At 60.7% G+C, this 56,734-nt stretch carries 51 protein-coding genes (1 of these 51 cut by a window edge); 32 read left to right on the top strand and 19 right to left on the bottom strand.

Annotated elements, in window-relative coordinates:
* From AC3WJW_RS20300 to AC3WJW_RS20285, 4 genes are all read left to right on the top strand, one after another.
* Positions 1 to 667, top strand: partial view of an isovaleryl-CoA dehydrogenase gene (locus tag AC3WJW_RS20300; protein ID WP_102674656.1) — the 3' portion only. Its footprint begins 497 nt before the window's first position; the window shows 667 of its 1,164 coding nt (coding positions 498-1,164); the start codon falls outside the window, past its left edge; its stop codon occupies positions 665 to 667.
* A 97-nt stretch (positions 668 to 764) separates the two neighbouring features.
* Positions 765 to 2,369 (top strand): carboxyl transferase domain-containing protein, encoded by a 1,605-nt coding sequence (locus AC3WJW_RS20295; protein ID WP_493727142.1) that lies wholly within the window; start codon positions 765 to 767, stop codon positions 2,367 to 2,369.
* A 133-nt stretch (positions 2,370 to 2,502) separates the two neighbouring features.
* Entirely contained in the window at positions 2,503 to 3,315 is an 813-nt protein-coding gene (locus AC3WJW_RS20290; RefSeq protein ID WP_007981004.1) for a gamma-carboxygeranoyl-CoA hydratase, read from the top strand.
* A complete protein-coding gene (locus tag AC3WJW_RS20285) occupies positions 3,315 to 5,270 on the top strand; it encodes an acetyl/propionyl/methylcrotonyl-CoA carboxylase subunit alpha (RefSeq protein ID WP_493727141.1) in 1,956 nt (651 codons plus the stop codon). Before AC3WJW_RS20290 ends, AC3WJW_RS20285 begins: the two co-directional genes overlap by 1 nt.
* Before the next feature lie 39 nt (positions 5,271 to 5,309).
* Here the strand turns inward: AC3WJW_RS20285 and AC3WJW_RS20280 are convergent, their stop codons facing one another.
* A complete protein-coding gene (locus AC3WJW_RS20280; protein ID WP_493727140.1) occupies positions 5,310 to 5,957 on the bottom strand; it encodes a LexA family protein in 648 nt (215 codons plus the stop codon).
* A 129-nt stretch (positions 5,958 to 6,086) separates the two neighbouring features.
* Here AC3WJW_RS20280 and AC3WJW_RS20275 point away from each other — a divergent pair, with 129 nt between their 5' ends.
* On the top strand, positions 6,087 to 6,428 hold the full coding sequence (locus AC3WJW_RS20275) for a DUF6124 family protein (RefSeq protein ID WP_493727139.1): 342 nt from the start codon (positions 6,087 to 6,089) through the stop codon (positions 6,426 to 6,428).
* A 486-nt stretch (positions 6,429 to 6,914) separates the two neighbouring features.
* Positions 6,915 to 8,066 carry a M14 family metallopeptidase gene (locus AC3WJW_RS20270; protein ID WP_493727138.1) on the top strand — a complete coding sequence of 384 codons (1,152 nt, stop codon included), beginning with the start codon at positions 6,915 to 6,917 and terminating at the stop codon, positions 8,064 to 8,066.
* Between the two features lie 102 nt (positions 8,067 to 8,168).
* On the opposite strand, the gene AC3WJW_RS20265 is transcribed toward AC3WJW_RS20270, so the two are convergent.
* Both AC3WJW_RS20265 and AC3WJW_RS20260 read right to left on the bottom strand, forming a co-directional pair.
* Positions 8,169 to 8,714: a cytochrome b gene (locus tag AC3WJW_RS20265; protein ID WP_493727137.1), complete on the bottom strand. Its 546-nt coding sequence runs from the start codon at positions 8,712 to 8,714 to the stop codon at positions 8,169 to 8,171.
* The gene (locus AC3WJW_RS20260; protein ID WP_493727136.1) at positions 8,711 to 9,796 is read right to left on the bottom strand and encodes a catalase family peroxidase; all 1,086 of its coding nucleotides are present in this window, start codon (positions 9,794 to 9,796) and stop codon (positions 8,711 to 8,713) included. Before AC3WJW_RS20260 ends, AC3WJW_RS20265 begins: the two co-directional genes overlap by 4 nt.
* Before the next feature lie 163 nt (positions 9,797 to 9,959).
* On the opposite strand from AC3WJW_RS20260, the gene AC3WJW_RS20255 reads away from it, so the two are divergent.
* Together AC3WJW_RS20255 and AC3WJW_RS20250 are read left to right on the top strand one after the other, a co-directional pair.
* Positions 9,960 to 10,466: a sigma-70 family RNA polymerase sigma factor gene (locus tag AC3WJW_RS20255; RefSeq protein WP_493727135.1), complete on the top strand. Its 507-nt coding sequence runs from the start codon at positions 9,960 to 9,962 to the stop codon at positions 10,464 to 10,466.
* The gene (locus AC3WJW_RS20250) at positions 10,463 to 11,215 is read left to right on the top strand and encodes an anti-sigma factor family protein (protein ID WP_493727134.1); all 753 of its coding nucleotides are present in this window, start codon (positions 10,463 to 10,465) and stop codon (positions 11,213 to 11,215) included. Before AC3WJW_RS20255 ends, AC3WJW_RS20250 begins: the two co-directional genes overlap by 4 nt.
* A gap of 81 nt (positions 11,216 to 11,296) precedes the next feature.
* Here AC3WJW_RS20250 and AC3WJW_RS20245 read toward each other — a convergent pair whose 3' ends face one another.
* Positions 11,297 to 12,133 (bottom strand): IclR family transcriptional regulator, encoded by an 837-nt coding sequence (locus AC3WJW_RS20245; RefSeq protein WP_493727133.1) that lies wholly within the window; start codon positions 12,131 to 12,133, stop codon positions 11,297 to 11,299.
* A 249-nt stretch (positions 12,134 to 12,382) separates the two neighbouring features.
* Between AC3WJW_RS20245 and AC3WJW_RS20240 the strand changes: the two genes are divergently transcribed.
* The 9 genes from AC3WJW_RS20240 to AC3WJW_RS20200 all read left to right on the top strand — a co-directional run bounded on the left by AC3WJW_RS20240 (position 12,383) and on the right by AC3WJW_RS20200 (position 21,960).
* Positions 12,383 to 13,408 (top strand): ABC transporter ATP-binding protein, encoded by a 1,026-nt coding sequence (locus AC3WJW_RS20240; RefSeq protein WP_493727132.1) that lies wholly within the window; start codon positions 12,383 to 12,385, stop codon positions 13,406 to 13,408.
* Positions 13,405 to 14,274: an ABC transporter permease gene (locus AC3WJW_RS20235; protein WP_493727131.1), complete on the top strand. Its 870-nt coding sequence runs from the start codon at positions 13,405 to 13,407 to the stop codon at positions 14,272 to 14,274. Before AC3WJW_RS20240 ends, AC3WJW_RS20235 begins: the two co-directional genes overlap by 4 nt.
* Positions 14,275 to 14,280: 6 nt before the next feature.
* Positions 14,281 to 15,075, top strand: a complete 795-nt coding sequence (locus AC3WJW_RS20230) for an ABC transporter permease (RefSeq protein ID WP_095966537.1) — start codon at positions 14,281 to 14,283, stop codon at positions 15,073 to 15,075.
* A 7-nt stretch (positions 15,076 to 15,082) separates the two neighbouring features.
* Complete coding sequence (locus AC3WJW_RS20225; protein ID WP_095966538.1) at positions 15,083 to 15,373, top strand: (2Fe-2S)-binding protein; 291 nt, start codon at positions 15,083 to 15,085, stop codon at positions 15,371 to 15,373.
* 145 nt (positions 15,374 to 15,518) lie between these two features.
* Entirely contained in the window at positions 15,519 to 16,874 is a 1,356-nt protein-coding gene (locus AC3WJW_RS20220; protein ID WP_493727130.1) for an FAD/NAD(P)-dependent oxidoreductase, read from the top strand.
* On the top strand, positions 16,871 to 17,986 hold the full coding sequence (locus AC3WJW_RS20215; protein WP_007999508.1) for an NAD(P)/FAD-dependent oxidoreductase: 1,116 nt from the start codon (positions 16,871 to 16,873) through the stop codon (positions 17,984 to 17,986). The genes AC3WJW_RS20220 and AC3WJW_RS20215 overlap by 4 nt, the downstream gene beginning before the upstream one ends.
* An 18-nt stretch (positions 17,987 to 18,004) precedes the next feature.
* On the top strand, positions 18,005 to 19,051 hold the full coding sequence (locus tag AC3WJW_RS20210; RefSeq protein ID WP_493727129.1) for an ABC transporter substrate-binding protein: 1,047 nt from the start codon (positions 18,005 to 18,007) through the stop codon (positions 19,049 to 19,051).
* Positions 19,052 to 19,318: 267 nt separating this feature from the next.
* Positions 19,319 to 20,443 carry a cell division protein ZapE gene (gene zapE / locus AC3WJW_RS20205; RefSeq protein WP_493727128.1) on the top strand — a complete coding sequence of 375 codons (1,125 nt, stop codon included), beginning with the start codon at positions 19,319 to 19,321 and terminating at the stop codon, positions 20,441 to 20,443.
* Between the two features lie 203 nt (positions 20,444 to 20,646).
* A complete protein-coding gene (locus AC3WJW_RS20200) occupies positions 20,647 to 21,960 on the top strand; it encodes a leucine-rich repeat-containing protein kinase family protein (RefSeq protein ID WP_493727127.1) in 1,314 nt (437 codons plus the stop codon).
* Positions 21,961 to 22,079: 119 nt separating this feature from the next.
* Here the strand turns inward: AC3WJW_RS20200 and AC3WJW_RS20195 are convergent, their stop codons facing one another.
* Positions 22,080 to 22,784, bottom strand: coding sequence for a YebC/PmpR family DNA-binding transcriptional regulator (locus tag AC3WJW_RS20195; protein ID WP_007976978.1), 705 nt, complete (start codon positions 22,782 to 22,784; stop codon positions 22,080 to 22,082).
* A 225-nt stretch (positions 22,785 to 23,009) separates the two neighbouring features.
* Here AC3WJW_RS20195 and AC3WJW_RS20190 point away from each other — a divergent pair, with 225 nt between their 5' ends.
* The gene (locus tag AC3WJW_RS20190) at positions 23,010 to 24,419 is read left to right on the top strand and encodes a type VI secretion system Vgr family protein (RefSeq protein WP_493727126.1); all 1,410 of its coding nucleotides are present in this window, start codon (positions 23,010 to 23,012) and stop codon (positions 24,417 to 24,419) included.
* Positions 24,420 to 24,486: 67 nt separating this feature from the next.
* Here AC3WJW_RS20190 and AC3WJW_RS20185 read toward each other — a convergent pair whose 3' ends face one another.
* Positions 24,487 to 25,812 (bottom strand): MFS transporter, encoded by a 1,326-nt coding sequence (locus AC3WJW_RS20185; protein WP_493727125.1) that lies wholly within the window; start codon positions 25,810 to 25,812, stop codon positions 24,487 to 24,489.
* Positions 25,813 to 26,079: 267 nt separating this feature from the next.
* Between AC3WJW_RS20185 and AC3WJW_RS20180 the strand changes: the two genes are divergently transcribed.
* Positions 26,080 to 26,952, top strand: a complete 873-nt coding sequence (locus tag AC3WJW_RS20180; protein WP_493727124.1) for a LysR family transcriptional regulator — start codon at positions 26,080 to 26,082, stop codon at positions 26,950 to 26,952.
* A gap of 104 nt (positions 26,953 to 27,056) precedes the next feature.
* On the opposite strand, the gene AC3WJW_RS20175 is transcribed toward AC3WJW_RS20180, so the two are convergent.
* Positions 27,057 to 27,923 carry a LysR substrate-binding domain-containing protein gene (locus tag AC3WJW_RS20175; protein ID WP_493727123.1) on the bottom strand — a complete coding sequence of 289 codons (867 nt, stop codon included), beginning with the start codon at positions 27,921 to 27,923 and terminating at the stop codon, positions 27,057 to 27,059.
* Positions 27,924 to 28,032: 109 nt separating this feature from the next.
* Between AC3WJW_RS20175 and AC3WJW_RS20170 the strand changes: the two genes are divergently transcribed.
* From AC3WJW_RS20170 to AC3WJW_RS20160, 3 genes are all read left to right on the top strand, one after another.
* Positions 28,033 to 29,142, top strand: coding sequence for a 2-aminoethylphosphonate--pyruvate transaminase (locus AC3WJW_RS20170; RefSeq protein ID WP_493727122.1), 1,110 nt, complete (start codon positions 28,033 to 28,035; stop codon positions 29,140 to 29,142).
* 152 nt (positions 29,143 to 29,294) lie between these two features.
* Complete coding sequence (gene phnX / locus AC3WJW_RS20165; protein WP_493727121.1) at positions 29,295 to 30,122, top strand: phosphonoacetaldehyde hydrolase; 828 nt, start codon at positions 29,295 to 29,297, stop codon at positions 30,120 to 30,122.
* A gap of 254 nt (positions 30,123 to 30,376) precedes the next feature.
* Complete coding sequence (locus tag AC3WJW_RS20160; protein ID WP_493727120.1) at positions 30,377 to 30,937, top strand: cytochrome b; 561 nt, start codon at positions 30,377 to 30,379, stop codon at positions 30,935 to 30,937.
* Positions 30,938 to 31,063: 126 nt separating this feature from the next.
* On the opposite strand, the gene AC3WJW_RS20155 is transcribed toward AC3WJW_RS20160, so the two are convergent.
* The 6 genes from AC3WJW_RS20155 to AC3WJW_RS20130 all read right to left on the bottom strand — a co-directional run bounded on the left by AC3WJW_RS20155 (position 31,064) and on the right by AC3WJW_RS20130 (position 39,672).
* Positions 31,064 to 31,990, bottom strand: coding sequence for a 1-aminocyclopropane-1-carboxylate deaminase/D-cysteine desulfhydrase (locus tag AC3WJW_RS20155; protein ID WP_493727119.1), 927 nt, complete (start codon positions 31,988 to 31,990; stop codon positions 31,064 to 31,066).
* A 204-nt stretch (positions 31,991 to 32,194) separates the two neighbouring features.
* Complete coding sequence (locus tag AC3WJW_RS20150) at positions 32,195 to 34,234, bottom strand: oxidoreductase (protein WP_493727118.1); 2,040 nt, start codon at positions 34,232 to 34,234, stop codon at positions 32,195 to 32,197.
* A gap of 173 nt (positions 34,235 to 34,407) precedes the next feature.
* Positions 34,408 to 35,199 carry an enoyl-CoA hydratase/isomerase family protein gene (locus tag AC3WJW_RS20145; protein ID WP_493727117.1) on the bottom strand — a complete coding sequence of 264 codons (792 nt, stop codon included), beginning with the start codon at positions 35,197 to 35,199 and terminating at the stop codon, positions 34,408 to 34,410.
* A gap of 96 nt (positions 35,200 to 35,295) precedes the next feature.
* Positions 35,296 to 35,682: a tautomerase family protein gene (locus tag AC3WJW_RS20140; protein ID WP_493727116.1), complete on the bottom strand. Its 387-nt coding sequence runs from the start codon at positions 35,680 to 35,682 to the stop codon at positions 35,296 to 35,298.
* Between the two features lie 47 nt (positions 35,683 to 35,729).
* Positions 35,730 to 37,187, bottom strand: coding sequence for a coniferyl aldehyde dehydrogenase (locus tag AC3WJW_RS20135; RefSeq protein WP_493727115.1), 1,458 nt, complete (start codon positions 37,185 to 37,187; stop codon positions 35,730 to 35,732).
* Between the two features lie 109 nt (positions 37,188 to 37,296).
* Positions 37,297 to 39,672 carry a crotonase/enoyl-CoA hydratase family protein gene (locus AC3WJW_RS20130; RefSeq protein ID WP_493727114.1) on the bottom strand — a complete coding sequence of 792 codons (2,376 nt, stop codon included), beginning with the start codon at positions 39,670 to 39,672 and terminating at the stop codon, positions 37,297 to 37,299.
* Between the two features lie 138 nt (positions 39,673 to 39,810).
* Between AC3WJW_RS20130 and AC3WJW_RS20125 the strand changes: the two genes are divergently transcribed.
* Positions 39,811 to 40,728, top strand: a complete 918-nt coding sequence (locus AC3WJW_RS20125; protein WP_493727113.1) for a LysR substrate-binding domain-containing protein — start codon at positions 39,811 to 39,813, stop codon at positions 40,726 to 40,728.
* A gap of 43 nt (positions 40,729 to 40,771) precedes the next feature.
* Here the strand turns inward: AC3WJW_RS20125 and AC3WJW_RS20120 are convergent, their stop codons facing one another.
* Entirely contained in the window at positions 40,772 to 41,731 is a 960-nt protein-coding gene (locus AC3WJW_RS20120; RefSeq protein ID WP_458373101.1) for an AraC family transcriptional regulator, read from the bottom strand.
* Between the two features lie 177 nt (positions 41,732 to 41,908).
* Here AC3WJW_RS20120 and AC3WJW_RS20115 point away from each other — a divergent pair, with 177 nt between their 5' ends.
* Both AC3WJW_RS20115 and AC3WJW_RS20110 read left to right on the top strand, forming a co-directional pair.
* Entirely contained in the window at positions 41,909 to 43,495 is a 1,587-nt protein-coding gene (locus AC3WJW_RS20115) for a GMC family oxidoreductase (RefSeq protein WP_493727112.1), read from the top strand.
* 147 nt (positions 43,496 to 43,642) lie between these two features.
* Entirely contained in the window at positions 43,643 to 44,302 is a 660-nt protein-coding gene (locus AC3WJW_RS20110; RefSeq protein ID WP_493727111.1) for a MarC family protein, read from the top strand.
* Between the two features lie 256 nt (positions 44,303 to 44,558).
* On the opposite strand, the gene AC3WJW_RS20105 is transcribed toward AC3WJW_RS20110, so the two are convergent.
* The 3 genes from AC3WJW_RS20105 to AC3WJW_RS20095 form a co-directional block, all read right to left on the bottom strand.
* Positions 44,559 to 46,271: an arylsulfatase gene (locus AC3WJW_RS20105; protein ID WP_493727110.1), complete on the bottom strand. Its 1,713-nt coding sequence runs from the start codon at positions 46,269 to 46,271 to the stop codon at positions 44,559 to 44,561.
* A gap of 282 nt (positions 46,272 to 46,553) precedes the next feature.
* Positions 46,554 to 47,000, bottom strand: coding sequence for a hypothetical protein (locus tag AC3WJW_RS20100; protein WP_493727109.1), 447 nt, complete (start codon positions 46,998 to 47,000; stop codon positions 46,554 to 46,556).
* Positions 47,001 to 47,164: 164 nt separating this feature from the next.
* The gene (locus AC3WJW_RS20095) at positions 47,165 to 48,124 is read right to left on the bottom strand and encodes a LysR family transcriptional regulator (protein WP_493727108.1); all 960 of its coding nucleotides are present in this window, start codon (positions 48,122 to 48,124) and stop codon (positions 47,165 to 47,167) included.
* A gap of 153 nt (positions 48,125 to 48,277) precedes the next feature.
* Between AC3WJW_RS20095 and AC3WJW_RS20090 the strand changes: the two genes are divergently transcribed.
* The 7 genes from AC3WJW_RS20090 (at position 48,278) to AC3WJW_RS20060 (ending at position 55,746) form a co-directional block, all read left to right on the top strand.
* Positions 48,278 to 50,314, top strand: coding sequence for an alkyl/aryl-sulfatase (locus AC3WJW_RS20090; RefSeq protein WP_493727107.1), 2,037 nt, complete (start codon positions 48,278 to 48,280; stop codon positions 50,312 to 50,314).
* A gap of 239 nt (positions 50,315 to 50,553) precedes the next feature.
* Positions 50,554 to 51,822, top strand: coding sequence for an OmpP1/FadL family transporter (locus AC3WJW_RS20085; protein WP_493727106.1), 1,269 nt, complete (start codon positions 50,554 to 50,556; stop codon positions 51,820 to 51,822).
* A gap of 47 nt (positions 51,823 to 51,869) precedes the next feature.
* Positions 51,870 to 52,547, top strand: a complete 678-nt coding sequence (locus AC3WJW_RS20080; protein WP_493727105.1) for a DUF3313 domain-containing protein — start codon at positions 51,870 to 51,872, stop codon at positions 52,545 to 52,547.
* A 65-nt stretch (positions 52,548 to 52,612) separates the two neighbouring features.
* Positions 52,613 to 53,041 (top strand): hypothetical protein, encoded by a 429-nt coding sequence (locus AC3WJW_RS20075; protein WP_493727104.1) that lies wholly within the window; start codon positions 52,613 to 52,615, stop codon positions 53,039 to 53,041.
* A gap of 14 nt (positions 53,042 to 53,055) precedes the next feature.
* Positions 53,056 to 53,514, top strand: coding sequence for a glycine zipper 2TM domain-containing protein (locus tag AC3WJW_RS20070; RefSeq protein WP_007976931.1), 459 nt, complete (start codon positions 53,056 to 53,058; stop codon positions 53,512 to 53,514).
* Positions 53,515 to 53,916: 402 nt separating this feature from the next.
* Entirely contained in the window at positions 53,917 to 54,699 is a 783-nt protein-coding gene (locus tag AC3WJW_RS20065; RefSeq protein WP_493727103.1) for a PaaX family transcriptional regulator C-terminal domain-containing protein, read from the top strand.
* 57 nt (positions 54,700 to 54,756) lie between these two features.
* Positions 54,757 to 55,746, top strand: coding sequence for a fatty acid desaturase family protein (locus tag AC3WJW_RS20060; RefSeq protein WP_493727102.1), 990 nt, complete (start codon positions 54,757 to 54,759; stop codon positions 55,744 to 55,746).
* A gap of 25 nt (positions 55,747 to 55,771) precedes the next feature.
* On the opposite strand, the gene AC3WJW_RS20055 is transcribed toward AC3WJW_RS20060, so the two are convergent.
* Positions 55,772 to 56,347: a hypothetical protein gene (locus tag AC3WJW_RS20055; RefSeq protein WP_493727101.1), complete on the bottom strand. Its 576-nt coding sequence runs from the start codon at positions 56,345 to 56,347 to the stop codon at positions 55,772 to 55,774.
* A gap of 183 nt (positions 56,348 to 56,530) precedes the next feature.
* A partial coding sequence (locus tag AC3WJW_RS20050) for a hypothetical protein (protein ID WP_493727100.1) occupies positions 56,531 to 56,734 on the bottom strand: 204 nt, incomplete at its 5' end.

The raw sequence follows: 56,734 nt of genomic DNA, 5'->3' as shown, positions 1-56,734 counted from the left end.
GGACGCCAACACCTACGTGATCTACGCCAAGACGGACCTGGAAAAGGGCCCCCACGGCATCACCGCGTTCATCGTAGAGCGCGACTGGAAAGGCTTCAGCCGCAGCAACAAGTTCGACAAGCTAGGCATGCGCGGTTCGAACACCTGCGAGCTGTTCTTCGATGACGTCGAAGTGCCGGAAGAAAACATCCTCGGCGTACTCAACGGCGGCGTGAAAGTGCTGATGAGCGGCCTCGACTACGAGCGCGTCGTCCTTTCAGGTGGCCCGACCGGGATCATGCAGGCATGCATGGACCTGATCGTGCCGTACATCCACGACCGCAAGCAGTTCGGCCAAAGCATCGGCGAATTCCAGCTGATCCAGGGCAAGGTCGCCGACATGTACACCCAGCTCAACGCCAGCCGCGCCTACCTGTACGCCGTGGCCCAGGCTTGCGAGCGCGGCGAAACCACGCGCAAGGACGCCGCCGGCGTGATCCTCTACAGCGCCGAACGCGCCACACAAATGGCCCTGGACGCGATCCAGATTCTCGGTGGCAACGGCTACATCAATGAATTCCCGGCCGGCCGTCTGTTGCGTGACGCCAAGCTGTACGAAATCGGCGCGGGCACCAGTGAGATCCGTCGCATGCTGATCGGTCGCGAACTGTTTAACGAGACGAAATGAATTTCGTCAGCTGCAAGCGGCAAGCTTCAAGCGACAAGCAGAAGCGATCCTCTTGCAGCTTGAAGCTTGCCGCTTAAAGCTGCTTACGGAGTAAGCCATGATTCTGCATACCCAGCTCAACCCCCGTTCAGCGGAGTTCGCCACCAACAGCGCGGCGATGCTCCAGCAGGTCGACGCCCTGCACACCCTGCTCGCCCAAGTGGCGCAAGGTGGCGGCCCGAAGGCTCAGGAACGCCACACCTCGCGGGGCAAACTGCTGCCTCGCGAGCGCATCAACCGCTTGCTCGATCCGGGCTCGCCGTTTCTGGAAATCAGCCAACTTGCGGCGTATGAGGTGTATGGCGAAGACGTCCCCGCTGCGGGCGTGATCGCCGGGATCGGTCGTGTGGAAGGCGTCGAGTGCATGATCGTCGCCAACGATGCCACGGTGAAAGGTGGCTCGTATTACCCGCTGACCGTGAAAAAGCACCTGCGCGCCCAGACCATCGCCCAGCAGAACCGCCTGCCGTGCATCTACCTGGTGGACTCCGGCGGCGCCAACCTGCCGCGCCAGGATGAAGTGTTCCCGGACCGTGAGCACTTCGGCCGGATCTTCTTCAACCAGGCCAACATGAGCGCGATGGGCATTCCGCAGATTGCCGTGGTCATGGGCTCCTGCACCGCTGGCGGCGCCTACGTGCCGGCGATGGCCGACGAAGCGATCATGGTCCGCGAGCAAGCGACCATCTTCCTCGCCGGCCCGCCGCTGGTGAAGGCCGCGACCGGTGAAGTGGTCAGCGCCGAAGACCTTGGCGGGGCCGATGTGCACTGCAAGATTTCCGGGGTGGCCGACCATTACGCCGAGAGCGATGAGCACGCCCTGGCGCTGGCGCGCCGCAGTGTGGCCAACCTCAACTGGCGCAAGCAAGGCGAGGTTCAGCAACGCACGCCGATCGCCCCGCTCTATAGCAGCGACGAGTTGTACGGCGTGGTGCCGGCCGATGCCAAGCAGCCGTTCGACGTGCGTGAAGTCATCGCGCGCCTGGTGGACGGGTCGGTGTTCGACGAGTTCAAGGCGCTGTTCGGAACAACGCTGGTCTGCGGTTTTGCTTACCTGCACGGTTACCCGATCGCGATCCTCGCCAACAACGGCATTCTTTTCGCCGAAGCGGCGCAGAAAGGCGCGCACTTCATTGAACTGGCGTGCCAGCGCGGCATTCCGTTGTTGTTCCTGCAAAACATCACCGGCTTCATGGTCGGCCAGAAATACGAAGCCGGCGGTATTGCCAAGCACGGCGCGAAACTGGTGACGGCGGTGGCTTGCGCCAAGGTGCCGAAGTTCACGGTGATCATCGGCGGCAGCTTCGGTGCCGGCAACTACGGCATGTGCGGTCGCGCCTACGATCCGCGCTTCTTGTGGATGTGGCCAAACGCACGCATCGGTGTGATGGGCGCCGAACAGGCGGCCGGGGTTCTGGTGCAGGTCAAGCGCGAACAGGCCGAACGCAGCGGCCACGGTTTCAGTGCCGAGCAGGAAGCCGAGATCAAGCAACCGATCCTCGACCAGTACGAAGAACAGGGTCACCCCTACTATTCCAGCGCGCGTCTGTGGGACGACGGTGTCATCGACCCGGCCCAGACCCGCGACGTACTGGCCCTGGCCTTGTCCGCGTCGTTGAACGCGCCAATCGAACCGAGCCGCTTCGGCGTGTTCCGGATGTGATTTTTTTGTTGTAGGAGCGAGCTTGCTCGCGATGGACGTTAACGATAACGCGTGTTTTCTGAAAAAACGCGCCGCTCTGTAGACCATCGCGAGCAAGCTCGCTCCTACACAAGAGCCGTGGAGACGGACGAATATGAGCGACTTCAACACTCTCGAACTGCTGAGCGATCCGCGTGGTTTTGCCACCCTATGGCTCAGCCGTGAAGAAAAGAACAACGCCTTCAACGCCGAAATGATCCGCGAGCTGATCATCGCCCTCGACAAAGTCGCGAGCGATGCCAGCCTGCGTTTCCTGATCGTGCGCGGTCGTGGCAAGCATTTCAGCGCCGGTGCCGACCTTGCCTGGATGCAGCAATCGGCCGAACTCGATTACGCCACCAACCTCGATGACGCCCGGGAACTGGCGGAGTTGATGTACAACCTGGCCAAACTGAAAGTCCCGACCCTGGCCGTGGTGCAAGGCGCAGCCTTCGGCGGCGCGCTGGGCCTGATCAGTTGCTGCGACATGGCCATCGGTGCCGATGACGCGCAGTTCTGCCTGTCGGAAGTGCGCATCGGCCTGGCGCCCGCAGTGATCAGCCCATTCGTGGTGCAAGCCATCGGCGAGCGCGCGACCCGGCGTTACGCCCTGACGGCCGAGCGCTTTGGCGGGCAACGGGCACGGGAAATCGGCCTGTTGTCGGAGAGCTATGCCAGTGCCGAGCTGGAACAGAAAGTCGAACAGTGGATCGACAACCTGCTGCTCAACAGCCCGGCGGCCATGCGCGCCAGCAAGGATCTGTTGCGCGAAGTCGGCGACGGCTCATTGACCCCGGCATTGCGCCGCTACACCGAAAACGCCATTGCCCGCATCCGCGTCAGCCCCGAAGGGCAGGAAGGCCTGCGTGCCTTCCTGCAAAAACGCCCGCCGAGCTGGCAAGCCGAAACCACCAAGGAGCCCCGTTGATGAGCGCACCTGTCCTCACCACCCTGCTGGTGGCCAACCGTGGCGAAATCGCTTGCCGGGTGATGCGCACCGCCAAGGCCCTGGGCCTGACGACCGTGGCCGTGCACAGCGCCACCGACCGTGACGCCCGGCACAGCCGCGAAGCCGACATTCGCGTTGACCTGGGTGGCAGCAAAGCCGCCGACAGCTATCTGCAGATCGACAAACTGATCGCCGCCGCCAAGGCCAGCGGCGCCCAGGCGATTCACCCCGGCTATGGCTTTCTGTCGGAGAACGCCGGATTCGCCCGCGCCATCGAAAACGCCGGCCTGATATTCCTCGGCCCACCGGCCTCGGCCATCGACGCCATGGGTAGCAAGTCCGCGGCCAAAGCCTTGATGGAAACCGCCGGCGTGCCACTGGTGCCCGGTTATCACGGCGAAGCCCAGGACCTGGAAACCTTCCGCGCCGCCTGCGAACGCATCGGCTACCCGGTACTGCTCAAGGCCACCGCGGGCGGTGGCGGCAAAGGCATGAAAGTGGTCGAGGACGTCAGCCAGCTGGCCGAAGCCCTGGCCTCGGCCCAGCGTGAGGCGCAATCGTCGTTCGGCGATTCGCGGATGCTGGTGGAGAAATACCTGCTCAAGCCACGTCATGTGGAAATCCAGGTGTTCGCCGACCAGCACGGCAACTGCCTGTACCTGAATGAGCGTGACTGCTCGATTCAGCGCCGGCACCAGAAAGTCGTCGAAGAAGCCCCGGCACCGGGCCTGAGCCCGGAACTGCGGCGCGCCATGGGTGAAGCGGCGGTGCGTTCGGCGCAGGCCATCGGCTACGTCGGTGCCGGCACCGTCGAGTTTTTGCTGGATGCACGCGGCGAGTTCTTCTTCATGGAGATGAACACCCGCCTGCAAGTCGAACACCCGGTCACCGAAGCCATCACCGGCCTTGACCTGGTGGCCTGGCAGATTCGTGTGGCGCGCGGCGAAGCGTTGCCGATGACTCAGGATCAGGTGCCGCTGGTGGGCCACGCGATCGAAGTGCGGCTGTACGCCGAAGATCCGGGCAATGATTTCCTGCCGGCGACCGGTCGCCTGGAGTTGTATCGCGAATCCGCCCCGGGGCCTGGGCGCCGGGTGGACAGCGGCGTCGAAGAAGGCGATGAGATCTCGCCATTCTACGACCCGATGCTCGGCAAGCTGATTGCCTGGGGCGAGGACCGTGAACAGGCACGGTTGCGCCTGCTGAGCATGCTCGACGAGTTCGCCATCGGCGGATTGAAGACCAACATCAACTTCCTGCGGCGCATCATCGGTCACCCGGCGTTCGCCGCTGCCGAACTCGATACCGGCTTCATTCCGCGCTATCAGGAACAGCTGCTGCCTGCGCCAGCGGAACTCGGCGATGAGTTCTGGCAAGCCGCCGCCCAGGCATTTGCTCAGAGCCAGCCGCACGCAACCCGCGCCGATGACCCGGGATCACCGTGGGCGGCGCCTAATGGTCTGCGCGCCGGTTTGCCAAGAGAAATCACTCTGCACTTGAGTTGTGAAGGCCAGGACCGTGCGCTGACGCTGGGCGACATCAATGCCCACAGCGCGCGGCTCAGGGGTGAGCATCTGTTGACCGAGCAAGCGGGCGTGCGCCGTCAACACCGTGCGATACGCCGTGGCGAGCAGGTGTATTTGCAGTGGGATGGCGAATTGCACCGCATCGAGGCCTACGATCCGATCAGCGCAGTCGAAGCCAGCCACAGCCATCAGGGCGGACTGACCGCTCCCATGAACGGCAGCATCGTCCGCGTGCTGGTGGAGGCCGGGCAATCGGTCGAGGCCGGGGCGCAGTTAGTGGTACTTGAAGCGATGAAAATGGAGCACAGCATTCGCGCGCCCCATGCCGGGGTGATCAAGGCGCTGTATTGCCAGGAAGGCGAGATGGTCAGCGAAGGCAGTGCACTGGTCGAACTGGAAGAAGCGTGAAATGAAGATCGGTCCTGCGCATTGCCAGGACCGATCCGATCAGAACCTGGCTGTTGCCTGAACCACTACGCCGATGATTCGACATTCGTCGGTGTACAAGGCTTTCGGATACGTCGGATTGAGCGGGACCAGATAACGCTGACCGCCCTCTTCGATCAGCTTGCGAAACGTGGCTTCGGTGCTGTCCGGCCACTGGGCAATGACCAGTTTGCCAGGCACGGCTTCCACGGCCGGGTCCACCAGAATCAGCATGCCTTCCGGGATGCTGATGCCATTGGGCGCGGTCATCGCATCGCCCGTCACTCTCAACCAGAACGCCGGCCCACGGGCGTGGTAATCGGACAGTTCATAGCGCGCCTTGCCGTACACCGGGACCTCGCCGTCGCGCACTTCGGCAGGCTCGTGCCAGTCACTGATCGGGTAGCGAAAGTACGGGTTGTACTTGTGGGCCAGGGGGATTTCGTCGTCCGTAGACGCCTGCGGCTCCCGGATCACCAGCGCCACTTCGAGAAACTCCAGGCCCAGCGCCTGCAGCACACGGTTCATGTCTTCGATGCCGGGTTCACGACGTTTGTTGAGCCAGTGGCCAATGCCGCCCTGGGACATCCCGAGGCGCTCGGCGAGTATCTCTTGAGTGATTTTGAGTTCACTCATCTTGGCCTTGACCAATTCAATCCATTTATCCATGTGCGGCACGATACGTGGGCGACTCCGGCCATCAAAACACAAATTGTAGTATTTAAATCCTCGTCACAAATACAGTTCGTATTAGGATCGAATCACGGATCTGAATCTAACACGGAGCTTGCCATCGCCATGAACCCACCCGCCAATGACCTGCCGGACGTGCAAATCGACACCACCCTCACCTCATCCCTGGACTCGGCGGCGGCACAACGCGCGCTGGACTATTACTTGAAACCTGCCGTTTCGGAGGAGATGGCCGAGTCACGTTTTTTTGATGTGAACCGCAACATCAGCGGCGAAGAGGCGCTGGTCCATGCCTTGGACCTGTTGCGCTGTGCTGCCGCCACTGCGTACGAATCAGCCAGCCACCTGCAAGGCGTAAACCGTGACCTGGCATTTTCGACGGTGCACATGATCGACATGGCCAAGGCGATGGTCGATCGCTCGCTGGAAAAGTATGAAAAGGCTTGAGGTGAGAAGGCAGATCAAGAGGACAGGAAAGAATTTTCCTGTCGTGCAGGTAAAAATGCTTGACCTGCAAACGAGAATGATTATTATTGCAGCAACTGGTCGCGAGATCAGTCGATGGACCAGGTGACCTTAGGTCGGTCTCCTGGACTATCTCCTCATCAGGCTAATCACGGTTTTTGACCCGGCTTTTTGCCGGGTCTTTTTTTTGCCAGTTTTTTCTGGCTTTGGCTTCAGGCTAATGAAGTCTTTGGGTGTCGCAAATTCGATGGCGCGGATGATATCAAAAGAATTCCAGTTGGCAAGAGAAGCCCGGCATCATGGGTTCAAACCAGCGACAGATAGCACTTGAGAATCAATCGCACAGTCTCTAAGCTGCGTCCGCGTCAAGGAGGACGCCCCCACCTCTGCACCCCGCAATTTCCCTCGGTTTCGCCCCTCTCTTGCGTGTAAAGTAGCCGCGATAAAAATCATATTCAGGACCCGATTATGACCGTGGCCAAATCCTCTTTCGACATCAGTGCCAACTTCGACAGCGGCAACATCCAAGTCATCGACATCAGCGATCCGCTCAAACCGCTTCTGGCCATTCGTCCGGACACCCGCAGTGCCCATTTCCAGTGGTTCCACTTCAAGGCCAGCGGCCTGCATGTCGGCCAGGAGCACTGGTTTCGCCTGAACAATGCCAGCCAGTCCTCCTATAACAAGGCCTGGACCGGCTATCAGGCGGTGGCGTCCTACGATCACGTCAATTGGTTCCGCGTACCCACCATTTTCGAAGGCGACTGCCTGCGTTTCAGCCTCGAAGCCGAGCAGACCCACGCCTGGTTCGCCTACTTCGAACCCTACAGCCGTGGCCGCCACGACTGGCTGATCGAGCAGGCGCTGAGCAAGGCCGGTGCCGAACTGCTGGCCACCGGCAAGAGCGTCGAAGGCCGTGACATCCAGCTGTTGCGCAAAGGCACCGGGGCCGAAGGCCGACGCAAGGTGTGGATGATCGCCCAGCAACATCCTGGCGAACACATGGCCGAGTGGTTCATGGAAGGCGTGATCGAACGCCTGGAAAAACACGACGACCCTGTGCTGAACAAACTGCTGGCCAGCGCCGACCTGTACCTGGTGCCGAACATGAACCCGGATGGTGCCTTCCACGGCCACCTGCGCACCAACGCCATGGGCCAGGACCTCAATCGTGCCTGGCAGAGCGCCAGCCAGGAAATCAGCCCGGAGGTTCTGTTCGTTCAGCAGCAGATGGAAAAGTACGGCGTCGATATGTTTCTAGACGCCCATGGTGACGAGGAAATCCCTCACGTGTTCACCGCTGGCTGCGAAGGCAATCCGGGCTACACGCCACGGATCGAAAAGCTCGAGGAGCACTTCCGCAGCCATCTGAAGCACACCACCAAAGACTTCCAGACCAAGTACGGCTACACCCGCGACGAACCGGGCCAGGCCAACATGACGCTGGCCTGCAACAGCGTCGGCCAGAAGTACGACTGCCTGTCTCTGACCCTGGAAATGCCGTTCAAGGATCATGACGACCATCCGAATCCGTTGACGGGCTGGTCGGGCAAGCGGTCGAAGCAGTTGGGCAAGGATGTACTCACCACCCTTGCCGATATGGTCGATACCCTGCGCTGATCACCCTTCAAGATCAAAAGATCGCAGCCTTTGGTGCTCCTACAGGAATCGGCGTATCTCTGTAGGAGCTGCCGCAGGCTGCGATCTTTTTTCAGGCGGCGATTAACCGCGATCCTTACTCCGCAACATACTGTCCAGCACCTCATCTCGCCGCACCCAACCGTGAAACAACGCCGCCGCCAGATGCAGCAACACGGTCAGAAACAGCAGATACGCCAGATACCCATGCGCCTTGCGCAAAAACGCAAACAGTTGTGCATTCGCCGACACAATTGACGGCAGCTGCAACGAACTGCTGAGCATCACCGGCTCGCCCGATGCCGAAATCATCGCCCAACCCAGCAGCGGCAAGACCAGCATCAGTGCATACAACAAGACATGCGAAGCCTTGGCCGCCAGCGCTTGCCAACCCGGCAGGTCCGCCGGCAGCGGAGGCTGCGTGGTAGAGAAACGCACCACCAGTCGCACAATCACCAACAGCAAAATCGCGACCCCCAAGGGTTTGTGCAAATGGATCAGCCATTCATGCCGCTCGGACACCGAGGCGACCATGCCGGCACCGATAAACAGCATGGCGATGATCATCAGCGCCATCAGCCAGTGCAGCAGGCGCGCCAGCGGGGCGAAGTGGTTCGGTTGGGTGCTCATTGCTGGACCTCCTGCTTGGCGGCGGGCAACTGGCTGACTTCGCTGGTGCGACGCAGGTAGGAATTGGCGTAACCGGCTGAACGAGCGGCGAGCAACGGATCGTCGGAACCTTCGATCCCGGCAGGCAACACCAGCGGATCGTAATTGATGTCACGGCATTCGCCGTTGAGTTGCGGCTGAGTCTTTTCAAGCACCAGAGTGCCAGCGTTCAACACCTTGCGTCCTTCGGGCCAGGCCTTGCTGGCGTCGTTCACCGGATCGCCGGGGTTGGCCAGAGTGATGTTCAGTTGCCAGCGCAACGGGCCTGCGGCGATTCGCTGGACCAGGTCTTTCTCCAGGAAATCACCGCCCTCCGGTGCCGTGGCCCCGGGTGCGTCCTGGGCCAGAGGCACCATATTCCAGCGCACGGCCTGGCGTTGACCCGCCGCGTTGACCAGGTAGAACGCATTGACGCTGTTGTAGTTTTCGGTCACGTAACTGGCCGACGGCTTGGCGGTTTTGATCCAGGCCAGGAAGGGTGCCGCTTCCGGGTGCGAAGCAAAGAATGCGGGCACGGCCTTGGGGTCCGGCTTGCCGGTGGCCGGGTCTGGCGACTGGGCTTTTTGCAATTGATAGAACGCCTCGGGTGTGCCCACCGGGAACACCGGCATGCTGTTCATTCCGGTGCGCCACTGCTGGCCGTTGGCCTGAGTGAAGCGCAAGGCCATGCTGCGGATCGGCACGGCACTGTCCGGTGCGTAGGGGTTACCGGCCGGCAAGGCGAAACGCCCGACCACCGGCGTCTGCGCCTCATTGAAGACCTGGGCGGAGGAATAGCTGCGCGCCTCACCGCTGCTCTCGAAATGCCCGATCACGCACACGCCCTTGGAATGGTTGCGGCGGAACCCCGGATGCACGCCGTTGTTGGTTTCCAGCACGTTGATCAGTTTCTTCGGGGTCAGGCGCTGTGGGTCGAAGGTGCCGTTGACGTAGGCAAACGCCCCGGCCAGTGCGGCAACGACCACGGCAATGCCCGCCAGACGCAACGTCAGGCTCCCCGCACTCAGGGGTGGCCGGGTGGGCGGTGATGATCGATCTACCATGAAAGACTCCAGGGCCATCGGCCACAAGTGAGAAGAATCAAGCAGACGAACCGCACACAGGTTTATTCCCACGCACGGTATTTATTTTTTCTGACGTGGAATAACCTCGAATACCGAGCGTCTTCCTGGTCCACTGTCCAGCGTAGTGACTAGTCAGGACTTCATGAACGATATCGACGAACAACTCAGAGAAATCATTCCCCGATTGCGGCGTTTCGCCGTGTCATTGACGCGCAACTCGAGCAGCGCTGACGACCTGGTGCAGGCGAGCCTGGAGCGGGCACTGTCGAGTTGGACTGGCAAACGCGCCGAGGGCGACTTGCGCGCCTGGCTGTTCTCGATTCTGTATCGACAGTTTCTCGATGCGCACCGCCGCTCCCGGCGCTACGCGCGCATGCTCGAATTTTTCACCGGCCGCGACGATGCCCAGCCCTCGGTGGAGCGCACCGTCATAGCCCAATCGACCCTCAATGCCTTCGATCGACTGCCCACCGAACAACGTGCGCTGCTGCTCTGGGTCTCGGTAGAAGGCTTGAGTTACAAAGAGGTCGCCGAGATTCTCGACGTCCCCACCGGCACCGTGATGTCCCGTCTGTCCCGGGCTCGCCAGGCCCTGCGCCAACTCAGTGAAGGCGAAATCACCCGCCCTGCCCTGCGGAGACTCAAATGATCAGCATGCCCCCCAGCGAGCGTGACTTGCACGCCTACGTCGACCACCAACTCAGCGAGGACGACCGACGTCTGGTGGAGACTTTTCTCACAAGCAATCCGGAGGTTGCCGACCAAGTGCGGGCCTGGCAGCAAGATGCCCAGCAACTGCGCGCGGCCCTGAGTGGCGTGTTGCAACAACCGGCCAATCCGGAACTCGATCCGGCCATGATTCGCCAACGCCTGAAACGCCAATCGCGGCGACATCTGGCCAGCGCGGCCGCATTGCTGATCGCGGTCAGCATCGGCGGCTTCAGTGGCTGGCAGGCCCGTGAGATGACCTTCACTGGCGCACAGCTGCCGATGACCGATGCGCTGCAGGCTTATCGTCTGATTGCCCAGCAAGGGATCCTGCCAGCCGACTACAAGGCCAGCGACGACGGCGACATGCAGAGCTGGCTCGACCGTTATTTCACCCAGGCCAATCGCTTGCCTGACCTGTCGGGGGCAGGCTTCAAGCCGGCCAGCGGGCGCTTGCTCAGCACCGAACAAGGGCCGGCGGCAATGGTGGTCTACGAGAATCAGGGCGGGCAGAAAGTCAGCTTCTACGTGCGCCCACCAGGACCGAAAAACTTCCTGCTGCCCCGTGGCAGCCGTAGCGATGGAGGCCTGCAGGCCGAGTACTGGTCCGGTGGTGGCTACAACTATGCGATGGTCAGCCCGGCGGATACGCCGGCGGCACAGATGCTGAGGCAGACCGTGCAGTTTTAGCAGATCAAAAGATCGCAGCCTGCGACAGCTCCTACAGGTTTACACAAAACCCTGTAGGAGCTGCCGCAGGCTGCGATCTTTTCAACTTTGTCCAAATACTTGAGAAGGCCGGCGCAGCAATGGGTCGAACGGATTGATCCGCGGCCCGATCAATGCCGCTTCGCGCTTGAGCATCTCCACCACCGTCGGCAAACGATCCGGCCCCAGGCGGTCACTCACGGTCGCCACGCTCAACGCCGCCACCGCCCGCCCCTCACGATCGAGAATCGGCACTGCCACCCCGGCCATACCCTGCAGCACACCGGTGTTGCGCCCGGCGTAACCGAGCTTGCGCACGTTCTCGACTTCCGAGCGCAGGAACACCTCGTCATACAGATGGAAGTCCTTGAGCCGCGGCAAGTTGTAGTGGATCACCGTGTCGCGCTCTTCCGGCGGCAGAAACGCCAGGATCGCCAGGCTGCCCTGCCCAACGCCCAGAGCCACGCGTCCGCCGATATCGCCGGTGAAGGTACGAATCGGAAACGGCCCTTCGCTGCGGTCCAGGCAGATCGCATCGAAGCCGCTGCGCGCCAGCAGAAACAAGGAATCGCCCAGCGACGCCGATAGCCGCAGCAGCGCCGGGCGTACCAGTTCGCGCAGGTTGCCGCTGTTGCCCGCGCGGGCGGCCAGGGCGAAAAAGTCCAGGCTCAGGCGATAGCGCTTGCTGCGCGCATCCTGCTCGACCATGCCCTCGTCCATCAGACTGCGCAATAAACGATGGGTCGTCGGCTGCGACAAACCGATGTGCTGGGCCAATTGCGTCACGCGCTCGCCACCCTCGACGGTATCGCCCAACGCACGCAGCACCGCAAACAGTCGTGAGACGGCGCCGACACCGACGTCATTTTTATTTTCATTCCGCTCAGTGGAATCAGACATTGATTTTCTCGACGATTAATTTACTCACCGAATGAAACTGAAAATAGTCATCGCTTCAGTGAAATAGGCCATTGAGCCCATCCTAGTCTTCGTCCTAATCTGCGTCCAGACAGGGCGATTCGAACAACAGCGGCAGCCGACTCAAGTCGAGCGCCAACGCCCCCCCGGAAATATTTTTTTTTCGTATCTGCCCATACAAAAGAGCGCACCTTCGGGCGACGCATAACAATCTCAGGTGGAGGCGCAGTCATGGCTTTTTTGCAACTTGAAAAACTCGGCAAACGCTACGGTGAAATCGACGCCGTGGTCGCCACCGACCTCTCGGTGGAGAAAGGCGAATTCGTTTCCCTGCTCGGCCCTTCCGGATGCGGTAAAACCACCACCCTGCAAATGATCGCCGGGTTCGTTGAAGTCACCAGCGGGCGTATCGTCCTGGACGGTCGTGACATCACCCATGCCAAACCCGCCAGCCGTGGCCTGGGTGTGGTGTTCCAGAGTTACGCGCTGTTCCCGCACATGACCGTCAAGGACAACGTCGCCTTCGGCCTGCGCATGCGCAAGGTGCCGAATGCCGAGATCCTGCAGCGGGTTGAGCGGGTACTGAAACTGGTACGCCTGCACCAGCACGCAGAGCGCTACCCACGGGAGCTGTCCGGCGGCCAGCGTCAGCGTGTCGCTCTGGCTCGGGCTTTGGTGATCCAGCCACCGGTGCTGCTGCTCGATGAACCGCTGTCCAACCTCGACGCCAATCTGCGCGAAGAGATGCAGTTCGAGATCCGCCGCATCCAGCGTGAGGTCGGCATCACCACGCTGATGGTCACTCACGACCAGTCCGAAGCCCTGTCGATCAGCGACCGCGTGGTGGTGATGCAGGCCGGACGCATCACCCAGATCGACGCGCCCTACACCCTCTACGAACACCCGCGTACCGAGTTCATTTCCGGGTTCGTCGGCAAGGCCAACCTGCTGCCCGGTGAACGCGATACGGCCGGTGTGGTTCAGGTGTGCGGACGTGGCGATGGCGACCTGACCCTGAGTCTGCGTCCGGAGAAAATCGATCTGCGCGAGGCTGGCGTTGGTCGCCTGCAAGGCAAGGTCAGCAGCCGTTTCTTCCTCGGCAGCCAATGGCTTTACGGTGTGTCGACGCCCCTGGGCGAACTCTGCGTGGTACGCCGCAACGACGGCTCGGCACCATTGAGCGAAGGCACGGCGGTCGGCCTTGACTGGGACGCGGCGCTGTTGCGGGTGCTGAGTGTCGACGAGGTGACGGCATGAGTGCACTCGCCGCCATTCGCCTGGGGCGTCAGGGTTACCTGCTATCGGCACCTGCCCTGGCGTTGTATGTCAGCCTGCTGGTGATCCCGTTGATGCTGACGCTGCTGCTGTCGTTCAACGTCTTCGACTACGGCTCGGGGATCAAGGGCAACGCCTACACCGTCGAACACTACGGCAGCCTGCTGGGCGATCCGTATTTCTACGAGATCTTTCTGCGCACCCTGTGGATCAGCGCCCTCACCACATTGCTCTGCGTGCTGATCGGGGTTCCCGAGGCGTACATCCTCAGCCGCATGGGTGCGCCGTGGCGTTCGATTTTTTTGATCCTGATCCTCACGCCGCTGCTGATCTCGGTCGTAGTACGCGCCTTCGGCTGGAGCCTGCTGCTCGGCGCCGACGGCCTGGTCAACCAGACCCTGCAAGCCTTCGGCGGCTCGCCGATGAAGCTGCTCTACACGCCGTTCGCGGTGGTGATTGCGTTGGTTCACGTGATGCTGCCGTTCATGATCATTCCGGTGTGGACCTCGCTGCAGAAACTCGACCCGGCCGCCGAACAAGCCGCGCTGTCGCTGGGCGCCGGTCACTTCACGGTGATTCGCCAGGTGATATTGCCGCAGATCATGCCCGGCATCCTGTCCGGCACCCTGATCGTGTTCGGCCTCGCCGCCAGCTCCTTCGCCATTCCCGGCCTGCTCGGCGGACGTCGCCTGAAGATGGTCGCCACGCTGATCTACGACCAATACCTGTCGGAACTCAACTGGCCCATGGGCGCGGCCATCGCCGTGGCTCTGCTGCTCATCAACCTGCTGATCATGCTGTCGTGGAACCGCATGATCGAAGGCCGCTACAAGAAGTCATTGGGATAATTCGTCATGTCCAGGAACGGTTCTTTCGCCCTGCTGTTTCACACCCTGGTGGTGCTGTTCATGCTCGCACCGCTGGTGGTGGTGTGCCTGGTGGCCTTCACTCCGGAGAACACCCTGAGCCTGCCGACCACCGAATTTTCCCTGCGCTGGTTCCGGGCCGTGTTCGAGCGCGCCGACTTTGTCGATGCCTTCTATAACAGCCTGATTCTGGCGTTCAGCGCGGCCAGTCTGGCGACACTGATTGCCGTGCCGGCGGCGCTGGCGATCACCCGCTTCGAATTCCCTGGCCGGGACTTTTTCAATGGGCTGTTTCTGTCGCCAATCATCATTCCGCACCTGGTACTGGGTGTGGCGCTGCTGCGTTTGTTTGCGCTGATAGGGGTCAACGGCAGCTTCGCCTGGCTGATATTCGCTCACGTGCTGGTGATCACGCCGTATGTGCTGCGCCTGGTGCTGGCCTCGGCCATCGGCCTGGATCGCAGCGCCGAACACGCCGCGCAATCCTTGGGTGCCGGGCGTTTCACGCTGTTCCGGCAGATCACTTTGCCGATGATCCTGCCGGGGGTCGCCGGTGGCTGGCTGCTGGCATTCATCAACAGTTTCGACGAAGTCACCCTGTCGATCTTCGTCACCTCGCCGGCCACGCAAACCCTGCCGGTACGCATGTACGTCTACGCCACCGAATCCATCGATCCGATGATGGCGGCGGTGTCGGCACTGGTCATCGCGCTGACCGCGCTGACCATGATTCTGCTCGACCGCGTCTATGGCCTGGATCGGGTTCTGGTGGGCAAACAATGAGGACGCCATGGCGCTGCTGAAACGACTGGCCGAAGGCGACCGCCCGGTCCTGGACTTTACTCTCGACGGCCAACCGGCCAGCGGCTTGCTCGGCGACACCGTGCTGACTGCGGTGCTGACCTGCAGCGATCACCTGCGCGGCAGCGACTTCAGCGCCGAACCCCGCGCCGGCTTCTGCCTGATGGGCGCCTGCCAGGACTGCTGGGTGCGCCTGGGCGATGGCCGCCGGGTACGTGCGTGCTCGACGTTGCTAGAAGCCGGGCAACACATCAACCGCGAACCGGGGCGATCGATATGAACACCCATTCCAACTACAGAAACCGAATCCCCTGTGGGAGCGCGCTGGCTCGCGAAAGCGGCCTGCCAGCCAACATCTCAGCTGCATGTGTCGCCGTCTTCGCGAGCAAGCCCGCTTCCACAAAAGCACAGCAGCCGAGGTGCGCATGAAATCCGTCGTCATCATCGGCGCCGGACCTGCCGGAATTCGCGCGGCGCAGGCCCTGGTCGCCCACGGCGTTCGCCCGGTGCTGCTGGACGAAGCTGCACGCGGTGGCGGACAGATTTATCGGCGTCAGCCGGTCAACTTCAAGCGTTCGCCAGTCAAGCTGTATGGCTTCGAAGCGCCCAAGGCCAGTGCGTTGCACCAGACCATCGACGAGTTGCGCGAACAGCTCGATTATCGCCCTGAAACCCTGGTGTGGAATGCCGAGGACGGCGCCCTCGACACTTTGCAGGACGGACGTGCCGCACGACTGGAATTTTCCCGGGTGATCGTCGCCACTGGCGCCACCGACCGGATTTTGCCGGTGCCGGGCTGGACGCTACCCGGGGTCTACAGTCTCGGCGCGGCGCAGATCGCCTTGAAGTTTCAGGGTTGCGCCATCGGCGAGCGCGTGGTGTTCGCCGGCAGTGGCCCGCTGCTGTACCTGGTCGCGTATCAATACGCCAAGGCTGGCGCCAAGGTGGTCGCGGTACTCGACAGCTCACCCTTCAGCGCCCAGGCTCGTGCCCTGCCCGACCTGCTGTCGCAACCGGCCACACTGGTCAAAGGCATCTATTACCGTGGCTGGCTGACCGCCCACGGCATCCCGGTGCATCAGGGTGCAACCTTGAAACACGTCGAAGGCGAACAACGGGTGCAGGCGCTGATCTGGTCCGACGCAAAAGGCGAACATCGACTGAACTGCGATGCCGTCGCCTTCGCCCACGGCCTGCGCAGCGAAACCCAGCTCGCCGACCTGCTCGGCTGCGAATTTGCCTGGAACCCGCTCAATCGCGCCTGGCTCCCACAACGCGATCGCGCCGGGCGCAGCAGCGTCGCCGAAGTGTACCTGGCCGGTGACGGCGCCGGGATAATGGGCGCCGACGCCGCGGAAATGGCCGGCGAACGCGCCGCATTGGCGTTGCTCGAAGACATCGGCTACCTGATCCCGACGCAACGCACCACACAGCTTGAACAGGTGCTGGAACGCATCGGCGATTTTCGTCAGGGCCTGGAGCGCGCCTTCGCCTTTCCCGAGAACTGGGCCGCCGGCATCGCCGATGACGTGATGGTCTGCCGCTGCGAAGAAGTCCGTGCCGGCGATATTCGTGAAGTGGTGCGCGAGGGTCACTGGGAAATAAATCGGGTCAAGGCCCATTGCCGGGTCGCCATGGGCCGCTGTCAGGGTCGGATGTGCGGCGCGGCGGCAGCGGAGATCATCGCCTGCGAAAGCCAGCGCGCGGTGTCCGACATCGGCCGGCTGCGCGCCCAGGCCCCCATCAAGCCGCTGCCCTTTGGCCTGGAGATCGACGCATGATCGAAGTCGACGCAGTGATCATCGGCGGTGGCATTGTCGGTGCTTCGGCGGCGCTGTTTCTCGGCAAGGCCGGGCGTCGCGTGGTGCTGCTGGAGCGGGACTTCTGCGGTTCGCATTCCAGCGGCGTCAACTACGGTGGCGTCCGCCGCCAGGGCCGACCGTTGTCGCAATTGCCTCTGTCGCAACGTGCCCACGCCATCTGGGCGCAGCTGCCGCAATTGATCGGCATCGACGGCGAATATCAACGCAGCGGCCACCTGAAACTCGCCCGCAGTACAGACGATTTGCGTGCCCTGCAAGACTACGCTGCCAGCAGCCAGGGCTTCGGCCTCGACTTGCAGGTGCTGGACCGCACCGAGCTGCGCAGCCGTTTTCCATGGGTGGGAGACGTCGCGGTGGGCGCCTCGTATTGCCCGGATGACGGTCACGCCAATCCGCGTCTGGTGTCCCCTGCGTTCGCCCGGGCGGCGCGGCGCCACGGTGTGCAGGTACATGAGCAATGCACGGTCACCGCCGTGGAACACGACGGCCAGCGCTTTTGCGTACGCACGCAAAACGGCCTGCAGTTGCACGCACCCTGGCTGCTGAACTGCGCCGGGGCTTGGGCGGGCAGCATCGCCGCGCAATTCGGCGAACCGGTGCCGATGCATTCCGGGCACCCGGCAATGCTGGTCACCGAACCCCTGCCGTTGGTGATGGATGCCAGCACCGGCGTCGAGGGTGGCGGCATCTACGCGCGACAGGTCGCCCGCGGCAATTGCGTGTTGGGTGGCGGCCAGGGTTTTGCCCTGGACGACGCCCGCGCCCGCCCTGGTCAAGGCGCCGTGCTGGAAATCCTGCGCCAGGCCGTTGAGCTCTATCCGTTTCTTGAAGGTGCCCAGGCGATTCGTACCTGGAGCGGCACTGAGGGTTACCTGCCTGATCGCCAACCGGTGATCGGCCACAGCCGTACCCAGCCCGGTCTGTTGCATGCGTTCGGCTTTGCCGGCGCCGGTTTCCAGATCGGCCCGGCGGTGGGCCAGGCGCTCACCGAGATCATCTGTAGCGGCGCGTCAAAGACGTCGCTGGATGCGTTTTCCATCACCCGGTTTCACTCCATCTCCGTAGCTTGATAGAGGAAGGTCGCGCCAATGAAAAACCTCAAACGCAACGCACTGCTCGGTTTGTCCTGCATGAGCGCCCTGCTCACCATCACCCAGGCCCACGCCGAACCGACGCTTTACCTGGGCATGAACGGCGGGACCATGGAGCGGCTTTACGCCGACAAGGTACTGCCGGCCTTCGAGAAGGCGAACAACGTCAAAGTGGTGATCGTGCCCGGGACCTCCGCCGATATCCTGGCCAAGGTCCAGGCCAGCAAGGACAACCCGCAGATGCATGTGATGTTCCTCGACGACGGCATCATGTACCGCGCCATCGCCATGGGCCTGTGCGACAAACTCGAAAACAACCCGACCCTGGCGCAGATTCCCGACAAGGGGCGGATCAAGGATCAGGCGGTAGCCGTCAGTCTCGGCGTCACCGGGCTGGCCTACAACACACGCTTGTTCAAGGAGAAAGGCTGGAGCGCGCCGACCTCGTGGATGGACATGGCTGACCCGCGCTTCAAGGACAAACTGGTGTTCCAGTCGATGGCCTCCTCCACCTTCGGCCTGCACGGCTTCCTGATGTTCAACCGGATTCAGGGCGGCAGCGAAACCAACGTCGATCCGGGGTTCAAGGCTTGGCCGAACACGGTTGGGCGCAACGTACTGGAATACATCCCGAGTTCGGCGAAGATTTCCGAAATGCTCCAGACCGACGAGGCGGCGCTGTTTCCGCTGACACCGACCCAGGTCACCGCCCTGAAGCTCAAGGGCATGCCAGTGGAATACGCACAACCGAAGGAAGGCGCCGTGGTGCTCAACGTCGCTGAATGCGCCATCGCCAACAACACGCAACCGCAACTGGCGCAAAAACTCGCCGCGTTCCTGCTCACCCCCGAAGCCCAGGCCGCCGCGCTTGAGGACGGCGACCAGATTCCTTCAAACCCCAATACCCCGACCTCCGAGCGAACCCGTGGGCAGGTCGAAGCGATGAAACAATACCTGGAGACCGCAATCGCGGTGGATTGGGATCAGGTCAACGAACAGCGTCCGGCGTGGAATGCACGGTGGAATCGGAGCATCGAGCGATAGGCGACTGACACCACTGCGCTTCACAAACGACGCCCCCTTGTAGGAGCGAGCTTGCTCGCGATGGACGTCAACGATAACGCGTGCTGCCTGAGTGCCCGCGCTATCCAGAGTTTTTCGCGAGCAAGCTCGCTCCTACAGGCCCTTCCAAGTGACCGGTCGGAGCCGCTCCGACGCGCACTGACACAACTGGAAGCAAACTCCCTGCTCTGGTTACACTATGCCGCCGCAGCTCGGGGAGCCTGCCCGCACACCAGAGGTGACATCTCAGTGGCCGTTCGACCACCCAATCGTTCGCGAATCAAATCGCGCTGGCAATCGTTGCGTCGCCTTCTCGGCAAGGCACCGACCGCCGGCAGCACCGAGGCAGGCGAGGCTATCCGCGACTACTTTCGTCACCAGGCCCATTCCCGGGGCTACACCCTCAGTCACAGCCAGCAACGCGTGATCGACTGCATGGCCCGACATGCTTGTCTGTTGATGGGCACTTCGACGCAAACCCTTCCCGGTCTTTACCTGCATGGTGCCGTGGGGCGCGGCAAGAGCTGGCTGCTCGACGGTTTTTTCCGCGCCGTTCCCCTTGCGCAAAAACAACGCCTGCACTTCCATCAGTTTTTCGCCCAACTGCACCAGGGCATGTTCGAGCATCGCGAACAGCCCGACGCCCTGGCGATCACCCTGGATGCCTTGCTCAGCGATTGCAGGGTGCTGTGTTTCGATGAGTTCCATGTGCACGACATCGGCGATGCGATGCTCATCACCCGGTTGTTCAAGGCACTGTTTCAGCGCGGCATCCTCTTGCTGGTCACCTCCAACTACCCGCCCGCCGGCCTGTTGCCCAATCCGCTGTACCACGCCCGCTTCAAACCGGTGATCGACTTGATCAATGCGCGCATGCAGGTGATGGAAGTCGGCGGGCCGCACGATTATCGCAGCCAGGTCCGCAGCCACGCGCAACAGCTGTTCACCCAAGGCCGTTATGTGTGGCCGGCCAGCGCGGTGCAGCGGCGCTCATTGAATCTGCCGGATCGCGGTGCCCCGCCCCTGTCGCTCCCCGTGGGCACCCGACACTTCCAGGCGCGTTTGTGCGATGAGCGCCGCATCGGTTTTACTTTCGCCGACCTGTGCGACCAGCCTGTGGCCGTGATGGACTACCTGGAGCTGTGCCGCCGCTTCGATCGCTGGATCATCGATGACCTGCCGCGGCTCGGTGAATGCTCGATTGCCGCCCAGCAGCGTTTCATCAACCTGATCGACGTACTGTACGACCAGGACAAGCACCTGACACTGCTCGGACAACACGCCCTGCGCGAAAGCCTGGAGGGCGATGCCATTGATCTGGCCCGCACCCGCAGTCGACTGGGGCAACTGGTTGAAGTCAGCGAGCCAGTTTGATCGATATCTTTTTGTTGCATTGACTGGCCCCTTCGCGAGCAGGCTCGCTCCCACAGTTGACCGAATTGCCCCGACGGGAGTGATCCAATGTGGGAGCGAGCCTGCTCGCGAAGGCGGCCTGACAGGCGCCACATCTTTCCCGCTATCATGTCGCCCATTTCCAGGGCCACGCGTCCTCCCCTTGGCTAATGGCGAATCTGTTCATGCATACCCTTGCTCAATTGCGTGCCGGCGAGTTGTCAGGTATCACGCGGCTGGATCTGGTCGACGGCCTCAGCGAATTCCCTCGGGAAATTTTCGATCTGGCGGACTCGCTGGAAGTACTCAACCTCAGCGGCAATGCCTTGAGCGCCCTGCCGGACGACTTGCATCGCCTGACCCGTCTGCGCGTGCTGTTCTGTTCCGATAACCGTTTCACCGAGTTGCCGGCCTGCCTGGGCCAATGCGCCGCACTGACGATGATCGGCTTCAAGGCCAACCGCATCGCCCACGTGCCCGCTGCGGCACTGCCACCGCTGCTGCGCTGGCTGATCCTGACCGACAACTGCATCGAGACGCTGCCGAGCGAGTTGGGAGAGCGGCCATTCCTGCAAAAGCTCATGCTCGCCGGCAACCGTTTGCACGCGCTGCCGGAGTCGTTGCGTCAGTGCCTTCGGCTGGAGCTGATCCGCATTGCCGCCAACCAGTTGACCGAGCTGCCGCAATGGCTGTTGGAGTTGCCGAGCCTGACCTGGCTGGCGTACGCCGGTAACCCGCTGGAAACCGAAGCCGACGCCGCGGCTCTCGACGCGACACCGCGCATTGACTGGTCGACATTGCGCCTGGAGAAAAAACTCGGCGAAGGTGCGTCCGGGGTGATTCATCAGGCCGTCTGGCAACCGGCTGAGCAGCCGCCCATGGCCGTTGCGGTGAAGCTCTACAAGGGCGAAATGACCAGCGATGGTTCACCGCTGCACGAGATGAACGCCTGCATCACCGCCGGCCTGCACCCGAACCTGATCCGCGTCGAGGGGCGGATTGTCGATCACCCGCAGCAAACCGCCGGGCTGGTGATGCAACTGATCGCACCGAGTTACCGTAACCTCGCCGCACTGCCGAGCCTGGCGTCGTGCAGCCGCGACATCTACCCCGACGACTTGCGCTTCAGTGCGGCCGTGGCGCTGCGCATTGCCTCGGGCATTGCCTCGGTGGCCGAACACCTGTACAGCCATGGCATCACCCACGGCGACCTCTACGGGCACAATATCCTGTGGAATGAGCAGGGAGATTGCTTGCTGGGGGACTTTGGTGCGGCGTCGTTCCATGCGACTTCCGACACCTTGGAAAGCCGTGCCTTGCAGCGGATCGAGGTGCGGGCATTCGGGGTGTTGCTGGGGGAGTTGCTGGCGCGGATCGACTCGGGGTTGAGCGATGAACGGCGTGGGGTGCTGGAAGATCTGCAGCGGCGTTGCTGTCAGCCGCAGGTGCTGGAGCGGCCGGGGTTTAGCGAAGTCGTGGAGCAACTGAAAAATCTGTGACCGCTGCGCGGTCATTCGCGAGCAAGCTCGCTCCCACAGGGACAGCGCTAAACCTGTGGGAGCGAGCTTGCTCGCGATGACGGTCTGACAGACAACAGAACCGTCATTGACACAAAGACTTAACCCGCCAAGCCGACAAACATATCCTGCACGTCGTCATGGTTATCGAGGCCTTCGAGGAACGCTTCGACTTCCGCCATCTGCTCGTCGCTCAGGCCGCTGACCGGGTTTTTCGGCTGGTAGCCCAGTTTGGCCGACAGCACGGTGAAGCCTTGTTCCGGCAGGGCTTTCTGTACCGCGTCGAGGTCGGTCGGTTCGGTCAGGAACAGGGTTGCACCCTCTTCACCCGGTTCGAAATCCTGCGCACCGGCTTCGATGGCGGCCATTTCCGGGTCGGCGTCCGGGGTGTCCGGCGACGCTTCGATCATGCCGACATGGTTGAAGTCCCAGGCTACCGAACCGGAAGCGCCCAGTTGGCCCTTGCGGAACGCCACGCGGATCTCGGCAACGGTGCGGTTGATGTTGTCGGTCACGCACTCGACGATCAACGGCACCTGGTGCGGAGCAAACCCTTCATAGGTCACGCGATGGTACTGCACGGTCTCGCCCAACAGGCCCGCGCCCTTCTTGATGGCGCGATCCAGTGTTTCCTTGGGCATCGAAGCTTTCTTGGCCTGCTCAACGACCAGACGCAAGTGCGCGTTGGTCGCAACATCAGCGCCGTTGCGCGCAGCAATGGTGATTTCCTTCACCAGTTTGCCGAAGATCTTGCCCTTGGCATTGGCTGCCGCTTCTTTGTGTTTAACCTTCCACTGTGCGCCCATTTCTCACTCTCTTATCTGTGACATCTGTGGCGTCGAGACAACCATTGGCCGACGCTTTGCGCAAGTTTATACGGCCTAAAGTTGGCAATCGACCAAAAAATCCCGACTGACATCGACATCTTCACCAGCGGTTGTAGGGGGATTCTGAAATGCCGCTTTAGCCTGCCCGCAATGCGCCGGGGTTTCGTACGCTTTGCACCCTATTCAACGGCGGCAGCGTGTTCGATGCACAACGACAAGGAAAGTCCCACCACCCTGACGCTCCTCGATGACGACCTGAGTTTCCAGGTGGTCCGTTTCAGCGGTCATGAAGCACTCAACCAGCCTTATCGATTCGACATCGAGGTCATCGGCCTGGCACCGGCCCTGAACCTTGAACGATTGCTGCACCAGCCGGCGTTCCTCGAGTTCGGCCACGACCAAGGCATACATGGCGTGCTGCACAGCGCCGGTAGTGAGCACCGAAGCGCACACCGGGTCGCTTACAAACTGGTGCTGGTGTCCCGTCTCCAGGCGCTGGAGCAGCAACGCCGCCGACGGGTTTTCCAGCGCGCCAGCGTGCCCATGATCCTGCGCCAGTTACTCGAGGAACATGGGTTGCCTGCCAGCAGTTATCGCTTTGAACTGGCAACCGGGCACTATCCCCTGCGCCCTTTTTGCATTCAGTACGAAGAAACCGACCTGGCGTTGTTGCAACGACTGTGCGAGGAAGAAGGCATCCACTACCACTTCGAGCATCAACGCGATGGCCATGTGCTGGTATTGGCCGATGACAGCCTGAGTTTCCCCCAGGAGCCGCTGCTCATGCCGCTGCGCAGCGACGCAGTCGACGATCACGAACCCGTGATCAGCGAACTGTTCCAGCGCCATGATGCTTCGCTCCCCCCTGTACGCCCGGGTGCGAGCAATCCTGGTGCAGCGGACATCAGCGACGGCGCAGCCAATCACTCGTTCACCACGGCCAGACCGGTTCTCGCGCGCGAACAGCAGCATCGCGACCAACTCAGCCGGCGACAACTGGAACGCCTGCGGTGCCGGCACCTGCAAATACACGGTCAAAGCAACCTGGGCGCATTACGCAGCGGCCGGATCGTGCAGGTGGCCGGGCATCCGCTGGCGAGTTTCAATGATCAATGGCTGGTGACCGAAACAAGCCATCAGGGGAGCCAGCCATCGATTCTGCTCGACGACTCAGCGGGCATGGCCCCGGGTTATCGCAATCAATTCAGCGCCATCCCCTGGTCGACGGTGTTCAGGCCCGCGCTTAAACAACCCCGGCCGAGCATCCCCGGGTATCAGCCCGGCCAGGTGTGCGGCCCGGTCGGACAACCGCCGACGGTGAACGAGGATGGCCGGATTCGGGTGAACCTCTGGCCCACCACACACTCAGCCACAGAGTCGTTGTCCAGCGGCCTGTGGCTGCCCTTGGCGCTGACCACCGCCGAGGACTGGATCGATCCGTCCCGCTTGCCCGTGGCCGGCAGTGAAGTACAGGTGATTTTCCTCGACAGTGACCCGGATCGCCCGGTGCTCTGTACGGCGCTGGGCCCTCGGCCACAACCTCTGAGCCCACCGCCCCGTGAACCCCGGGGCGATACCCGCCTGCTGTTCGACTGGCTGCTCCACCGTCCTTGAGCATGATCGCGGTCCACGGCCCGGTGTAACCGCCGCCGATGTACACATCGGCGACGAGGAACAGGACTCAGGTACGCAGGGGTTTGATGTTCATCGCCCGGTTGGGCACGGAGGGATGGTTGGTTTTCAGGCCGCCGGGGCGACTGTTCCAGTGCGGGATCAGCACCAGCGCCGAGAACATCGCGCAGCCGGCGAAGACAATGAACACGGTGACCGAGTCGAAGTAACCCGGCAGCAATCCGCCGAGCACCGCCCCGACGGAACCGCAACCGTTGACGAACCCGGCCGCCGTCGCACCGGCCTTGGCCGTGCCGAAATCGATCGCCGCCGCGCCGCTGATCATCGAGTCCGGCCCGTAGAGGGTCAGGCCCATGACGAACAAGAGCGCCACCACCAGGACCACACTGCCGGTATGCAGGGCGCCCATGAACAGTGCCAGGGTCACGGTGAGTGCCAACAGACTGAGTACGCAAGCCGGCATGCGCCGGGCGCCGAACAGTTTGTCCGAGGCCAGGCCGATCATGATCGGCCCGAGCAATCCGGCCAGTTCGAAGGAGGTTGGAATGATCGCCGCACCGACCTTGCCCACCGAAGGCATCTGTTCGAAGACGATCACCGGTCCCCACAGCAGGATCGCGTAGCGCGCCGGTTTCAGCATGAAGTACGCCAGCCCCAGCACCAGTACCGTGCGATTGCGCAGGATTTCCTTGAGTGGCACCCAGATACTGATTTTGCTTTGGGCAAGGGTTTCTTCAGCGGTCAGTTCGGGCTCCGGCTCCACAGCCGGCAAGCCCACGTCCTCCGGTTTGTTGCGCTGGAAAATAAAAAACAGCACGGCGACCAGCCCAACCACCGCCGCACTGGAAATGAACGCCGCATGCCAGGTGCCGATGAGCGTATACGCCCACCAGCCGGCAAACGGCGAGGCCACGAGCCCGCCAAAGGCGTAGCAGGAGCTCCACAGGCCCAATACCCGACCGCGCTGTTCGGAGGGAAAGAAACTGCCCAGGTTCTTGCACAATCCCGACCAGCCGGTGGACTGCGCCAAGCCTTGTATCAGCATGCAGGTAGCAAAAATCGGTAACGTCGCAAAGTTGCCCATCACCAGCGCCGCGCCAGCGGAAATCAGCAACCCGCCCAGCACCACCACCCGCGGACCGAAGCGGTCGGCCAGGATGCCCCAGGTGAACTGCCCCACGGCGTAGGCCGTCAGGTAGATGGCATCGAGGTTGGCCATGGCCATTTTGTCGAGCATGAAGGTCGGGTCTTCGGCGATGCCGAGTTTGGCCACCGAGAAGGCTTTGCGGGTGAAGTAGAAAGCGGCGTAGGCGAGCCAGGTGATCGCGAAGATCTGCACGCGCCAACGCTTGATGGTGCCGATGTGCTTGTTCATTGTGGTTCTGACCTCAGGGTGTGAGTGTGCCGGCAGAATTGGAAGCAAACGCCTGTTTTTTTATTGTTGAGCACTGCGATATCGCCCTGTCCCTACGGCGGATACCGGTCAGATGAGTCCTGTTTTGCACGCCCAGGCTCATGGCACCCGCTGCGGTTCGACTGACCGGTCAGCGGGGCTGAGAGTGATAAAAACAATTACTGTTTAATAAGTGAAATCGATTTATCGTATTTCCAAAATAAGCTTTGCTTGTTACCGGAGATATCGATGTCGGTTTCCCACGCCCAACTCAAAGCGTTCCATGCCGTTGCGGTACATGGAAGCTTTACCAAAGCCGCCGAGCGGCTATTTCTGACGCAACCGGCGATTTCCGACCAAGTGCGCAAACTTGAAGAGCGCTACGGTGTTTTGCTGTTTCACCGCAACAAGCGTTCGGTGCGCCTGACCGATCTGGGCGAACGCCTGCTGAGCGTTACCCAGCGGCTTTTTGTGATTGAGGCCGAAGCCCAGGAACTGCTGCAGGAGTCCCAGGCCCTGCAGACCGGCAGCCTGATTCTGGCGGTGGATGCGCCGGTGCACGTGCTGCCGCAGATTGCCCGATTCTGCGAACGCTACCCCGGGATCAGCGTGAAGATCGAAACCGGCAACACCGATGAGTCGCTGTTTCGACTGTTCAACTATCAGGCCGACCTGGCGTTGCTGGGCCGTGAGGTCAGTGACGAACGCCTGATCTCCCTGCCCCTGCGCAATGACCCGATGGTGGCTTTCGTGTCGCGCAATCATCCGTGGGCCGACCGTGAATCCATCACCCTCGCCGACCTCGATGACACACCGCTGGTGCTGCGGGAAATCGGCTCGGTGACGCGCCAGACCCTGGAGGAGGAAATGGCCGGCGCCGGGTTCCGCATTCGTCCGGCGATCCAGGTTGAAGGCCGCGAAGCTGCTCGTGAAGCGGTGGTGGTCGGGATTGGCATCGGCGTGGTGTCGGCGGCCGAGTTCGGCGCCGACTCACGGGTTTGCTCGTTGCCGATTACCGATTGCAAACGGCGGCTGACTGAAACGCTGGTGTGCTTGCGCGAGCAGAGTTCGCGGCGAATCGTGGCGACGTTTCTTGAGATGGTGCGAGAAAGCCTCGACTAACTCTCTGTAGGAGCTGTCGAGTGAAACGAGGCTGCGATCTTTTGACTTTCAAGATCAAAAGATCGCAGCCTCGTTTCACTCGACAGCTCCTACAGGGGAATGGGTCAATTCAGATTCGGCGCCAACCCGAAGAATGCCTGAATCAATCGCAAATCCCGCCGCCGCTCCATGCACCCGATCATGTGCCGGTTCACCAATCCCTCGCCAATGATCGGCACCGCCGCCACTCGCGGGTCGTGGCTGACTTCCACCGACGACACCACCCCTACCCCCAGCTCGGCGGCCACCGCCTCGGTCACCGCTTCACGGCTGTCCAGTTCCAGCAGCACCCGCGGATTGACCCTGGCCTGGGCGCAAGCCTCATCGAAGGTGCGCCGGGTAATCGAACTCGGTTCGCGCAGCACCATGATCACCTGATCCAGCTCCCTGAGCTGCACGCCTTGGGTCTTCTGCGCCCATGGGTGCCCGTCGGGCACCAGCGCACAAATCCGTGACTCGTTCAGTGCCTGCAGATGCAAGCCCTTGCGCGGCTCGACTTCGGTCAGCACCGCCACGTCGGCATGTTCGGACAGCAGCGCCGCCAGGGTTTCCTGGGCGTTGCCCAGGCGCAGGTTCACCGTGATCCCCGGATAGCGCGCGCGCAGGCTGGCAAGCATCGGCATGACCATGTGCGGGCCGTCCGCCGCCACCTCCAGGCGCCCGGTCAGCAATTGCCGGTTGGCTTCGAGCATCACCTGCGCCTCTTCGGCCAGGCCGAACATCGCCCGGGTGATCGCCGCCAGCTTGGTGCCCTCCTCCGTCAGTTCCACGCGTCGGGCGGTGCGGCGCAGCAGGGTGATCTGGTAGTGCTCTTCCAGCGCCTTGATGTGCCCGGTGACCGCCGGCTGGCTGATGAACAGCCGCGCCGCCGCCCGGGTAAAGCTGCCTTCCCGGGCCACGGCATCGAAGGCGCGGAGCTGAAACAGGTTCATGAATAAACCTCACTGATGGCTGGCATAACAATAAACAATTTGATTGATAACACGGCAAATTGCAATTTAAGCCCCGTAGCTTCACCCCATCGATTGCGAGGACACGAAAATGAGTGCTGCCGAACCCATCCTGCTCACCCCCGGCCCGTTGACCACTTCGGCCCGCACCCGTCAGGCGATGATGATCGACTGGGGCTCATGGGATGACCGCTTCAATCAACTGACCGCCAGCCTCTGCGAGCAATTGCTGGCGATCGTCAACGGCGCCGCCACCCACCACTGCGTGCCCTTGCAAGGCAGTGGCACCTTCGCCGTCGAGGCAGCGATCGGCACCCTGGTGCCTCGCGATGGCAAGGTTCTGGTACTGATCAACGGCGCCTACGGCAAACGCCTGGCGAAAATCTGCGAAGTGCTGGGCCGTTCCTTCAGCACCTTCGAAACCGCCGAAGACGAACCGACCACCGCCGCCGACGTCGACCGCCTGCTGCGTGCCGACAACGGCATCACCCACGTCGCCCTGATTCACTGCGAAACCAGCACCGGCATCCTCAATCCGCTGCCGGAGATCGCCCAGGTCGTCGCACAACACGGCAAGCGCCTGATCATCGACGCCATGAGCTCCTTCGGTGCCTTGCCGGTGGACGCGCAACAAGTGCCGTTCGACGCCCTGATCGCCGCCTCGGGCAAATGCCTGGAAGGCGTGCCTGGCATGGGCTTCGTTTTCGCTCGCAAAGAATCCCTGGCCAGCGCCGCCGGCAACTCGCATTCGCTGGCGATGGACCTGCAGGACCAGCACGCCTACATGGCCAAGACCGGCCAGTGGCGCTTCACCCCGCCGACCCACGTGGTCGCGGCGCTGCACGAAGCCCTGCTGCAATACAACGAAGAAGGCGGCTTGCCGGCCCGGCACGAACGCTACGCCGCCAACTGCCAGGCACTCATGGAAGAGATGGGCAACCTGGGGTTGCGCAGCTTCCTGCCAGCGGCCATTCAGGCGCCCATCATCGCCACCTTCCACGCCCCGAAAGATCCTCGCTACCAGTTCAAGGAATTCTACGAGCGGGTCAAGGCCAAGGGTTACATCCTCTACCCCGGCAAACTGACCCAGGTCGAAACCTTCCGCGTCGGCTGCATCGGACATGTGCAACCGGCCGAGATGCGCGAAGCCGTGGCCGCGATTGGCGAGGTGTTGCGCGAGATGGAAGTGCTGGAGATCTGATTCACCCCGATCCCCTGTGGGAGCGAGCCTGCTCGCGAATGCAGTCTGACATTCAATATAAATGTCGGCAGATATACCGCCTTCGCGAGCAGGCTCGCTCCCACAAAGAACAGTTTTCCTAAATAGCCAGTTATTACAGGATTCAGATCACCATGAACTACGCCAACCCAAGCAAACTCCAGGCCGCCATCCTCGACTGGGCCGGCACCGTGGTCGATTTCGGCTCCTTCGCCCCTACGCAGATTTTCGTCGAGGCGTTCGCCGAGTTCGACGTCCAGGTGTCCATCGAAGAAGCCCGCGGTCCGATGGGCATGGGCAAGTGGGACCACATCCGCACCCTGTGCAATCTGCCGGAAGTTGCCGAGCGTTATCGCAAAGTCTTCGGCCGCACGCCGACCGACGACGACGTCACTGCGATTTACCAGCGTTTCATGCCGCTGCAGATCGAAAAAATCGCCGAACACTCGGCGCTGATTCCGGGCGCTCTGGAGACCATCGCCAACCTGCGCGAGCAAGGGATCAAGATCGGCTCCTGCTCCGGTTATCCGAAACAGGTCATGGACAAGGTGGTCGAACTGGCTGCTACCAACGGCTATGTGGCCGATCACGTGGTTGCCACCGATGAAGTCCCGAATGGCCGTCCATGGCCGGCCCAGGCGCTGGCCAACGTCATCGCCCTGGGCATCGACGATGTCGCCGCGTGCGTGAAGATCGATGACACCGTGCCGGGCATTCTCGAAGGTCGCCGCGCCGGCATGTGGACCGTGGCGCTGATCTGTTCGGGCAACGCCCTGGGCCTGGATTACGAAGGTTATCGCGCGCTGGACAGCGACCGACTGGACAGTGAGCGCAAGCGCATCCATGGGATGTTCGCAGATTCGCGCCCGCACTACATGATCGACACCATCACCGATCTGCCGCAGGTGATCGCCGACATCAACAAGCGCTTGGCCAACGGCGAAATGCCGCAATCAAGCTAAAAACCGCACAGCCCTTGTAGGAGCTGCCGCAGGCTGCGATCTTTTGATCTTCGGCGTCATTGGCGACCGGAAAATCAAAAGATCGCAGCCTGCGGCAGCTCCTACAGGGGCCGATGCGTTTTTGCCGTCAATTACCTGATCCAGAGCAACGAGCAATCGATCCCCTCAGGCAAACCCGGTGAAACAGGATTACAGTTAAGGCACACCGTCGGACAAGAGCGGTGGCTTTAAACCGGACCTCTGAGGAACACCGTATGCCGTGGAAAAACTCCGAGTCGCGCTACAGCACCGTATCGATCACGCTGCATTGGTTGATGCTGGTCCTGCTGGCATTGGTTTACGCCTGTATCGAGTTTCGCGGGCTCTTTCCCAAGGGCAGTGGCGGGCGCACGCTGATCGTCGAATCACACTTCATGCTCGGCCTGACCGTATTCGTCCTGGTCTGGCTGCGATTGTTCGCACGCAGTCTCGGCCCGGCGCCGCAGGTCTTCCCCGCCTCGCCACCGTGGCAAACGACGCTGGCCCGGCTAATGCACTGGGCGCTGTACATTTTCATGATCGTCACGCCGATTCTCGGCTGGCTGGTCACCAGCGCCAAAGGCAACCAGGTGATGTTCTACGGTTTCGACCTGCCGATGCCAATAGCCGAAAACAAGGAGCTGGGCAAACAACTCCAGGACTGGCACGAGCTCGGCGGCACGATCGGCTATTGGTTGATCGGCCTGCATGCCGTGGCCGCGCTGTATCACCACTATGTGGTGGGCGATAACACCTTGCTGCGGATGACGCCCAAAGGCGGAACCCGCGATACCTGAACTTGACGGCAACCCAAAATGTGGGAGCGAGCTTGCTCGCGATGGCGGTGTGTCAGTCGACAAATGTGCTGAATGCAATGCCCTCATCGCGAGCAAGCTCGCTCCCACATTGATTTGCGGTGCGTTTCAGGCTTGTGAATCAAACCCTCGCCGCCCCTGCAAGCCGCCGGTGTGGATGAAGATCAGTCGTGTACCTTGGGCGAATCGGCCCGCTTCGACTTGCTGCTTGAGTGCCAGCAGCGCTTTTCCGGTATACAGCGGTTCCAGGGGAATGCCGCTGGCCTGCCCAGTCTTTTCAATGAACTCAAGCAGCAGCGGATCGACCTTCGCGAAGCCGCCGCGACTGGCCTCAAACAGCTCATACGCCGCATCGACCACTCCGGCCTCCTGCACGATCCGCTCGACCTGCTGCGCCACCCCATGATCGTCAGGTACCGCCAACGCCCCGTAAACCGGATGATCACCGGCTTCGGCCAGCACCAGCCCCGCGAGGGTCGTGCCGGTTCCGCAGGCCAGCCACCAGCCGTCGTAATCACTCCAGCCTGATCCAGCCAGTTGCGCACAAACCTGCGCCCGCAACTGCATGCACCCTCGTGCGCCGGGTAATCCGCCCCCACCTTCAGGCACCGGATGCAATGTCGGATACTGCGTTTGCCATGGCTGCCAAAAACCGGCCTCGTGTCGCGCCCGATAGCCGCCGTAACCCAGCCAGTGCAACTGCATGCCAAATGCCTGCAAGTCCCTCACGGTCGGCGTTTCCTGAGGGTGGCCGCGCAACAGGCCGACAGTGGCAAAGCCGAAACGCTGGCCCGCCGCCGCCAACGCATGGAGGTGATTGGAATGCGCGCCACCGAGACTGATGATGCCTTCGGCCCCCGCGCGGTCGGCGGTCTTCAGGTGTTCGATGAGCTTGAACCATTTGTTGCCGCTGATCAGCGGATCGATCTGATCCAGACGCAGGATGGCCACTTCGATGCCGGCGTGGGTGAGCCAGTCGAGTTGAAGGGGTTCGAGGGGAGCCTGGGGTAGCCAGGTGTCGGGAGGGAGAAGCATCAATGCCGGCTCTGGGTGAAGAGCCGGCATGTTATCACCCGGTTTGTGGCGAGGGAGCTTGCTCCCGCTCGCCTGCGCAGCAGGCGCAAACCCGGAACACTCGATACTTCTGATGTGCCGGACCTACCGATTTGGGGCCGCTTCGCGGCCCAGCGGGAGCAAGCTCCCTCGCCACAGGTTGTGTGTGCCCCCAAACGATGCGTATTACAACTCAGCCGCCAACCGCGAACCCTGGTTGATCGCCCGCTTGGCATCCAGCTCTGCCGCGACGTCCGCGCCACCGATCAGGTGCACGCTCTGCCCCGCCGCCACCAGGCTTTCATGCAACTCGCGCAGCGGGTCCTGCCCGGCGCAAATCACGATGTTGTCCACTGGCAGCACCTGCGGCTCGCCGGTTTCGCCGATGCGGATGTGCAGGCCTTCGTCGTCGATCTTCAGGTATTCAACGCTATTGAGCATCTGCACCTGCTTGTTCTTCAGACCCGTGCGATGGATCCAGCCGGTGGTCTTGCCCAGGCCGTCGCCGACCTTGGACTTCTTGCGTTGCAGCAGGAACACCTCGCGGGCCGGCGCATGAGGTGCGGCCTTGATACCGGCAACACCACCGCGTGCCTCAAGGTGCGTATCGATGCCCCATTCCTTCCAGAACGCGGCGCGGTCCTGACTGGTAGCGACACCTTCATGAACGAGGAACTCGGAGACGTCGAAGCCAATACCGCCAGCACCAATCACCGCGACACGCTTGCCGACCGGTTTGCGCTCCAGGATCACATCCAGGTAGCTCAGCACCTTGGCGTTTTCCACGCCAGGAATCGCCGGCACGCGCGGCGCAATGCCGGTGGCCAGGATGATCTCGTCGTAGCCGCCCTCGACCAGCTGTGCCACGTCGACGCGGGTGTTCAGGCACACCTCGACGTTGGTGGTCTGCAGCTTGCGATTGAAATAGCGAATGGTCTCAAAGAACTCTTCCTTGCCCGGAACGCGCTTGGCGATGTTGAACTGACCGCCGATTTCGCTGGCCGAATCGAACAGCGTCACCTGATGGCCACGCTCGGCCGCCACGGTCGCGGCGGACAAACCGGCAGGGCCGGCACCGACCACGGCGATTTTCTTCAGTTGCTGCACGGGCAGGTAATTGAGTTCGGTTTCGTGGCAGGCACGCGGGTTCACAAGGCAACTGGTCAGCTTGCCGCCGAAGGTGTGATCGAGGCAGGCCTGGTTGCAGCCGATGCAGGTGTTGATCTCATCAGCGCGACCCTCAGCGGCCTTGTTGACGAAATCCGGGTCGGCGAGGAATGGCCGCGCCATGGACACCATGTCGGCATCGCCCTCGGCCAGGATCTGCTCGGCGACTTCCGGCGTGTTGATGCGATTGGTGGTGATCAGCGGAATATTCACCGAACCCCGCAGCTTGGCCGTGACCTTGCTGAACGCCGCACGCGGCACTTTGGTGGCGATGGTCGGAATCCGCGCTTCGTGCCAGCCGATACCGGTGTTGATGATGGTCGCGCCGGCCTGCTCGATGGCCTTGGCCAGTTGAACGATCTCTTCCCAGGTGCTGCCGCCTTCGACCAGGTCGAGCATCGACAGACGGAAAATGATGATGAAGTTCGGGCCGACCGCTTCACGCACGCGGCGAACGATTTCCACCGGCAGGCGCATGCGGTTTTCATAGCTGCCGCCCCAACGGTCGGTACGGTGGTTGGTGTGGGCGGCGAGGAACTGGTTAATGAAATAACCTTCGGAACCCATGATTTCCACACCGTCGTACTCGGCGGTTTGCGCCAGTACCGAGCAGGTAACGAAATCGCTGATCTGCTTCTCGATACCCTCTTCGTCCAGCTCCTTGGGCTTGAATGGGTTGATCGGCGCTTGAATGGCGCTGGGTGCAACCTGTTTCGGGCTGTAGGCATAACGGCCGGCGTGGAGGATCTGCATGCAGATCTTGCCGCCCGCGTCATGAACGGCACGGGTGACGATACGGTGCTTGAGCGCCTCTTCTTCGGTCGTCAGCTTGGCCGCACCGGAATACACGCCACCTTCGTCGTTCGGGCCGATACCGCCGGTGACCATCAGGCCGACACCGCCACGGGCACGTTCGGCAAAGTACGCCGCCATGCGTTCGAAACCACCCGGTTTCTCCTCAAGGCCCGTGTGCATCGAACCCATCAGGGTGCGATTGCGCAGCGTGGTGAAACCCAGGTCCAGCGGAGCCAACAGGTGCGGGTATTGAGCGGCGGTCATCGGTAACTCCACATCGATCGATCACGGAAAGTGCAGGAGCTCTACGGCCCCCGTCAGTCATGTTCGACAGACTAAGAGTCGCGACGCCGTCGCTCAATGACCGTAACTGACAACTTAATGATCAAAATGTGCAGCAACAAGGGGGTGACCGGGAGTGGCCACCCCTCATAAGGTCAATTCCCCGTAAATACCGGCTTGCGCTTTTCGAAGAAGGCGCGCGCACCTTCAGCCTGATCCTTGCTCGCCGCGCAGTGCAGGAAAGCCTTGCGCTCTACACGCAGTCCTTCGTCCAGTGTCCTCTCGTCGGCGCCTACGATACAGCGCAGTACACCGTCCACGGCCAGTGGCGCCTTCTCAGCCAGTTCCTGCGCCAGTGCCATCGCTGCTGTCTTGAGTTCGGCGACTGGATGAACGGAACGCACCAGCCCCATGCGCAAGGCCTCGTGACCGTCAATCCTGCGGGCACGCAGCACCATATCGAGCGCGTTGTCACGACCAATGCAGCGAGTCAGGCGCACCGAACCGCCCCATGCCGGCACGGTTCCCAGATCCATCTCGGGCAGACCTATCTGCGTGCCAGTATCGGCGGCAAGACGGAAATGGCAGGCCAGGGGCAATTCGAGCCCACCGCCCAGGCAGTAGCCGAACATAGTGGCAACCGACGGCTTGCCCAGGGACTCGATGCGCGCCAGAACACGCAGGCGCTGGTCGAGCACGGTGTCCCAACCACCGCGGGCTGGAACCTCGCGCATCGCCTCCTTGAGGTCCATGCCGACGGAGAAATTGGCCTCGCCTTCACCCGTGAAAAGCAGGGCACGTACACTTGAATCGGTGGCGGCCTCTTCAACCGCTGCTTCCAGAGCGTCGATGAAAGCGAAGCTCATTCGGTTGATCGGTGCGTCATTGATGCTGATGGACATAACGGCGCCGTGACGCGTGATCAACAGGGGGTTTTCGTTGGACATGATGAGTGCTTCCTTTTTTGTAAGGGGCGCCTACGACGGTCGCAAAATTATCGGCCGTCAAAAAATGCGCAAATGTTTTCGTCTCAGCAAAGCGTGTCAGGCCACTTCAGGGGGCTGTTCCGGCTCCGGAAAAATATGACCGCCTTCCATGGCCCATGAAGCGGGAATGTCGACCACTGCCACGACCACTGCATTCGCATCGGCCCCGGTGACTGCCATGTAAACGTCGGTGATTGCGCGCAGGATGGCGTGGCGCGTCGCCTGTGATCTTCCTGCACGTATCTGGCCGCGGATTATCGCGGGGGTCGCAACTTGGCCGGCGGTGAATGCGCTTCCCGCTTCAAGCTCCTTGAACAGCACGTGCACGTAGCTGGCCGGCGCGCCAGTCTCCCTGGTGTGAATGGATGTGATGGACTCGGCCAGCGATTGGCGTTGACGCTCGCTGAGCGTTCCCTTGACGGTCTGGCATTCATAGAGGGGCATGGAAAACTCCATTGAAGACGTTATGGAACAGTCAGGTACGCAGGGCTTCAGCCCTTCAACTTGATGATCAGTTCGATCAGCTTGTTGGGCTTGAGCGGTCCTTTGTCGTAGGGCGGCAGCATCATCCTGGTGGCGGCGAAGAAGCCCTGACGATAGACGGGGCGCATTTTGGAAAAGGTCTGAAAGCCTTCGTAACCGTGGTAATGGCCCATACCGCTGGCGCCGACGCCGCCGAAGGGCATGTCGTGCTGAGACACGTGCAGCAGCGCGGTGTTGATGCATACGCCGCCCGACATGATGTGGGTCACGTAGTAGTCCTGCAGGGCGCGGTCCCTGGTGAAGGGATACAGTGCCAGGGGCCTGTCGTGCTTGTTGACGTAACCAGCCACTTCTTCGCGAGTGGTGTAGGTCTTGACCGGCAGCAGCGGGCCGAAGATCTCGCGCTGCATGATGACCATGTCGTCGCTGACGTCGAACACCAGGGTCAGCGGGAACTTGCGCAGGGTCTTGTCTGGCGTCTGGTCGGGGAAAAGATTGACCACCCGCGCGCCCTTGGCCACAGCGTCATCCAGCGTGGCCTGCATGCGGTCATAGGCGCGCTGGTCGATCATGGACGTGTAATCGGCATGATTGATATCGGGGTAGCGCTCGGCTATTACCCGCTGGGCTTCGCGCTCGAAGTCCGCCTCGGAGCCGGCGGGAATGAAGACATAGTCAACGTTGGTGCAGATCTGGCCCGCGTTGAAGGCCTTGCTCCACATGATGCGATCGACGGCCAGGGTCATCGGGAAATCCGGTGCGACCACGGCGGGTGATTTTCCGCCCAACTCCAGCGTCACCGGGGTCAGGTTGCGCGCAGCATTCGCCATCACGGCGCGTCCGGTCTGACCCGAGCCCGTGAAGAAGAGATGGTCGAAGGAGATCGAGGAAAAAGCCGGGCCCACCGAGCCATTGGCGCCGCTGTCTTCGAAGAACTGAAGCTGTTGCGGCGGGAAGTATTTCGGTGAGATGGACATCAGAAGACGCGTCAGATTGTTCGAGTTTTCCGACATCTTGACCATCGCCCGGTTGCCGGCGGCGAAGATGGCGGAGAGTGGCCCGAACGACAGCAGCAGCGGAAAGTTCCAGGGTACGATCACGCCGACCACACCCAGCGGCTGGGGAATGACACGGTTGCTGGAGGTGGGGTAGACCATCAGATCGATGTGGCGCTTCTGCGGTTTCATCCACTTCTTCAAGTGCTTGATGGTGGACTTGATATCTCCCAGCACGACGAAAAACTCGGCGAACAGTGTCTCGAAGGTGGAGCGGTTGCCGTAGTCCCGGTTGATCGCTTCGATCAGTGCCTGGCGGTTGTCTTTCAGCATCCGCGCCAACTTCTTGAGGTCTTCCACGCGCTGGGCATGGCTGCGCTCGGGCGTGGCGAGGTAGGCGGAGCGTTGGTGCTCGAAGCAGGATTGCATGGCGGGGGGAACGATGGGCTGGGCAATATTCAGGGCACTCATGCCGAGGTCCTTGTGTAGTGATTGAAAGGCGGCAAATGGGTTTGGCTACGCTTGTCGCGTAGCCGCTCCCCCTTCTATTGCAAAGGATTCAATGCCTCAGGTGTGGCGCTCACGCGTCCTTGAAGTTCGGCGCTCGTTTTTCCAGGAAGGCCGCAGCACCTTCCTTGAAGTCTTCTGCGCCGGTCAACCGGGCGACTTCACTGAGCAGTGTTGCAAGCGCCGCCTCGGGGCCTTTTTCACGGGCCAGGCGCACCGACGCAAGCGCTGCTTTAACACCGGACGGTGAGTTCTGCGCAATCAGCCGTGCGAACTCGAAAGCGCGCGTCATCAGTTGGTTCTGCGGTACGACTTCTTGCACCAGCCCCATACGGCAAGCGGACTGAGCATCGAACTCCTCCGCCGTCAGGATGTAGCGAAGCGCGTTACCGAGACCGATTTTTGCCGGCAAGAACACGGTGGCACCCCCGAACGGGAACAACCCGACTGCCACCTCGCGTTGAATGAACGTGACATCTTGCGCGGCGATAACAATGTCCGCCGCTGCCGCCAGCTCCACCCCCAGGTTCATGCACTTGCCATGAACAGCGAGAACCACCGGTTTGCTCCGGCGGCGAACGGCCGGGTCGATTTCGAGCATATCCACCAGCGATGGATCGCCGATACGCAACTCTCCCCGTGCGGCGAGAGGCGCAGTGCTGACGATGTCCATGCCCGAAGTGAAGACCAGGCCATTGGCATGCAACACCGCACAACGCAGGCTTGGATCGTCTTCGTAGATCGCCATGGCCTTGGCCAGGCCGATGAACATGTCGCGGTCAAAGGCATTCATCTTGCGCGGACGGTCCAGGCAGATCGACAGCACATTACCGTGGCGTGTCACTACGACCCGATCCTCAAGACGGTCGCCGGACGCGGCATGGGTTTCGCGTTTTTCACGCTCACGCAGTACCAGGATCCGCCGCAGGATTTTCCCTGCCGGGTTTTTCGGAATGGCGTCGATGAACTCGATATCGCGCAGTTTCTTGTAGGGGGTTACACGCTGTGCGACGAAGTCGATCAGTTCGGCTTCTGTCACAGGTGAGCGCAGCACAACGAAGGCTTTGGGCACCTCACCGGATTCGGTATCAGGACTGGGCACGACGCCGGCATCGGCCACCGCGGGGTGCATCAACAACACACTTTCGAGTTCGACCGGGCTGATCTGGAAGCCTTTGAACTTGATGAACTCCTTGGCGCGGTCGATGATTCGCAGATTGCCGTGCTCATCGATCCGGCCTACATCTCCGGTTCGCAACCAGCCCTGCGCATCAATCGTTTCGGCGGTTGCCGCCGGATTGTTGAAGTAGCCGAGCATCACATTGGGACCACGTATCAGCAGCTCGCCATCCGTACCTGGCGCCACGTCCTGGTTGCCACCGATTTCCACGACCCGCACCTCAATGCCGTGCATCACCCGGCCGACCGAACCTTCGGCCTCTTTGGGCATACCTGGCTCGGAAACAGCGCCGGTGGTGGTGGATTCGGTAAGGCCCCAGCCGTTGAGCACCGGTACTTTCAATCGATCGGCGGCGCTCTTCAGCAGGTCGGCACTGATGGGCGAGGCACCGGAAATGGCCAGCCGCAGGCTCGACAGGTCGAAGTGATCGACCAATGGATGCTTGGCAAACTGCAACACAACGGGTGCAACGACCGGAGCGACAGTGATCTTGTAATCCTGAATCACGCGCAAAGTCACTTCCAGGTCGAGAGCGGGCAGCACGATCAAGCGCGCTCCTTGAGAAAGTGCCGAGCCTATGAAGCTGGTCTGTCCATAGATATGGAAGAACGGCAGTGCCGCCAGGATGGTGTCGGACCTGCGGAAAACCTCGGCGGCGGTCACCTGCTCGGTCGCCGCGACGTAGTTGCGATTGCTGAGCATCACCGCCTTGGGGAAGCCGCTGGTACCACTGGAGAACATCAGGGCCAACAGGTCTTTTTGCAGATCACGGCAGCGCTCTTCAGCCAGAGGCTTGCCCTCCAGCAACGAGGAAAACGGCGTGAGGCCCGCGGACTCACCCAGCACGAAAATGTCTTTCAGCGGCAACGTGATCAAGGTGTCGCGTAGCCTTTCGAAGACTTGCGGGGTGACGATCACACGCGTGGCCCCCACCAGCTTGAGGAGTTCTCGCACGTCCTCTGGTGAGGACATGGGATTGAGTGTGGAATACACGCCGCCGGCGAAGGCTATACCGTACAGAGCCACCGGGAACCAGATGCTGTTCGGCGCGATGATGGCGGTGACCTCCCCTGGCTCCAGACCGCGCTCGATCAGGTTGCCGGCCAGTACACGCACATGCCGGGACAGTTCGGCATAGGTCAGTTGTTCACCGCTCAGCCCGTCGATCAGCGCCGGGTTGTCTGCGTAGCGTTGGATTCGCTCCAGGAATAGCCCGGCGAAGGACCCGACAGGCACTTCCAATGGCCTTTGCAACAGAAATGAATTCATGTTCTTACCCCGCTCGTGGTATTGGTCGTGGCGTGTTCCGGGGCGCATAGGTGCGCCTCGGATCATCGATCTCGTGAACAACAGTACGAGCGGGGTCGTGAGCTCGACAAACGACATTGGTTTTACTTGGATGACAAAATGTCACGCGAAAAGAAGATCCTCATCCCTGCGGAAAGCGTGCGACAACTACCCGCGCTCAATGCTTTTGAAGCCGCTGCGCGGCTGGGCTCCTTTCAAGAGGCCGCGACGTTCCTGCACCTGACGCCTTCGGCAATCAGTCACCAGGTACGAAGGCTGGAAGGCGTATTGGGTGTGGCGCTTTTTGTTCGACGCAATCGGCAAATCGAATTGACCGAAAGCGGTCGCAAGCTGCAGCTGCACGTCAGCCGCGGGCTGGCCGAGATCTCTATCGGGCTTCAGGCGGTCAAACAAGCCAGTGACACCAGCCCTTTACGCATCAGTGTGGCGCCCAGTTTCGCGGCGACCTACCTGAGTGCGGGCATGGCGCAGTTCGAACGTGAGAACCCGGATATCACCGTGCATATGGAGTTTTCATCCAGAGTGGCCGATCTGGAAGCCCGCGAGCTGGACATCGCCATTCGCCACACCACGCAAACCCGATTCAACGTATTTTCGGAAAAACTGGCGGATGTCTCCGGTGCGCCTGTCTGTGCACCGCAAATAGCGGCAAGACTTGTTGCCGGGGAGCGCATCGAAAGTATCCCTCGCATTGCGCTAGCCCAGGCGCCTGGCGTCTGGACACTTTGGAATCAAGCCGCCGGACGCATGGATATCCCGCCACAGCGTGAGCTACTTTTTGAAAGTCTGAGTGATGGCCTGCAGGCGGCCATTGACGGTCACGGATTGATGATGGCTCCGCTGGGGCTTATCGAAAAGCACCTGAAGAATGGCCAATTGGTCCTGCCTTTCAAGGAGAAGCTGGAGCGAGTGTCGGCTTACCGCTTGCTGTGTCTCAATGGCAATGAAATGTCTCCCAAAGTCTTGCGGCTGCGGCGCTGGCTAAAGGCTGTGATTCGCAATAGCGGTGACGGTTAAGATTTCTCCAGCCAGCAGGATCCGCGCGAAGATCGATAAAGCTTCATTCGAACAACTGACGGCGCCTGGCTCCCGGCGACATGGAGAACCAGCGCTGGCAAGCGCGATTGAACACGCTCTGTTCGCTATAGCCGAGCAGACCGGCAACCTGGGACATCGGCATGTGCCGCTCCGCCAGATAGTGGTCGGCACGGTCACGCCGCAGGCTCTCGACTATTTCATCGAAGCTTCGCCCCTGCTCCGCCAGCCTTCGCTGCAACATGCGCACGTGCATGCCCAGTTGCTCGGCAATCAATGGCAAACGGCAACGCTGGATCGGCATCATGCGCAGGACCAGGCGCTCGACCTGACTGACAACATCCGACGTCGCTTGCAAGTCGAACTGCTGGAAATACTGCTCCAGTGCGCGATGCAGGTAGGGGGCCTGCTGTTCAATCCGCTGATTGAGTTGTTCGTCACGAAGTACCAGGGCGTTGCAGGATTGACCGGTGCACACCGCGGTTTTGAAATAGCGCCGGTACCGTGCTTGAGCCACTGAGTGATTGGCGGAAAACAGAACGGCCTGGGCAACGAAGTTGTCGCCATACAGTAACTTCATACCGTTATGCGCCACCCCCATTGCCAGCTCCACCATTTGCCGTCGCGGGGTCGGTCCGGACAGGCGGATGTCGATCAACAGGCGCGGCGCGTGGTTCTCGCTGAGGTCCAGATCAAGCTGGATGCCCGGGCTGTGGTAGCCGATAAAACGGATGATTTGCTCCAACGCCTCCCCCGCCGTTGCGCACGTTCGAGCGATGACCGCAATCGGCCCCAGGACGTGCAAGTCCTGGTACTCGGCCATGCGCAGGCCAAAATCAGGGCAATCGAGCTCTCGGGCGGCAAACTCCAGCAGCCCGACCAGCGAGCGCAACGGTACCCGTGCTTCCTCGTCCATCAACACGTCCGGATGGATGCGGAAGCGCTCGAGCATGAGGTCGGCTTGCCCGCCGAGCTGGCTTGCCACCTCACGGAATCCGGTCAACGAGCTTGATCTGATCAATGTAGTCATGTCGTCAAAGATCAAATAATTGGCATGAGAGGTCAATAATTTTCTAACGCCTTCAGCCAACAATCGGTCCCAGGTAACTCTGTTGCTTCCTGGTGAAGCAGCCCCTGTTCGCTCGCTCGGGATCATTGTGTGATGGAATTCGACTACGTAATCATTGGTGCCGGTTCAGCCGGCTGTGTCCTGGCCAACCGCTTGAGTGCAAATCCCGATATCACGGTATGTTTGCTGGAGGCCGGTCCGGAAGACCGCTCGCCATTGATCCATGCCCCGGTGGGCGTCGCGGCGATCCTGCCGAGCCGACACGTCAATTGGGCATTTCACACAGTACCGCAGCCCGGCTTGAACGGCCGTCGCGGCTACCAGCCACGCGGCAAGGTATTGGGCGGAAGCAGTTCGATCAACGGCATGGTGTACATCCGTGGCCACCACAGTGACTTCGACGATTGGCTGGCGCTGGGCAATCCCGGCTGGTCCTTCGCCGATGTACTGCCGTACTTTCGCAAGAGTGAAATGAGCCACCGCGGCGCATGCGACTACCACGGGGCGCAAGGCGAACTCTATGTCGGCAGGAACCCGATGCATCCCGTCACGCAAGCTTTCATCGAGGCGGGGCAGATGGCCGGACACCGCCACAATCCCGATTTCAATGGCGTCGACCAGGAAGGCGTTGGCCAATTCGATGTGACGATCCGCGACGGTCGGCGCTGGAGCACGGCCACCGCGTTCCTCAAACCGGTTCGACACATCCGCAAGAACCTCACAGTGCTGACTTCGGCCGCGGCCGAACGCATTGTGCTCGAAGGCAAAAAAGCCGTCGGTGTCGAGCTGCGCCTCAAGGGCAATCGCCAGACCATCAAAGCGCGCCGGGAAGTCCTGCTGAGTGCCGGTTGTTTCGGCAGCCCACAATTGCTGATGCTCTCGGGGATTGGCCCGCAAGAGGAACTCAAGCCCCAAGGCATCGCGGTGCAGCACGAACTGCCCGGTGTCGGGCAAAACCTGCAGGACCATCCGGATGTCGTGCTCAGCTACAGGAGTCAGGATACGTCATTGATGGGTGTCTCACTGCGCGGCAGTGTGAAGATGGGCAAGGCATTGATCGACTATGCCCGTCATCGGCGCGGCCCTTTTGTGAGCAACTTCGCCGAAGGTGGCGGCTTCCTGAAAACCGATGCCAAACTTGCACGCCCGGATATCCAGCTGCATTCGGTGATCGCGATGATCGACGACCACAACCGCAAGCTGCACTGGGGTCACGGCTTCAGTTGCCACGTCTGCGTGTTACGGCCCAAGAGCACCGGCAGCGTCGGCCTGCAATCAAACGACCCGAGCGCCCCGCCGCGCATCGACCCGAACATTCTCGGGCATGACGACGATGTCGAGACCCTGCTCACGGGCTACCGCATGACCCGGAACATCATTCAACAAGCGCCGATGGCGCGTTATGGCTTGAAGGATATGTTCAGCGAGGGCTTGTATGGCGATGAACAGCTGATCGAACTGTTGCGTCAGCGTACCGACACCATTTATCACCCGGTCGGTACCTGCAAGATGGGCAACGACGAGCATGCGGTGGTGGACAGCCAATTGCGCGTGCATGGCATCGAGGGGCTGCGAGTGGTGGATGCCTCGATCATGCCGACGCTGGTGGGCGGCAACACCAACGCCGCTTCAATCATGATCGCCGAACGCGCGGCGGACTGGGTGTCCGCCAGCAGGTGATCGTGCTGTCGAATCGACCTTCGGCGTTGCTGCCGGAGGTCAGCGGTTTCGCTACACAGGTTCCGAACAGTGCGGCAGTGGTTTGAGGTGATTTGTTCCTGATCAGCTAAGGTAACTGGGTCAACCACCCGTTTGGGCAGATCAGCAATGAACTCATACCTCACCCTGTTCTTCGGTATGTTCACTACTCTGCTGGCAATCATCAACCCACTGGAGGCCATTCCGGTATTCCTGGGTCTGCTGCAGGGCAAAGACTCTGTCGAACAGCGCCGCGTTGCACGCAAAGCCTGTCTTTACGCATTGCTGTTGATGTTTTTCTTTTTGATTTTCGGCAACCTGCTGCTGCGTTTGTTTGAAGTTCCGCTGAGTATGATTCGGGTGGTCGGCGGGGTGATCCTGATGCGGATCGGGTTCGAGCTTTTTGCGCCATCGCCCGACAGCAGCCTGATTCCAAGCGGTGGCAAAGGCGACGAGGACGTATCTTTCATCCCCATGGCCATGCCGATCATGTTCGGCCCCGGCGCCATTGCCACGGTGATTGGCCTGACCAGCACTATCAAGGACTCCGACCGCGCCGTGCTGTCCTTCGCCGTCGTGGCGCTGGCGATCTGCGCCACCATGCTGGTCACTTACCTCTCTTTGGCCTACGCCAACACCATCCTCAAGAAGATTGGCCCGCAAGGCATCGATGCCGCGACCCGCATCGTCGGTTTCTTCGTTTCGGCGATGGGCGTGGGGCTGATCTTTCACGGGACGGTGGAGTTTCTGCAGTCCTATGGGGTGCTACTCAACGGTGTAGCAAAGTAGAACTGCAAAGCGCTCATGCAAAAAAAACGGGCGCCTGTTTGGGTAATGCCGATCAGTTAAGGGATTAACCAGCACTGATTGACCTGTGGCGAGGGAGCTTGCTCCCGCTGGGCAGCGAAGCAGCCCTAACAATTGGGCCTGCTGCGCAGTCCAGCGGGAGCAAGCTCCCTCGCCACAGGTTGAGGGTCTCGGCTTAACTGATCGGTATTAGCCTGTTTGGGCGCCCTTTTTTTATGGCAGCTCACCAGCCACGAGGTTAATCGTGTCCGTTATGACCACTCTGCCGCATGGCTTTGAGGATGCCGTCCAGGTTGTAGGTTTCCGGCGCCTGCATGGGCGGGAAGTCCTTGTACGACATCAGCTCCTTCTCCCAGAGCAACTGTCCGATCGGCAGCATGTTCCAGTTGTAGATATAGGCGTTACCCGCTGAGCCCAAGGCACCGGCATAGCCCGAGATGGACTTGGCGTCGGCACCAACGGTTGTTTCAAAGGGGTCGCGCTTGAGGTTCAGCAGTTGGGTCCAGTGGAAAGTGGTCGCGCCATACAACCCGCCCGTCGCGGTATCCGGCACTATGGTGTAGTACATCTTCCAGTTCTTGTAGCGCACCGCCGAAGGTTGTGACCCGGTGTAATAGAAGAAGGTGTCGCGCGCCGACTTGTCGGACTTGCCGGTCAGGTAGTCCGTCTGATCCACGCCATCGAGCTTGGTCTTGACGATGCCGGGGTAATTGCCCGCCATGATCTGCTCGTTCAGCTCATTGCCCTTCTTGCCGCCAGCGATACTGACCAGTGTCGGCACCCAGTCGAGGGAGGCGAAGATGTCGGTCAGGACCGTGCCAGGCTTGATCACCCCAGGCCAGCGGATGACCAGCGGCGCACGCATGCCACCTTCCCAGGTGGTCAGCTTGCCGCCCTTGAACGGGGTCGTGCCGCCGTCGGGGAAGGTAATGGTTTCCGCACCGTTGTCGGTGGTGAAGACGACTATGGTGTTGTCCAGTTGGCCCATGTCCTCGAGTTTCTTCAGGACATAACCAATATTGTCGTCCAGTTGCTTCATGCCTGCTTCGTTGGTGCCCCAGTCTTTTCCGCCGGGCTCACCGACCATGGCGTCATACTTGGGTGGCAGCACCGTGGTGATGTGCATGCGTGCCGGGTTGTACCAGACGAAGAAGGGCTTGCTGGTCTTCTTCGGATCGTTGCGGTCGAGGAAGTCGATGACCTTGGCAGAGATTTCTTCATCCACGGACTTCGAGCGTTCCAGCGTCAGCGGCCCTTCGTCCTTGCACGTGGTGTTCTTCTGCGTACCGTCGCTGGAGACGCAGGACATGACCGGACGGGGTGGCGTCAGGCAGGTACCTTCCCGCGGATCGATGGCGCCAGGTACATCCGGCAGCCCGTTGATCGGTGTGGTCTTGCAGGGTGGGGCGATGCCCTGCACCTGCGGCGTCTTGTTGATATCGACAAAGCTCACGCCCTGCATCGCATCGAGGTGATAGAGGTAACCCCAGAACTCCTGGAAGCCGTGGGAAGTCGGCAGTGCCTCAAAATTGTCACCGAGGTGGTTCTTGCCAAATTCGCCTGTGTTATAGCCCAGATCCAGCAGGAACTTGGACAGCGCAGGTGTGCCAGGACGCAGCCATGACGGGCTGCCGGGCAATTGCGGTGGGATCATGCCGGTTCGCAGCGGGTGCATCCCGGTAAAAAAAGCATTGCGCCCCGCCGTACAACTCTGCTCGGCGTAGTAGGTCATGAATTTCGCGCCTTCCTGGGCGATGCGATCGATATTCGGCGTTTCACCCACCGCCAGGCCCTGGTGATAGATGCTCGGCTGCATCCAGCCGATGTCATCGGCCATGATGAACATGATGTTGGGTTTCTTGTCGGCCGCTTGAGTCACTGTCGACAGGCTGGCGGTACCGGCAAGACTGCTTAACGCCAGTCCCGTCAGTACAAGTTTTCTCAGTTTCATGAACTTGATCCTCTTCCAGTTGATTCACATAACTACCCATCTCGGATACGTCGTGCTCTCATCTCTCAAGGCTCAAAAACTGCAACTGCCCCATCCTTAATGCTGACGGTCATCCGTCACGGGTGCGGCTTCCTTAATTATGTTGAGCTTTGACCGCAATGGCATTTGGCTCCAGTCCTATGCATACCCAGTATTCAGCCCTACCACTAACCGGATGGTGAGTATAGACGCGCATTTACAAGGAGCCGGCCGCAAAGCCGCCCCTCAAAGGATCACATCATTTCATCGCTTTGCCTGCGCGACATCGCCGCAGAAAATATCGGCGCTGCCATCTTCGGGTGATGTACGCACGACGATGGAATATTGTCCGGAAAGCAACTCTGACGTTGCGATAGGCGCATTACGGTAAAAGCTCCAACCGTTGGACCCGGCTTCATTTTTTGTATTGACCTTATCGTTCATTGCATACGCGACAGGTCCGGGTTGCTGACAGCTGCCTTTGTTGATGAAGGTGTAAATGCGCGGCGGCAGGAGGGTTCCGGTCGGAACGCCAGTGATATAGAAATCAAAATTGGTCTGGTTGCCTTCGGCTGTCAGTGTGGCATTGCCCGTCTGGCCCGCATTGCGGTGGGTGGCCGCCAGAGGCAGATTCATTGAGTGGTTTGAAGCCGTGCTGCAACCGAAGAGACCTGCAATGAGTAGCGCGAGTGGAACGATGCGGGTATTCATAACAACCTCCAAAAGTGGAAGAAGTGCATGGGGGAACATTGGGTATAGCTCATTAATAAATGGGCTGTACCTCAATAAATCCGCATTGGAAAACTTCGCACCTGTCACCCGGCGATCAGGCAAAAAAATAGAAGAAACGCTGACAGTGTCATCTGTCCTTGCTTTCACGCCTCCATGATCTTGACCAACAGACTTTCGCGCTGGCAAACGTCGGCCTCCACTGCCCTCACTTCTTTCATGAACACCTCTACCGCAGGTGGTAGCGAACGTTCCTTGAGATAAATGAAACCGTACCGGGTACGCAGGGCGAGGTCCTGAACGGGTAACGGCGCGATTTCTCCCGCCGACAATTCGCGCTCGAACGTCGACAGATTCCCCAGCGCCAGGGCGTTGCTGTTCTCGACGAACTTCACGATTTGCATGGGCACATCAATTTCGATGGCCGGTACGAAGTCTCCGGTCAGCGCATCATAGGCACCGGCGCAGCCCAGCGTTGCCGGAAGCAAGTGGGTCGCCAACCGCAAGGGGATGCGCGAAGCCACCCAGGGGTAATCGAGTGTTTGTGCCAGCGTCAGGGAACGGTCTTGCGCAAGCAGCGGATGGTCCGGGCGGCAGAACAGGCGGCCTTCATGCTCCCCCAACAGCTCGCAGGTGAGTTCTTCCCGGCCTTGCAAGGTGCTGATTTCAGCGATGCCCAGATCCACCACGCCGGTTGTGACCTGATGAGCCACCTCCCGCCACCCGGCCACATGGGCCGTCACCTTGATCTGCGGATGCCGGGCATGCATCCGCGCGATGCTGGCATAGCCGCTGATGATGCTGGGGTAAGGGCCTAGAGCGACTTTCAGTGCACCGATATCCCCGCCCGCGAGCAAGGCAATGTCACGCCGCAGATCCTGTTCTGCCACCAGCAGGCGCTGACTTTTCTCCCTGAGCAAATGACCAAATGCAGTCAGTACAACGCCGTCGGTGCGTCGATCGAACAGCGTGACCCCGAGTTCGCGCTCCAGCAACTGGATGCTTTTACTCAGCGCCGGCTGGGAAACACCCAGTGCCTTCGCGGCGCGGCCAAAGTGTGCGTGCTCGATCAATGCCAAAAACTGACGTAGACGGTTCGGCGTCATCTCATAACCTTTATGTTATCGAAAGCCTTTGAAACGGAATTTTTCGGAATTAATTCAATATGCTATTCATGGTCCGACGGGTCAAGTCGAGAACGCAGAACACTTGCGTTGACTTGACGCCCTTGGACATCCATCTGGCGCAGGAACCTTTTCATGTACAACAAGACCCTCCATCTGGCACTGGCGATCACACTTGGCGGTGGCATCAGCCCTTGCGTTTTCGCTGCCGATGCAAACGGCGCAGCTTCCGATCCGGCTCCATCGCAAAACGTGCACTTCGACAGCAAGGGCAAGGCGCCTTCGTCCTACACGGTCGACATGCAGAACACTGTGCGCAAGACACTCCCCTTTGCAGACAAGCGCGACCTTGAAGAAGCGAAAAAAGGCTTCATCGCCGCACCGCCCTACAAGAAGATCATGGCCGACGCCGGGAACGTCGCGTGGAACATGGGGAGCTACAACTTCCTGAATGAAGGCAAGGATTACGACAGCATCAATCCGTCGCTGCAGCGTCAGGCGGTGCTCAACACGGCCTATGGCCTCTATGAAGTCGTTCCGGACAAGATTTACCAGGTGCGCGGGTTTGACCTGGCCAATATCACCTTCATCAAGGGCGACACCGGCTGGATTGTCTTCGACACGCTGCTGTCGAAGGAGACCGCCAGGGCCGCCCTGGACTTCATCAACGAAAAACTGGGCAAGCGCCCGGTCGTGGCGGTGGTGATCTCCCACTCCCATGCCGATCACTTTGGCGGAATCCGCGGCGTGGTCGACGAGGCCGATGTGCGCAGCGGCAAGATCCCGCTGATTGCGCCGCAAGGCTTCATGGAGCATGCCGTGGCTGAAAACGTCTACGCCGGCAACGCCATGAACCGGCGGGCGTTCTTTCAATATGGTTTGCTGTTGCCGCACAGCCCCTATGGTCATGTCGACATGGCCATTGGTAAAAACGCTTCCAGTGGCAACATGGGGCTGATCGAGCCCAACCGTTACATTGCCAAGGATTTCGAAACCCTGACCATCGACGGTATCGAAATGGAGTTCCAGAGCACGCCCGGCACTGAAGCGCCGGCGGAGATGAATACCTGGTTCCCACAGTTCAAGGCGTTCTGGGCCGCCGAAAACATCACTGGCACCATCCATAACATCTATACCCTGCGCGGCGCCCTTGTCCGCGACCCGCTGGTCTGGTCGAAGAACATCAACAATGCCCTGTATCGCTACGGTCAAACGGCAGACGTCATGTTCGCCTCCCACAGTTGGCCACGCTGGGGCAATGAGCGGATTCAGGATGTGATGCGCGCGCAACGCGATGCCTATGCCAACCTGAACAACGCCGTGCTGCATGCCGCCAACCAGGGCGTCACCATCAACGAGATTCAAAACGTCTACAAATTGCCCGAAAGCCTGAAAAACAAATGGGCGACCCATAGCTACCACGGCTCGGAAGAGCACAACAGTCGCGCCGTGATCAACCGTTACCTGGGCTACTGGGATGCCAATCCGGCGACGCTGATGCCGTTGTCGCCGAAGGATTCGGCACCCTTGTATGTGGAAATGATGGGCGGCGCCGACAAGATCATGGCCAAGGGTCAATCCTTGTTCGATCAGGGCAAGTACCGCGAAGCCTATGAAATCCTCAACAAGCTGGTGTATGCCGAACCGCAGAACAGCAAGGCCAAGGACTTGCTCGCGGATGTCTATGAGCAAGTCGGTTATCAGAAGGAAAGTGCCGGCGTGCGCAACAGTTTCCTCTCGGCCGCGTATGAACTGCGCCATGGCATGCCCAAGGGCCTGCCGCCAAAAACCGGCGGCCCCGACATGATCCGCGGTATGAGCACAGAGTTATGGCTCGAATACCTGGGCATCGCCCTCGATGGCAGCAAAGTCGCCGATCAACACTTCATCTTCAATCTGAAGACGCCCGATAACGGCGAGCAGTTCGTGGTGGAGTTGAGCAACTCGACGTTGACCAGCATCAAGGGACAGCAAGCCAGCAACGCCGACCTCACCATCACCCTTGACCGTGCTGATCTGGAAGGCGTGATGGCCCGCAAGACCGGATTCGAGCAACTCGTCGCAACCGGCAAGGCCACCTTCGAAGGCAACCGCAAACCATTCGAAGTGTTGATGGCGGCGATCACCCCGTTTACCCCGAGCTTTGAACTACTGCCAGGCACCCAGCAGTAATCAACAACGGCGCGCGCTTCATCCTGCCTCGGGGTGAAGCGCTTTGGCGTTCTACTTCGCGATCCTGAATAAACAATAACGAGCGTGGATGGCGCTATTCATAAGTTGTTCCTTCCAATATCGAGAATATGAACTACCACTTATGTGTGACCCCACCAGGCCGTTTGATCGTAATTCAGGTTTTCGACGTTCGTTAATTCACCCTTATTCGAAAATGCACATTTGCCGGGATCTGATCCATGCAAACCAGAACAGGTGCACTGCCTGCCTTTACGCTACTTGCCTTGTGCAGCCAGCAAGCACACGCCGGCGGCCTCATGCTCTACGAAATCGGCACCGATAACGCCGGCCTGGCCAACGCCGGCGCCGCCGCCCGGGCCCAGGGCCCTTCCACCATTGCCAGCAATCCGGCGGGCCTGAGTTACTTGCCCGGCACGCAAATCACCGCGGGTTTGCAGGTGCTGTACGGCAACCTCGAGTTCGATCGCGACGAAGACACCAACGTACCGGGCAGCGGCAGCGGCAATGCCCTCGAACCGATCCCCGGCGGCAGCTTCTTCATCAGTCATGAACTGGACGAGCACTGGAGCGTCGGCTTCGGCCAATACGCCGACTTCGGCCTGGCGGTCAATTACGACAACGACTGGTCCGGTCGTTACTTCGCCCAAAACGCCAGCCTTGGTGGTTTGTCGTTGGTGCCCAGTGTGGCTTACCGCTTCAACGAGCAATGGTCGGTGGGCCTCGGCGTCAAGGCCATGTACGGCATGCTGCAGGCCCAGACCGCGATTGACCGCTCGCCGTTCGGCTTTACCGACCGCACGGACGGCCAATTCAAGTACAAGGACCAGGATTGGGGCTTCGGTGCGAATGTCGGCGTCATCTACGCTCCGCAACCCGGCACACGGATTGGCCTGACCTACACCAGCCAGGTCGATCTGGACTTCGAGGACCGGCTGGACGTGAATGGCGATGGCCGGCTGCTCGAGCGCGTCAACAACACCAAGACCGAACTCGACATGAAGGTGCCGCAAACCGTCACCCTGAGTCTGTTCCAGCAACTGGACCGGCAATGGGCCTTGCTCGCCTCGGTCAACTGGCAGGACTGGTCAGAGTTCGGCGACATCGCAGTGCAGGTCGACACCACGGCGCTCGGTGCCCAATCAACCACTGTCGACGCACATTTCAAGGACACCTGGCACCTGTCGCTCGGTGCGCAATACCAGGCTGCCCCGCAATGGTTGTGGAACGTCGGCGTGGCTTACGACAGCAGCGCCGTGTCGGACAGCAACCGCACCGTCACCGTACCGATGGCCGAATCCTGGCGCCTTGCCACAGGAGCCACCTATGCGCTGGACAAGGACACCGACGTCAACGTCAGCTGGGCCATGATCTGGATTGGCGACATGCCGGTGGACCAGACCAGAAACGTTTCGGGCAATCGAATTTCCGGTCAATTCGACAGCGCCTGGATTCAAGCCGTGACCGGAAACATGACCTGGCGCTTTTGAGTGTCTTGCTACACAAAAGCGACTTCATCCGAGGAGCACACAGCATCATGAATCTGTCCCGAAACCTGCTTGTCGGTGCCGCCGTGGCCGGGCTTCTGCTCGGCGGTTGCACCTCCAAAGTCACTGAACAGGCGCAGTACTCCGGCTACCTATCCAGCTACGACAATCTGCAGGAGGTCACCACGCCCAGCGGCGGCACGGCGATGCGCTGGGTGAGCCCGTCGTGGAACCCCAATGCCTATGACACGGTAGCGTTCGAGCGACTGGAACTGTATCCGGCGCCCAAGCCCAATGAGCGGGTGAACCAGCAGACACTCGATGACATCCGGGACTACATGTCCAGCAGGATCAAGGCGACGCTGGGGCAGAAATACCGAATGGTCCACCACACGAGTGCCGCGCCAAAAGGTTCGAAAACCTTGATCCTGCGCGCCGCAATTACCGGCGTGAGCGCCTCCAACGAAGGCATGAAATGGTATGAAGTGGTGCCCGTCGCCGCTGTCGTCGGGGCGACACAGGCGGCCACCGGTCACCGCGACCAGGACACCGAGCTGTATATCGAGGCCGAGCTCGTCGACGCGAGAGACAACCAGACCGTGGCCAGGGTCGTGCGCAAGGTGTTCGGCAAGCAGCTGTCCAACGAAACCCAGAAAATCACCGCCCAGGACTTCAAGGCGGCGATCGACAAGTTGAACGTCGATCTCTGGGCATTCATCCGCAGTTGAACCCCTGATTCAACCGCCAACCGATGTGGGCGGTTGAATCGCTTCCCGGTAGAGGAATAGCTGACATGGCTTCCCATGCATTGCTTCGACTCACAAATCTGCACAGACCTTTAATTGTCGCGGCGCTCATCGCCAGCGCGCTTGCGTTAAGCGCTTGCGCAACGGTGGATGCCCAGACGACCGCCTATGTCGGGGTCGAGCACCCTGCCCCGACCCTGCCCAGCGAAGTCCAGATACTACGCACGGAACCGACGCGACCCAGTGTGCGTTTGGGTGAAATCCTGATCGATGCCAGTGTCGACCCGGCGCCCCCCATTACCCAGGTCGAACAGAAGCTGCGTGAAGAAGGCGCCAAACTGGGTGCCGACGCGGTGGTGGTGGTTTACGACCGGATACAACCCGTCGCAGCTTACGTGACGGGGCCTCTGTGGAACCGCGACATCGATACGATCCAGGGCCGCAAGCTCAAAGGCATTGCCATCAAGTACCAATGACGAGGTGTACAGCAATGAAAGCAATCCTGTCCTGGCTGACGGTCACGTTGGCGACTGTCTTGATCAGTGCCTGTTCCGCCGTGGGGTCGAACGATGGCGGTGCCGGTGAAATGGAGATTCGCTCGGGCAAGATCGAGCAGATATCGCTGACGCAGATGCAGACCAATCACGACAGTGGCGTCGGCGCCGTCCTCGGAGGCCTTGGCGGCCTCGGTATCGGCAGCCTGATCGGCAGTGGCACCGGGCGCGACGTCGCCATGGTCGCCGGCGCACTCGCCGGGGCGGTGGGCGGCAATTACGCAGAGAAGAAAAAGTATGACCAGCCGGTAGCGGCGCAGCAGGTCATCGTGCGGGTGAAAAGTGGCGTGCTGGTATCGGTCACCCAGCCGATCAATCCGGCCCTGAGCAAAGGCATGAACGTTTACATCGAAGGCTCGGGGAATAATGCCCGGGTACTGCCACAGGGCGGGTAGTGTCCACGCCTGGAGCGGTAAACCGCCGTTGATCAGGCAGCCCAAGGTATCTTCGCTGGCAAGCCAGCTCCTACAGAGAACGCGTATTCACCCTCGTTTTGTGAGCGACGCAAAACCCGGTGGGAGCCGGCTCGCCGGCGAAGGCGTTTTCCAGGCCGGTGCATGACGCGAGGCCGTCTTCGCTGGCAAGCCAGCTCCCACAGAGAACGCGGATTCACCCTCGTTTTGTGAGCGACGCAAAACCCTGTGGGAGCCGGCTTGCCGGCGAAGGCGTTTTCCAGGCCGGTGCATGACATAAGGCCGCCACCCTAATCATTACAACAAAAATGAATTAACTTACTATTGTGTAATATTACACATCGCGATAGATTTATTCATAACCTGTAATGACCTGGAAAGACAATGAAACCTTGCGTAAAAAGCCTGGTGCTCGAACTGCTGGTCGCTAAAAACGGCATTCCCTTGCAGGTCAGGGAAGCCATCGTCGCCTGCGAGCTATTCGGCATCAGTGAAAACAACGTCCGGGTCACCTTGGCGCGCCTCACTATCGAAGCATTGCTGGAAGGTGCGGGCCGAGGAAGTTATCAGCTGGGGCCGCAGGCCAGGGACATCTCGGCGCAGCTGTTCGAGTGGCGCAACGTGGAACAGCATCTGCGGCCGTGGGACGGCAGTTATCTGATGGTGGCGTGCAACGCCCTGGGGCGCAGCGATCGCAACATCTTGCGCCAGCGTGAACGGGCCCTGCACATGCTGGGTTTCGCGGAGCTGGACAAAGACCTGTACGTGCGCCCGAACAATATCTCGCCTGATATCGAGTCTTTGCGTCGACGTTTGATCGAACTCGGCCTGGAACCGGCCGCACTGGTTTTCCAGGCCCAGGGCTTTGAAGAGGCGCAGACGCAGCGAATACAAAACCTGTGGAAGGGTGAGTTGCTCGACGACAGCTACCGCCGCTATTGCGAGCAATTGGAAAGCTGGACGCAGCGCGCCGGGCAACTGAAGCCGGACATGGCCGCACGCGAATCTTTCATCCTCGGCCGCGAAGGCATCCGCCAGATTGTCTTCGATCCCCTGCTACCGGAACCTATGGTCGATGTGGCGCTGCGCACGGAGTTCTTTGCCTGCACCCAGCGTTTCGTGGATCGCGGCCACCAGATCTGGCGCACCTTTCTGCAACAGCCCTGAAGACTCAACTGACTCATCACCCGGGCCGGTACCTGGCCCTTGATGTCGAGGATAGACATGCATAACAAAACCAAAATCAGCGATATTCTCAGCCGCGACGAAATCAAATCCTTCAGCGAACGCTCAGACCTCTGGGGTGCCTGGGCGGTGGTGTCTACCTGGGGCGTGTTGGCCTTGACCTTTACAAGCCTGGCCTGGGCCCGCGAACTCTTGCCCTGGTGGGGATTCAGTCTCGCCCTGATCGTGAGTGTCGTGATTATTGCCGGACGCCAGTTGTGCCTTGGCATTTTGCAGCACGACGCCGCGCACGGGACGTTGTTCAAGAGCAAATGGTGCAATGACGTGCTGGTCGATTGGTTGTGCGCCCGGCCGATCTGGAACGAGCTGCGCAAATATCGTCCCTATCACCTGACTCATCACGCCAAGACCTCTTGCGTCGACGATCCCGATCTCTGCCTGGTTGCCGGATTGCCTACGACGCGACGCTCCTTGATGCGCAAGTGCCTGCGTGATCTTTCAGGCATTACCGGCCTCAAGTTCCTGGCGGGACGCGTGCTGATGGATGCCGGCGTGCTGCAGTGGTCGCTCACCAGCGATATCCGCCGCCTGCCGCAGGCAGGTCGCCGCTGGTGGGACTACCCACGGACCTTTTTCAGAAACGCCAGCGGCATGCTGCTCACCAACGGCCTGCTTCTTGCCGCATTCTGGATCAGTGGACAGGCGTGGTTGTACAGCGTGTGGGTGCTGGCCTATGTCACGCCGTTCCCGTTGTTCATCCGCATTCGTTCCATGGCGGAACATGCCTGCCTGGAATCAGGCACGGACGTCCTTCGCAATACGCGAACCACACAGGCCGGGTTGATCGCCCGCGCTTGCGTGGCGCCTATCCGGGTCAATTTTCACATCGAGCACCATCTGATGGCATCGGTGCCGTATTTTCGCCTGCCGAAGTTGCATGCTCTTTTGCGGCAGCGCGGCCTCGTGCCGCCACCGCCCACTTACTGGCAGGTGCTCAAGCGTGTGAGCCAGCGAACTCACACCGTCTGATGGATGAATACTGTTCGCCCCGGACTCAAAAGCCGAAGTACACAAATGCCGTAACTGCCGCCATACCCCACGCGAACAACGCCATGACCGTTGAATTTTGCGGGACCCCGGATTCGCTCAATCGCTGCAAACCGGGCTTCGCAACACCGGCCTGTACGTAATAACCCTGCCTGATTGCCCGGTAGGTATACCGCAGGCCGACCAACAGAAACAGGGTGATCAGGCCAAGGGCAAGTCCTCGCCTGAAAGCCGGTTTCGCCAAGGCTGCAAGGTGATCCTGCTCGCAGGCAACGCTATTGAGCTGCACAACGGTAATTCGTTGATAGTCCGTCGAAGAGCGCTTTTGCCCCATCTGGATCGCCGCCTGTTGCTCCAGATCCAGCACCTGATACTTCCAGAGTGTTGACGATCCTTTTCGGCAGAAGGTAAACGCAGCAGGACTTGAGACGGAGATAATGCAAGCGTCGTTGATATCCAGTTTTTCCAGCGTTTCCATGGCTGACCTGGTGAAGTCCAGGTCGAAGACCGAAGCGGCCCCGGTAGCAGAAGCCGCGACCGAAACCAGTAGGCTGCTCAAGATGCAGGTGGCTGAAATGTTCACGGCCAGGTTTCCCCTTTTCCATTTTTCTGATTTCGCAGCTCGTTTTCAGCCTGCTTTGTTGAGCTCCAGTACGCTGCTGGCACCCCGATTCACGATGGGTCATCGAGTGGAAGGAAAAAGGGAGGGCATCCATTGCCCTCCCCTCCGTGGTCCACGCTCCCTGCGACAGTACTGGCCAGGACCTCAAGTGGCCAGAATGAAGTCCGTCTGATCAACGGCCGCGCTGTTGACACCGATAAGCTGAATGCTGTCCGCCCCGATCCCTACCACCGTGTTTGCCCCGTCAGCCGTGATGGTCACGTTGGCAGCGAACGTCGCGCTGTTGATCCCCAGCGCCGTGATATTGAGCAAGTCCTGCCCTGCGGCCGGATTGGCGCCGAAGTTCAG

This window comes from Pseudomonas sp. GW821-FHT07G06, from assembly GCF_058986625.1.
Note: the sequence above shows the minus strand (reverse complement) of the source record. Positions and strands in the feature narration are given on the sequence as shown.

Excerpts from the sequence above, each read along its gene's own strand:
- AC3WJW_RS20295 (WP_493727142.1), top strand. The coding sequence starts at position 765 with ATGATTCTGCATACCCAGCTCAACCCCCGTTCAGCGGAGTTCGCCACC.
- AC3WJW_RS20290 (WP_007981004.1), top strand. The coding sequence starts at position 2,503 with ATGAGCGACTTCAACACTCTCGAACTGCTGAGCGATCCGCGTGGTTTT.
- AC3WJW_RS20285 (WP_493727141.1), top strand. The coding sequence starts at position 3,315 with ATGAGCGCACCTGTCCTCACCACCCTGCTGGTGGCCAACCGTGGCGAA.
- AC3WJW_RS20280 (WP_493727140.1), bottom strand. The coding sequence starts at position 5,957 with ATGGATAAATGGATTGAATTGGTCAAGGCCAAGATGAGTGAACTCAAA.
- AC3WJW_RS20275 (WP_493727139.1), top strand. The coding sequence starts at position 6,087 with ATGAACCCACCCGCCAATGACCTGCCGGACGTGCAAATCGACACCACC.
- AC3WJW_RS20270 (WP_493727138.1), top strand. The coding sequence starts at position 6,915 with ATGACCGTGGCCAAATCCTCTTTCGACATCAGTGCCAACTTCGACAGC.
- AC3WJW_RS20265 (WP_493727137.1), bottom strand. The coding sequence starts at position 8,714 with ATGAGCACCCAACCGAACCACTTCGCCCCGCTGGCGCGCCTGCTGCAC.
- AC3WJW_RS20260 (WP_493727136.1), bottom strand. The coding sequence starts at position 9,796 with ATGGTAGATCGATCATCACCGCCCACCCGGCCACCCCTGAGTGCGGGG.
- AC3WJW_RS20255 (WP_493727135.1), top strand. The coding sequence starts at position 9,960 with ATGAACGATATCGACGAACAACTCAGAGAAATCATTCCCCGATTGCGG.
- AC3WJW_RS20250 (WP_493727134.1), top strand. The coding sequence starts at position 10,463 with ATGATCAGCATGCCCCCCAGCGAGCGTGACTTGCACGCCTACGTCGAC.
- AC3WJW_RS20245 (WP_493727133.1), bottom strand. The coding sequence starts at position 12,133 with ATGTCTGATTCCACTGAGCGGAATGAAAATAAAAATGACGTCGGTGTC.
- AC3WJW_RS20240 (WP_493727132.1), top strand. The coding sequence starts at position 12,383 with ATGGCTTTTTTGCAACTTGAAAAACTCGGCAAACGCTACGGTGAAATC.
- AC3WJW_RS20235 (WP_493727131.1), top strand. The coding sequence starts at position 13,405 with ATGAGTGCACTCGCCGCCATTCGCCTGGGGCGTCAGGGTTACCTGCTA.
- AC3WJW_RS20230 (WP_095966537.1), top strand. The coding sequence starts at position 14,281 with ATGTCCAGGAACGGTTCTTTCGCCCTGCTGTTTCACACCCTGGTGGTG.
- AC3WJW_RS20225 (WP_095966538.1), top strand. The coding sequence starts at position 15,083 with ATGGCGCTGCTGAAACGACTGGCCGAAGGCGACCGCCCGGTCCTGGAC.
- AC3WJW_RS20220 (WP_493727130.1), top strand. The coding sequence starts at position 15,519 with ATGAAATCCGTCGTCATCATCGGCGCCGGACCTGCCGGAATTCGCGCG.
- AC3WJW_RS20215 (WP_007999508.1), top strand. The coding sequence starts at position 16,871 with ATGATCGAAGTCGACGCAGTGATCATCGGCGGTGGCATTGTCGGTGCT.
- AC3WJW_RS20210 (WP_493727129.1), top strand. The coding sequence starts at position 18,005 with ATGAAAAACCTCAAACGCAACGCACTGCTCGGTTTGTCCTGCATGAGC.
- AC3WJW_RS20200 (WP_493727127.1), top strand. The coding sequence starts at position 20,647 with ATGCATACCCTTGCTCAATTGCGTGCCGGCGAGTTGTCAGGTATCACG.
- AC3WJW_RS20195 (WP_007976978.1), bottom strand. The coding sequence starts at position 22,784 with ATGGGCGCACAGTGGAAGGTTAAACACAAAGAAGCGGCAGCCAATGCC.
- AC3WJW_RS20190 (WP_493727126.1), top strand. The coding sequence starts at position 23,010 with ATGCACAACGACAAGGAAAGTCCCACCACCCTGACGCTCCTCGATGAC.
- AC3WJW_RS20185 (WP_493727125.1), bottom strand. The coding sequence starts at position 25,812 with ATGAACAAGCACATCGGCACCATCAAGCGTTGGCGCGTGCAGATCTTC.
- AC3WJW_RS20180 (WP_493727124.1), top strand. The coding sequence starts at position 26,080 with ATGTCGGTTTCCCACGCCCAACTCAAAGCGTTCCATGCCGTTGCGGTA.
- AC3WJW_RS20175 (WP_493727123.1), bottom strand. The coding sequence starts at position 27,923 with ATGAACCTGTTTCAGCTCCGCGCCTTCGATGCCGTGGCCCGGGAAGGC.
- AC3WJW_RS20170 (WP_493727122.1), top strand. The coding sequence starts at position 28,033 with ATGAGTGCTGCCGAACCCATCCTGCTCACCCCCGGCCCGTTGACCACT.
- phnX (WP_493727121.1), top strand. The coding sequence starts at position 29,295 with ATGAACTACGCCAACCCAAGCAAACTCCAGGCCGCCATCCTCGACTGG.
- AC3WJW_RS20160 (WP_493727120.1), top strand. The coding sequence starts at position 30,377 with ATGCCGTGGAAAAACTCCGAGTCGCGCTACAGCACCGTATCGATCACG.
- AC3WJW_RS20155 (WP_493727119.1), bottom strand. The coding sequence starts at position 31,990 with ATGCTTCTCCCTCCCGACACCTGGCTACCCCAGGCTCCCCTCGAACCC.
- AC3WJW_RS20150 (WP_493727118.1), bottom strand. The coding sequence starts at position 34,234 with ATGACCGCCGCTCAATACCCGCACCTGTTGGCTCCGCTGGACCTGGGT.
- AC3WJW_RS20145 (WP_493727117.1), bottom strand. The coding sequence starts at position 35,199 with ATGTCCAACGAAAACCCCCTGTTGATCACGCGTCACGGCGCCGTTATG.
- AC3WJW_RS20140 (WP_493727116.1), bottom strand. The coding sequence starts at position 35,682 with ATGCCCCTCTATGAATGCCAGACCGTCAAGGGAACGCTCAGCGAGCGT.
- AC3WJW_RS20135 (WP_493727115.1), bottom strand. The coding sequence starts at position 37,187 with ATGAGTGCCCTGAATATTGCCCAGCCCATCGTTCCCCCCGCCATGCAA.
- AC3WJW_RS20130 (WP_493727114.1), bottom strand. The coding sequence starts at position 39,672 with ATGAATTCATTTCTGTTGCAAAGGCCATTGGAAGTGCCTGTCGGGTCC.
- AC3WJW_RS20125 (WP_493727113.1), top strand. The coding sequence starts at position 39,811 with ATGTCACGCGAAAAGAAGATCCTCATCCCTGCGGAAAGCGTGCGACAA.
- AC3WJW_RS20115 (WP_493727112.1), top strand. The coding sequence starts at position 41,909 with ATGGAATTCGACTACGTAATCATTGGTGCCGGTTCAGCCGGCTGTGTC.
- AC3WJW_RS20110 (WP_493727111.1), top strand. The coding sequence starts at position 43,643 with ATGAACTCATACCTCACCCTGTTCTTCGGTATGTTCACTACTCTGCTG.
- AC3WJW_RS20105 (WP_493727110.1), bottom strand. The coding sequence starts at position 46,271 with ATGAAACTGAGAAAACTTGTACTGACGGGACTGGCGTTAAGCAGTCTT.
- AC3WJW_RS20100 (WP_493727109.1), bottom strand. The coding sequence starts at position 47,000 with ATGAATACCCGCATCGTTCCACTCGCGCTACTCATTGCAGGTCTCTTC.
- AC3WJW_RS20095 (WP_493727108.1), bottom strand. The coding sequence starts at position 48,124 with ATGACGCCGAACCGTCTACGTCAGTTTTTGGCATTGATCGAGCACGCA.
- AC3WJW_RS20090 (WP_493727107.1), top strand. The coding sequence starts at position 48,278 with ATGTACAACAAGACCCTCCATCTGGCACTGGCGATCACACTTGGCGGT.
- AC3WJW_RS20085 (WP_493727106.1), top strand. The coding sequence starts at position 50,554 with ATGCAAACCAGAACAGGTGCACTGCCTGCCTTTACGCTACTTGCCTTG.
- AC3WJW_RS20080 (WP_493727105.1), top strand. The coding sequence starts at position 51,870 with ATGAATCTGTCCCGAAACCTGCTTGTCGGTGCCGCCGTGGCCGGGCTT.
- AC3WJW_RS20075 (WP_493727104.1), top strand. The coding sequence starts at position 52,613 with ATGGCTTCCCATGCATTGCTTCGACTCACAAATCTGCACAGACCTTTA.
- AC3WJW_RS20070 (WP_007976931.1), top strand. The coding sequence starts at position 53,056 with ATGAAAGCAATCCTGTCCTGGCTGACGGTCACGTTGGCGACTGTCTTG.
- AC3WJW_RS20065 (WP_493727103.1), top strand. The coding sequence starts at position 53,917 with ATGAAACCTTGCGTAAAAAGCCTGGTGCTCGAACTGCTGGTCGCTAAA.
- AC3WJW_RS20060 (WP_493727102.1), top strand. The coding sequence starts at position 54,757 with ATGCATAACAAAACCAAAATCAGCGATATTCTCAGCCGCGACGAAATC.